The sequence below is a fragment of the Alloyangia pacifica genome (assembly GCF_020524285.1).
Classification (GTDB): domain Bacteria; phylum Pseudomonadota; class Alphaproteobacteria; order Rhodobacterales; family Rhodobacteraceae; genus Salipiger; species Salipiger pacificus_B.
This window is the reverse complement of the sequence record NZ_JAIVKX010000024.1, coordinates 1-57,671: the sequence shown is the minus strand read 5'-3', so window position 1 is coordinate 57,671 and position 57,671 is coordinate 1. Positions and strand designations below refer to the sequence as shown.

Genomic DNA, 57,671 nt, shown 5'->3' with positions numbered 1-57,671 from the left:
GGCGCAAGGCGATTAGTCGGACTTTCGATTGTATCAGGCGAAATTGTACATGCGCTCACGCTTGACACACACACCTTGTGGATTTCCACACCGGCGGCACTTTTGTTCATTGCGGCTCTTGTTCGCACCACGCCACGGCATACAAATGTAAAAATAGGTGACTACGCCTTGTCCAAGACGGCCCCCAACATTGGCCTTCACGAAAATGTCGCACATTAACAGGCTTCACATACGCCGGTGGCGTCAGTCGTGTATCGACCCAGCGGATTCTGCTCAGGTTAGGCCGCTAATCTAAATGCCCCGGCAGGCGTGCGCATGGCAAGCGCCTGATGAGGGCGACGGTTGTTATAAAAGGCAATCCAGTCACCGATGACGCGCATCGCATGTTGGATGCTTTCGAAGCGGTGGCGATGCACGCACTGCTCTTTCAGCGTCCGGATGAAGCGCCCAACCATGCCATACTGCTGTGGGCAGTGCGATGTGATAAACTCCTGCTTCAGCCCGTAGCTGCCGACGATGGCCGTGAAGTGGAGGCTGGTGAAGAATGAGCCATTGAGGCGCCATTGGTGCGAGCCCAATGGCGAATGCCATTGTCTGACCTCAGCAAGAACTCCTCCTCGACCCGGCCTAGAGCGCCGAATCTCGCGATCAGCGCATGCTCGAGAGCGGCCTGGCCGTCCTTTCCGGTCCAGATGCGGGCGAGGTCGGTCGACCATCTCTCGTTCGGCGCAGCTGCGACGGAGGGTACCGCCTGGATGCGGAGCCGCATGCACACGGCGCGCTTGCGAACCTGCCAGCCCTTGATCTGGAAGATCCTCTACACCGCGTTCTTGTTGAAGCCCAGGAGCCAGGCCATGGTCCAATAGCAGAAGGACGGCTCCTCCTCGATCATCTTCTTGATCGGTTCGGCGAAGCGGGGATCGACCTTCGGCGCGGCTTTCACCGGCTTGTAGTACACAGTGCGCCGGAGAATGCCGAACCACATGCAGAGCTTGGCGATCGACACTGCGACGCCCTCCGCCAAAAGGCCCTGCTGGGTGCGACGGATCAATTCCCGTCCTACGTATCCAGCAGGGCCTGAAGCTTTTTCGGGCCCGTAGCTCCAGCAGCCTTGCCATAGGCTTCCTGAAGGTCTCGGAGCTGCTTCTCGTATTGCTCGCGGATGTGGAGCGGGTTGGCGCGCAGCGAGTTCTCCATGCCGCGCTTCGCATCTTCGACCCACCCTTCAACTTCGGAGGGTGTGAGGTCGAATGATCGACTTGCCTCCGACACAGTCGTCTTGCCCTGGATGATCTCGATCACCGGAGCCGTCTTCCGCTTCGCCGTCCAACGCTTGATGCTGTCGTCCATAGTCATACTCATTGCTATGTTCTCCATTGTAGCATGAGCAGGTTTTCACTGGGTCGATACACCTTCGCATTGAGCGCCGGCCTGTGATCTCGGCGCGGTTGTCTTGCTATAGGCCTTCTACTCGCTCGCAGCATCACGCTGCTATTGGGCGGCAGATGCACTTATCTCGGCCGTTCAGAATTCCGGATCAACTCTTACCTCAGCGCACTATTATCAACCGACTATGACCTAAACATGCAAAGGATCGAAGATTCTAGGCCCAAATGTTCTTTAATCCAGCCCCTTATCCAAATGTGAACAATAGAAACGGATAACGCGAAAATGACCGCAACACCGACACCTCCTGCCACCCAAGCGGCAATCGGAAGGCAGGCCATCGAAAACAAATTCACAGAAATGAAAATCCTATTCATAACCGCAGGATTCCCGCTCTGGCTCAAAATTCCGTTAGTAGGGCCGCACAACGCCGATATCGTATATCCAGAAATGATAACTATCAAAATACTGTATCCAGAAATAAAATCTGACCCAAATATACTCAGCACATTCTTGCCAAAAATGGCTATCAAGAAGAGTATCAACGCACTCGAAGATAGCGCGAAGACTGCAATGACTTTTATACTCCTCTGAACAAATTGCATGTCCCCATCTCGCAAGCCGCGTGACAGTTGCGGCGCAGCAACTAGCATCATGGACGCAGGCAAAAACTGCATAGCTTGGGCGGTCTTTAACGCAGCAAAGAAAATTGCTGCGTCCTTAACTGATAAGACATAGGCGATCACGATAGTGGAAACGTTGGGCATACCAGCACTGATTACTGCGTTAACCCAATACTGAAGCGAAAGTTTGTATTCGCGATCGAGAACTTTCTCGCCGCCATTCAAACTCTTCCATATATTAACGTTTCGATCGACAAACGTCTGACCCAGAGTCAGAATAGACAGTCCGATTGCGGACCACCAAAGAACTACCTCGGCAGAAACATGTGTTTTGGAAAATAAGAGATACGCGACACCCCCTATAGTTGAAAGTCGCCAAAAAATATCTCTATTTGAAAATGCCGCAAAAATATAACCACGCCCCCTCAAAATATGAAGCTGTAGGTCAGCCCACGCCATGGCAGCCAACAACGCGACGGTCGCCGCAGGAAACTTTATTCCCCAGGCTCGGCAGCATAGGAAAACTGCCAATCCTGTGATAACCATTCCTCCGAGCCATCGAAGATAAGATCGTTTCACAAGCCCATTAGCAGCGCTAAACTGATGATCATCACACCTTGGAAGCGCCCTGAGCAAGAACTGAGACTGTCCCAAAAGTGAAATCTGGCAGGACAAGCTTGCAATTGCAAAGCTCGAGCTAAAAATTCCGTAGTCCTCGATCAGCATAGAGCGCGATAAATACGCAAACATGAAATACGTTAGCGCCGCCCCCAGAATTTTTATTAAAATTACGAGACCAGCTCCTCGCCAAAGGCGAGATATTGACCGAGCATCACTATGCATACTTTTCTCTATCTTCTAAAATATCTCTGTATATTGACAGCGTTGACCTGGCCATTCCTTCAACTGAAAATTTTTCAGAAATTGATTTGACAGCTCTCGTTCGAATTTCCTGCCGACGACCCTCAGATAAGTTCGCTATCGACAAAGCCGCACAATTCGGGTCATCTACAGGAAATAGTATTCCATCCTCTTCGTGCCGAATTGCGTCTCTATTTCCTACAACATCCGTTGCGACCACGATAGATCCCTCGGACATCGCCTCAAGGACCGCAAGAGGTAGCCCCTCCCAAAGAGACGTTGAAATGAATACGTCCGCGTTTCTATAGTAGTCTCTGGGGTTATTTACTGGACCCACAAGCTCAACGCAGTCATTTAGACCGCGACGATCTACTTCAGATTTGAACTCTTCGACATCACTAGCGTCGCCTTTGCCAATTATTTTTAGATGGAAATCTAGGCCGCGTGACTTGAGCGCAACAACAACATCTAAAAGCAGCTTCGGATTCTTTTGCGCATTGAACCTATTTACGTTTAGAATACGCAACTGACTTGAAGAATGAGGCCTCTCGCTAATTTTGGAAACTTCGACGCCATTGTATACGACCCGAATTTTTGAATCTTGAATTACTCTTGAGCCTAAAATTTCATTTTTCTCACTGTGTGAAACGCATATCGCAAGCGAAGTCGTTAGACCGAACACTCGCTCGAGAAATAGATATGCGCTTCGACCAACATTTCCGTAGTCACCGATATGAAGCCCATGAAAGGTATGTACTGTCGGAACCCTACATACCAAACTAAGAACCCTCGAATAGACACCTGCGCCCTTGCCATGTGAGTGAATGATATCTATTTCTTGTTGCCTAATAAACCGACTTAGCCCTCGAGCACTATTAAGGGTGAATTTTCGTTTGGGAATCTTCACCATCCCAACGACATTCGGAAGCTTGGAAAACTTCTCCCAATATGGTTCTTCATTTGGGCAGGCGATATAAATTTCCGCTTCCTCACCTATTGCGCGGCAGAGCTGAAACAAGTGCTCCGGACCACCACCCAAATCAGCTCTCGCAGATATCATGAGGATCTTCATTACAAGCTCAATTCCTTATCGCGGCAGCCAATGAGTGAGGTCGCGGGAAATGGACTTGGAAAGCAGAAGAATATCGTCTCGGAAATATTCCTGGAGCTCTGCAAGTAGATATTGAGGCATTTCCTGGCGACTTTTCTTTTGATTCAATGACCTTTTTAAATATTCAACGGGAGGATATCTTTTCTCCCAGAGGTGTTTCCTCAGTGCCAGCACGGGTTTCTCTAGGGCGCTGGGAGGGGTCAAAATAAGCTTCGCCAACCATTCAACTCTGTGGCCGTGTGCAGAATTCATTACTGGGAATTCACTTCGACCATCATCCGGAAGCTCCAGGAACTGCAGAGTTTTCCGATAAACGCTTTCCGCGTCCTTTTTAAGATCGTCTATCAAGATAACCATGAGTTGATCTTCGGGAACGATCGACTGCAAGTGCGAAATCTGTTCGCCAAGGGACGCAACTTTTCCATATTGAAGGAACTCGGGCTCGCGGCAGCCTCGCGGTATCGCTTCGCCTCTTGCCCTTTTGCTTTGAAGCTTCCACGCTTCCTCAAAGGACACAACATCTTCGTGGAGAGAGTACCTCTGTTCCATGTGGTATGCTGGCGCAAGCTCAATCGGATTGCGCGCCATTACAATAATCTTAGCTTTCGGATCGAATTCTAGAATATTCTTCACTGCATTTTTCGACCTGAGATAGCGCGTTGACCCTTCAGCGACCACCTTGTGTTTCTCCGGATCAGCTGCCGCGAAAAGTTTTAAGTAGTCCTCGATGTTCTCAATTTTCAACTCATGCTTCAGCTTCGGAAAATCAAAGCACCAGTAAAAAACCTCCTTTGGGTTACTGAAAAACACATTTGGGTGGTCGTTCAAATAAGCAGCGAGCGCCGTTGTTCCGCATTTTGGAGCGCCAATGATGAATGTATTCGGGTTCTTCATTTCGACCACCGTTCCTCTAGGTTAGTATGAAACACATCTGAAAGCCACAATATGTTAGGATTGGCGACATCCATTATCTTCTGCCGCTCCAACTCTGAAATTGGAGGCTTTTCGTTGATTGGCTTAAAGAGTATACGCTGCACCACGGCATTATATTTAACCTTGGCAATTATCTTTTGACCGCCACGTCGCTTGAGAAATTTAGAGGCTCTGTTGACGATATTCGATAGTGCGACATTTCTCGCCTTGGCCGCAGCATTGACCGGCTTCACCTGCTCCAGAGTCAACTCCATCTTTGAGATATCGAGAAATCGACAAAGTGCATCAAAAACCTTTTGCGGCTCGGACTTTATCTGATCGAATGTGTAAAGAAATATTCTGTCAATACCGAACTCATTGATATATGGTTCGATCAATTCTTTATACTCCAGACTTTCCCAGTCGAATCCGTCGCTCACCCAATCTGAAAACGTTCCACTATACCTTCCATTTCGAACGCAAAATAGATAGTCAGACATGCAGTAATCAACCGGTTGCCTAAGTCCGATCACAATCTTCACATCTGGTAAATCTGACTTTATCCTATTAATCGCCGATGGCACTTGTAAATATCTATGAGATATCTCACCGATCACTTGACCGACCTCGGCGTCTTCAAAGAACTTCGCGTACCACGCAGAACCACGCTGATAGTTCAGGTCGAAGTAATTTGTTTCCTTTACTGGAGTCATGAAAATTTCTGGGTGAGCCTTTAGAGACTCGAACAACCACGTTGTAGCAACTTTACCTGTACCTACGTAGATGAAATCAGGGTATTTGCTGCTCGAAGGTTCGAAACCAGGATTTTTCATCATCTTCTCCATGCCTTACACACTCCTAGAAATCATTTCCATGATCTCTTTCTGGAATCTACAATTCGAAAACTGCTCCGCATGCTCGATAATCTTCTTTTGGTCGAATTTTTTATATGTCGCTTCAAGCTTTTCCATTGCTTCCGTTAAGCATTTCGATGACGGCTCATCAAATAGTACACCTGTTTCACCATCCACCACGGTCTCCAGCGCACCACCTCCAGCGTAGGCGATGACGGGCCTTCCTGAAGCCATGACTTCAACGGGGATAATACCAAAATCTTCGACCCCGGGGAAAATTAGAGCTTTGCATTGCGCGTAGTGTCTCTTGAGCTCGTCGAACGGAACTTTTCCGAGAAATGTAATATTTTCTCCCGCCATCTCTTCTAGCTTAGCTCGCTCGGAACCTTCCCCGATAACCACAAGCTTTCTTTTCGACCCTTTGAAAGCCTTTATGGCTAAGTCTGCGCGCTTGTAGCTCGCGAGTTCACCTGCATATAGGTAAAAATCTTGGGGTTCTTGGTATTCTTTTGGCCTAAATTCGCTTGTGTTTACGGGGGGATATATTACGTCCGCATCACGCCCCCAAAACTTCCTCGTCCGCTTCGCGACGAATTTAGAATTAGCGACCAATTTGTCTATCCTACGCGCAGAGGTGACATCCCATATTCGTAGTTTATGTGCCAAGATCGGCATAATCGCTCTCGTGATAAAACCTGATTGTTTCCGATAGACGTGATATTGATCCCATATATATCGCATTGGGGAGTGGACATAGCATATATGAACAGCATCTGGGCGAGTTATCACACCTTTTGCGGGCCCAGATTCAGATGATATGACAAGATCATACTCGCTCAAGTCTAGAGCCTCGAGCGCATGCGGCATGAGTGGTAGATACTTTTGGTAGTGTTTTCTGGCGCCAGGGAGGTTTCCGATGAACGTTTCAGTTATTCTGTGGGCGTTCAATGTATCGGAAAGTTTCTCGGGTATCGCCACATGAGTATATATGTCGGCGTTTGGAAAAAGTTTACAGAGCTCTTCCAGAACTTTTTCGCCACCTCGCATTCCAACGAGCCAATAATGGACTAATGCAATCTTCATAGTATCGATACCTTGCGTCGTGACCTCGCTGCGGCGCGGCGTCCCACCTCTAAGTCATGTATGTTTGGTATGTAAAGTTCCTACCCGCCAAAGTTGTGTGTGTTTTCTCGCTGCGCACAAAATTAGGTAAGTAGAAGCTTCCCGAGCACTCTAACTTCTCGCATCTTGATGTTCTCATTCGTGTAAACATCTGTGTTTATGTTGATTTGTTGAGAGCAGCGCGCAAACGTTCGCGCGCTATTCCGTGGGGCGCGGCCGCGCGCTCGTCTTGTGAGTGTGGCGTCCGGATGTATAGGCATTCTGCGATTCTTGCGCAAACAAGGATAGCCTCCGACGTCATTTGTATGTTGGCGCTTGGCGCACTTCCATCAGAGGTCGCCCAGCCAGACCGCGCTCCCCAGCATGCGTCGCACCACCCCGGGCTGGCCCGAGACGCCCATACGGGCGAAGACCTGCTTGGAGGTGCTGCGCGCGGTCTCCTGCGTCCAGCCCAGATCCGCCGCCGCCTCGGCGAGGCTGAGCCCGTCGCAGAGGCAGGCGGCCAGCCGGGCCTCGCTGCGGCTGAGGCCAAAGGCGGCGCGGATCCGTTCCGGCGGCAGCGCCCGCGCCGCGAGCCCGTGACGCAATCGGCCGAGCAGCAGCACTTCCCCGGCGACAGCCTCGCGGGTGAGCATGAGCTCGACCCGGGGTGCGCGTGACAGAAGCACCGGCACCGGCGCCTCCGCCCCGCTTTCGACCGTCGCCAGTGCCAGGCGCAGGGCCTGGGCGGCGGGTTCGGGCAGGGTCAGCCTTCCGTCGGCGCGCAGGGTGATGCCGGCCAGCGCCTCGAGCCGCTCTGCCAGCCCCTCGGCGAGGGCGGTGACCTGCCCGGAGGGGGAGAAGAGCAGCCAGCCCGCGCCGAGATCGCTGGCCAGCCCGCGGTCGAGCGCGGCGCGCAGCCGCGCCTGCTGCAGCTGTTGCCAGCCGCCCAGGGCGACGCCGAGATAGGGCGTGAGGTTGGCCAGCTGCAGGCCATCAATGGCGCGGAAATCCTCGCCGCGGCGGCGCAGGGCCAGCAACACGCGGGCGCCGGTGGCCTCGCTGCGTCCGCCGCGGCCGAGGCGCCAGCGCAGGGCGCGCAGCGGCAGGTCCTCGCCCTGCCCCGCGGGCTCCCCCGGACCCGGCCCCGGCAGGTCGACCTGCGAATAGACCCGGCCGCTGCGCATGCGCTCGACCACGCTCTCGGAGGGCCCCTCCCAGGCCGGGCCGATGTGCCAGCTCCGCACCGGGCTGCCGGGCCAGAACAGCCGCAGCAGCGCGCTCTCGGCCAGGGTGGCGGCGCTGAGCCGGGCGAGGAAGTGCTGCCAGAGCCCCTCTTCGCTCTCCGCGCCTTCCCCGGAAGTGCCCCCCGAAGTGCCCATGGATGCGGCAAACAGCGCCGCGAGGATCTCGGTTTCGTCGGACATGCCCCGCCTTCTCGCCAGATGCCCCCCATATGGGGGGTTTTTCGCACCCGCAGCAAGGGTAGATCAGGCCTTCAGTACAGTTCTGACCAGAGGCCCCCCGATGGACACCAAGACCCTCACCCACCTGCAGCGCCTGGAAGCGGAAAGCATTCACATCCTGCGCGAGGTTGTCGCCGAGGCCGAGAACCCGGTCATGCTCTACAGCGTCGGCAAGGACAGCGCCGTGATGCTGCACCTGGCGAAGAAGGCCTTCTACCCCAGCCCGCCGCCCTTCCCGCTGCTGCACGTGGACACCACCTGGAAGTTCCAGGACATGTACAAGCTGCGCGACAAGGCCGCCGCCGACGCCGGCATGGAGCTGCTGGTCTACCAGAACCCCGAGGCGAAGGAGCGCGGCATCAACCCCTTCGACCACGGCGGTCTGCACACCGACATGTGGAAGACGGAGGGTCTGAAGCAGGCGCTCGACAAATACGGCTTCGACGTGGCCTTCGGCGGCGCCCGCCGCGACGAGGAGAAATCCCGCGCCAAGGAGCGCGTCTTCTCCTTCCGCTCGGCCAACCACCGCTGGGATCCGAAGAACCAGCGCCCCGAGCTCTGGCGGCTCTACAACGCCCGCAAGACCAAGGGCGAGAGCGTGCGGGTCTTCCCGATCTCCAACTGGACCGAGCTGGACATCTGGCAGTACATCCACCTCGAGAACATCGAGATCGTGCCGCTGTATTTCTCGCAGCCGCGCCCGACGGTGGAGCGCGACGGGCTGCTGCTCATGGTCGACGACGAGCGCTTCCCGCTCGCCGAGGGCGAAGAGCCGGTAATGCGCTCGATCCGCTTCCGCACGCTGGGCTGCTACCCGCTGACCGGCGCCGTGGAGAGCGAGGCGCAGACCCTGCCGGAGGTCATCCAGGAAATGCTGCTGACCACCACCTCGGAACGCCAGGGCCGGGCGATCGACCACGACCAGGCCGCCTCGATGGAGAAGAAGAAGCAGGAAGGCTATTTCTGAGCGCGCCCGAAGCGCTGCGCCAACCTCCCCTTCCAGCCCCAGTTTTCAGGGACATGCCATGACCACCCAGGACCCCATCTACAAGACCGACGCGCTGATCGCCGAGGACATCGACGCCTATCTCGAGGCGCACCAGCACAAGACCATGCTGCGCTTCATCACCTGCGGCTCCGTCGATGACGGCAAGTCGACGCTGATCGGCCGGCTGCTCTACGACAGCAAGATGATCTTCGAAGATCAGCTCGCCGCGCTGGAATCGGACTCCAAGCGCTCGGGCACGCAAGGCGAGGAGATCGACTTCGCGCTGCTCGTCGACGGGCTCGCCGCCGAGCGCGAGCAGGGCATCACCATCGACGTCGCCTACCGTTTCTTCGCCACCGAGAAGCGCAAGTTCATCGTCGCCGACACCCCGGGCCACGAGCAGTACACTCGCAACATGGTGACCGGCGCCTCCACCGCCGATCTGGCGGTGATCCTGATCGACGCGCGCAAGGGCGTGCTGACCCAGACCCGCCGCCACAGCTACCTGGTGCACATGCTCGGCATCCGCCACGTGGTGCTGGCGGTGAACAAGATGGATCTCGTCGGCTACGAGCAGGAGACCTTCGAGCGCATCGTCGCCGACTACCGCGCCTTTGCCGAGAGCATCGGCATCGAGAGCTTCACGCCGATCCCGATCTCGGGCTTCAAGGGCGACAACATCACCGGCCCGAGCGAGAACACCCCCTGGTACGACGGCCCGGCGCTGCTGCCGCTGCTGGAAGAGGTCGAGGTCGAGGACACCCGCGACCAGGCCGGCCCGTTCCGCATGCAGGTGCAATGGGTGAACCGCCCGAACCTCGACTTCCGCGGCTTCTCCGGAATGATCGCCTCCGGCCAGGTCCGCCCGGGCGATCCGGTGCGGGTGCTGCCCTCGGGCAAGACCTCGACCGTGGCGCGCATCGTCAGCCTCGAGGGCGACAAGGATCTCGCCGTCGCCGGCGAGTCGGTGACCATCACCCTGGCCGACGAGATCGACTGCTCGCGCGGCCAGGTCATCGTCGCCTCGCAATCGCCGCTTGAGGTCGCCGACCAGTTCGAGAGCACGCTGGTGTGGATGGACGAGAACGAGCTGGTGCCGGGCCGCGCCTACTGGCTGAAGATCGGCACCCAGACCGTCTCGGCCACCGTCGCCGAGCCCAAGTACGAGGTCAACGTCAACACCCAGGAGCACCTGGCCAGCAAGACGCTCGACCTCAACGCCATCGGCATCGCGAATGTCACCACCGACCGCGAGATCCCCTTTGCCCCCTATGCCGAGAACCGTGACCTCGGCGGCTTCATCCTGATCGACAAGATCACCAATCACACCGTCGCCGCCGGGCTGCTGCATTTCGCGCTGCGCCGGGCGCAGAACGTGCATTGGCAGGCCACCGACATCGGCCGCGATCACCACGCCTCGATGAAGCACCAGAAGCCCGCCGTGCTCTGGCTCACCGGCCTTTCGGGCTCGGGCAAGTCGACCATCGCCAATATCGTCGAGAAGAAGCTGGCGCGGATGAACCGCCACACCTTCCTGCTCGACGGCGACAACGTCCGCCACGGGCTCAACAAGGACCTCGGCTTCACCGAGGCCGACCGGGTGGAGAACATCCGCCGCGTCGGCGAGGTGGCCAAGCTGATGACCGACGCGGGCCTCATCGTGATCACCGCCTTCATCTCGCCGTTCCGCTCGGAGCGCGACATGGTGCGCGGCATGATGCAGCCGGGTGAATTCGTCGAGGTCTTCGTCGACACGCCGCTGGAAGTGGCCGAGAGCCGCGACGTGAAGGGTCTCTACGCCAAGGCCCGCTCGGGCCAGCTGAAGAACTTCACCGGCATCGACAGCCCCTACGAGCACCCCGAGGCCCCCGAGCTGCGCATCGACACCACCGAGATGACGCCGGAAGAGGCCGCGGACCTGATCATCGCGCGGCTGATCCCGTAAGGGAGAGCCACCTGAGACAGACGGAACGGGCCGCGCGGCATGCGCGGCCCGTTTTTCGTGTACTGCCCAATAACAGACACGCCTCCGCTCAGGACCGAGGCAAGTCTCGCAAGAACCTGCCACACACGCATGTGTGAGAGCGGCCCGCGCGCGCGGCCATGATATAGCCGTCGCAAGGCAGCGGCCTGCATGCCGCCCCCGCACGTCCCGGTCCGCAAAGGGAGCCCCCCACGTGAGTTACGACCCGCTTCTGGCAGAGATCCGCTTTGGTTGCGGCCTGTCCCCGGTGCATGCGCCGCCAGGATCCGTGCAGGACATGCTGGAGCGCCTCGCCGGGCCGGACCATGCGGCGGAGCTCTGGCCGATCGACGGCCCCGAGGTGCTGATGGACCGGCAGCAGAGCTTTGCCGCGCTTCAACGCCAGCGCCGGGAAGCGAAGGGCGATGCTGCGCAGCTCCAGCGTATCGCGAAGGACATAAGCGCGCTGCGCAAGGCCGGCCGCGCGGCGCAGCTGCGCTGGTTCGGCCAGAGCCTGCGCCGGCGCATCGGCTCCGAAGATGGCTTTCGCGAACGCCTCGCCTTCTTCTGGGGCGACCATTTCACCGCCATGGGCCGGGGCGCAGCCCTGAAGGACGGCACCTCGCCCTACGTCGAGGGCGCGATCCGGCCGCATCTTGCGGGGCGCTTTGCCGACATGCTCAAGGCGGTGACGACCTCGCCGCTGATGCTGAATTACCTCGACCAGGCCAGTTCCATGGGCCCCGGCAGCGCCGCCGCCGCGCGGCGCAAGAAGCCCGGGGCCGGGCTCAACGAGAACCTCGCGCGCGAGCTCATGGAGCTGCACACGCTCGGCGCGGGCGGCCCCTACGGACAAAAGGATGTCACCGAGCTGGCGCAGCTGCTCACCGGGTTCAGCTTCACGCACAAGCAGGGCTTCGTCTTCCGCACGGGCTATGCCGAGCCCGGGCCGGAGACGGTGCTCGGCAGGAGCTACGGTGGCGAAGACCCCGCCCGGCTGGATGAGGTCCTGGCGCTGCTCGAAGATCTCGCCGCCCATCCCGCGACGGCGCAGCACCTGTCGCGGAAACTGGCGGTGCATTTCGTCTCGGACACGCCCGACCTGGAGCTGGTCGAGGCCATGGCGGCGCGCTACCGCGAGACCGATGGCCAGCTGCTGGCGGTCTACGAGGCCATGCTCTCGCATCCCGCCGCCTGGCAGGGGCAGGGCAACGTGAAGCCGCCGGTGGATTTCATCGGATCCAGCCTGCGGGCGCTCGCGGTGGCCGAGCTGCCCGTGGACAAGCGCAAGCATATGGAGCGCTTCTTTGTCCGCCCGCTGCGGATGATGGGGCAGACCTGGGAAACCCCGGACGGGCCGAACGGCTGGCCCGAGGAAGACGCCTCCTGGGTCACCCCGCTGGCGCTGGCCGCACGGCTGCAATGGGCGCTCGCCATCCCCGGGCAGGTGACCGGTGCCCTGCCCGATCCCCGGCAGTTCCTGACCGCCGCGCTCGGCGACCGCGCCCCAGAAAGCCTGCGCTTTGCCGCCGGCGCCGCCGAGGGCCGCCGCGAGGGCATTGCCCTGATCCTCGCCTCCCCCAGTTTCCAAAGGATGTGATGCGCATGACCCGGATAATCCAGACCCGCCGACCCGGCGCAAGGAGCGCCTCATGAGTGCCGGAGAGATGAACCGGCGCGGCTTCCTGGGGCGCGGCCTGGCGCTTGGCTGCTCGGCGGCGGCGAGCCCGCTGCTCTCCACGGTGACCTTCGCCTCGGCGCCCTGGGACGCGCGGCTGGTGGTGATCATCCTGCGCGGCGGTATGGACGGGCTCGGCGTGCTCCAACCCTGGGGCGACCCCGCCTTCGCCGCGCTGAGGCCCGGCATGGAGGCGCTGCGCCCGGGCAGCCCCGAGGGCGCCCATGATCTCGACGGTTTCTTCGCCCTGCACCCGGCGATGACCCCGCTGCTGCCGCTCTGGCGCTCGGGCGAGCTCGGCTTCGTGCAGGCCGTCTCGACCCCCTACCGCGACAAGCGCAGCCATTTCGACGGGCAGGACATGCTCGAGGCCGGCACCGCCGAGATGCTACCCCGCTTCCGCGACGGCTGGCTCAACCGCATGCTGCAGCAGGTCTCTGGGCTGGAGGGCGAGACCGCCTATACCGTGGGCGTGCCCGAGATGCTGCTCACCCGCGGCCCGGCCCACGTGATGCACTGGTCGCCCGAGGCGAAGCTCGAGCTGACCCCGCAGGCACAGCGCCTGCTGGAGATGGTGATGCATGACGATCCGTTGTTCCGCGACAGCCTCGCCGATGCCGTCAGCCTGGCCCAGGCACGCGAAGCGGCACCGAAGATGCAGAAGGGGGCCAAGCCGCCCGCCGGTCACCAGCGGCTGGCCTCTTTTGCCGCGGGCAAGCTGCGCGGCGACAGCCGCGTGGCGGCCTTCTCGCTCGGCGGCTGGGACACCCACAACCGGCAGGATCAGACCCTCACCCCGGCGCTCACTCGGCTCTCGGAGGCGCTGCTGACCCTGCGGGCGGACCTCGGGCCGGTCTGGGAGCGGACCGCGGTCCTCGCGATGACCGAGTTCGGCCGCACGGCGCGGCTCAACGGCACCAAGGGCACCGACCACGGCACCGCCGGCACGATGCTCTTCGCCGGCGGCGCGCTGCGCGGCGGGCAGGTGCACGGCCGCTGGCCCGGCCTCGCCGAGGCCGACCTCTACCAGCGCCGCGATCTCATGCCGCTCAGCGATGTCCGGCTGCACGCCGCGAGCGTCATGCAGGGGCTCTTCGGCCTGCCGCGGGACGTTCTGGAGGGCGCGGTCTTCCCCGGGCTCGACATGGCGACGCCGAGCCGGCTGGTGCTGTAAGACCACCGCCGGCGCCCCCCTCATCTGAAGCCCCCACGTCTCACACGCCGGGCCCCCGCCCGGCGTGTTCACGTTTCTGTGCAGAGCGTTAGGGAAACTTTCCCCGCGGGCCTCCCGTGACTCCTCCGGTGCGACCACTGATGAGAGAGGAGATCACCAATGGCCCACCTTGCGTCTTCCTACCGGTCTTTCGAGACCTTCCTGTCCCGGGCTGATGCCTTCTGGACCGTCGACTTCACCGCCCTGAACAGCTCCGGCGTCAACGCCACCGCGGTCCTGGCCATGGCCACCGAGGAGGACGGCAGCGCCTATCTCAACGTGGCCATATCGGCCACCGGGATGACGCCGTCGCAGACCCATGCGCAGCATATCCACGGGCTCTTCGACACGGATGGCAACCCCATCGACTCCACCGCCCCCACGCTGGCCGATGACGCCGATGCCGATGGCATGGTCGAGGTGCTCGAGGGCCTCGGCCAATACGGCGACGTGCTGCTGCCGCTGGTCTCATCCGCGGACGGCGCCATGCCCATGGCCGATACGAACGGCATGCTCTCCTTCGTCCAGAGCTACGACCTGGGCGAGGACGGCAATTTCTTCAGCCCCGTCTCGATGACCGATTACACCGCCGAGGATCTCATGCCGCTGACCCTGCGCGAGATCGTGCTGCACGGGGTGCAGGTGCCTGACGGCATCGGCGCAGGCACCGGCGGCGAGGTCGACGGCGGCAGCAACGGCTATACCGGCATCCTGCCCGCCGCCGCCGGCGACATCGAGAGCGCCAGCTTTGAGGAGGCCATGGCCCTCTTCGCCGCGCAGCGCGACATGACCTCGGGGCGGGTCACCCTGACCGAGGGCGACGACAGCTTCAACGGCGGCCCCGGCGATGATTTCATCGACGCCCGCGCGGGCGCTGACAGCGTTGCCGCAGGCGCCGACAATGACACGATCTCCGGCGGCGCGGGCCGCGACGTGCTGCATGGCGGCGCCGGGGAAGACCTCGTCGATGCCTCGGTGGAGGACGACAACCAGGCCGATGCCGCCGATGACGGCGCCGCGGGCAGCCTGATGCTCTCCGACTACGACAACGGCCTCGCCGGCGGGGCGGGCAATGACGTGATCCGCGGCCGCGCCGGGGACGATATCATCACCGGCGACGACGACAGCCGCGTTGCAGAGGCGCTCGGCCTGACCTTCGACGCCGCTGCCGACGGCTCCGACATGATCTACGGCGGCGCCGGCAACGACGAGATCCACACCGGCAGCTGGGCCGACGGCGACCAGGGGCTGGTCAATGCCTCGACCGGCATGATGGCCGACTGGGCCTCGGGCGGCACGGGCGACGACATCCTGCGCGGCGCCGGCGGCGATGACACGCTCTACGGCGACGAGGGCGCCGACAACATCGGCGGCGGTGGCGGCGATGACATGATCTACGGCGATTTCGCCACCAGCGGCAGCGCCGAGGTGGAAAGCGGCCAGGTCATCCGCCTCTACCAGGCCGCCTTCGACCGCGCCCCCGACGCCGGCGGCTTCTACAACTGGACCGAGCGGCTGGAGACCGGCGAACTCAACCTCGGGCAGGTCGCCGCGGGCTTCACCGGCAGCGCCGAGTTCGCCCGCGACTACGGCGGGCTGGACAACGAAGCCTATGTGGACGCGCTCTACATGAACGTGCTCGACCGCGGTGCCGATGCGCAGGGGCTGGCCAATTGGACCGCCCGCCTCGACGCCGGCATGAGCCGGGCCGAGGTGCTGATCGGCTTCTCCGAAAGCCCCGAGTTCCGCATGTCGATGGCCGATGACATCACCGGCTGGGTGATGGAGCAGGGCACCGACGACGTGCTGATGGGCGACGGCGGGGCGAACACGCTCTCGGGCGGGCTGCTCGCGGACCGCTTCGTCTTTGCCGCCGAGGCCGGCAGCAGCCACGAGGTGACCGACCTCGAGAGCTGGGACATGCTCGACTTCAGCGCCTTCGGCTACGGCAGCGCGGAGACCGCCATGGACCGGATGAGCGCGGACGGCGACGACCTGGTCTTCATGGACCAGGACGTGACGGTCACGCTGCACGACACCGCGATGGCCGATCTGAACGCCGGGATGGTCCTCGTCTGAGGCGGCGGGCCTGCCGGCCCTCGCATCCTCTCCAAGGGATCGCGGCCTTCGCTGCGGTCCCTTTTTTGTCCCCTGTGAGGACCCGGGCCTGCCCCCTGCCCTGCCACGCGCCTCCGGCCCGGGTCTAGCGGCTCCCGAAGCGGCGGCGGGCCTCTTCGTAGATCACCCGGTCGAGCCGCGTCAGCCGGTCGAGCTCGGCGTCGATCTCCGGGGTGATCTCCTCGCGCGTGACCTCTTCCATGTTGGGCTGCGCATCATAGCTGCGCGACGAGCGTGCCCAGGGCATTTCCTTCGGCATCGCGATGCCGAGCCGGGCCGTCACCTGGCGGAACAGCCCCGGCATATCCTCGGTGAAGCCGATGGTGTCGAACTCGGGCAGGTGGCTCAGCGCCGCCTGCAGCGCGGCCTCGTCGCTCAGCCGCATCTCGCCGCGCGGGCCGACCCAATGCCGGCCGAGCAGACTGCGGGCATAGTAGTTGTCGGTGTCCGACGGCAGCCCGTCGCTGCGGTGGCGCAGGAACTCCAGCAGCCCCAGTTCCCTTGCCAGTCGCGGGCCGTGCAACCCACGCTCCTCGATCACCTGTCGGGAGTGTGCACGCCAGAAATAGTAGAGCGACAGGATCCGCGCCTTCGGTTCGCGCAGCACGGTGATCGCGTAGCGCGGCTCCGGGAGCAGCCGGAAGCGGTCGTAATCCATATGCGCCGAAACATAGCGGTAGCCCGCCAGCTGCTCGGCGCCGAGCCGGTCGAGGTCGCGCAGCCGCTCGGGGCAGATCGCCTCGCGCGGGAAGTGCGGTGCCAGGAACTCATGCAGCGAGGTGCCGCCGGTCTTCGGGAAGTGAAACAGCACGACCCGCTCGCGGATCGGCTCCGGAGGCCTCGCCCCCCTGCCCCGGCCGATCAGCCGCCCCGCCTTGTTTCGCAGCGAAACAATTCTGCCAACGCCCCGCATGGCGTTCACCCCCGCTCCTGCGCCTTCACCCAGCCGAGGAAGGCGGCGTCGGCATTGCCGAGGCGGGGCCGGCCGGTCTCCTCCCACCAGCCGCGCCAGCGGGCGGCGAGGGCGTGGACGTCGGCGCCCGGGCGCAGCGCGCGGGCGGCGTCAAAGGCTTCTTCCGAGAGCTGCGGGCCGCTGGCAGTGGCGCGGCCCGGGCGCAGCCGCTCGATGACGATCATGTCGCCCGGCACCTCGCGCAGCGCGTAGTCGGGCAGCGCGGCCTCGGCGATCATCTTGCGCAGCGCGGCGCGGAACACCCGCACCGGGGCGGCGGAGCCGGACTTCTTGTGCAGCGTGCCGACCGAGACCTGCCAGCTCGCCTGCCTGCCGCAATGCTTGCGCGCCAGCTCGTAGATGCGCCGCTCCAGCGGCTTGCGCAGACGGAAGTAGTCGCGGCTCAGGGTCAGCACCGATTTCGCCAGCACCGCGCGGAACAGCCATTCCGAGAGCGTCACCGTCACCGAGATCATCCGCCCGCCGCGCGAACGGCGCACGATCTCCCAGCTCTCGATCAGGCCGAAGCCGCGGGTGGTCTCGATGCCCCCCGTCGTCATATTGGTGGTGATGCGCGTGCCGGCGAGCCGCTCGAAGGCGTCCTTGAGCCGGGTGTAGCCGTCGCCCGAGGTGTCGCGGTTGGTGGCGACCAGTAGGTCGTGCGCCTTGAGCTGCAGCGTGCGCGAAACCTCGCGGCCGGCGTTCAGCGCCGCCATGAGCTGGCTGACGCAGTAGATCAGGATGTCCTTGTCATGGATCGTGGCGCGGCCCTTGACCGAGGGGATGACGTCGATCTGCGTGCCGTTGTGATCGTAGCTCAGCAGCCGCCGGTCGGGCCGGGTCGAGAGCGAGAAGATCGGGTGCTCCATCGAGCCAAGATCGTCCTTGGGCGCTGCATCGAAAATGTCGCAGACGAAGAAGTCCGCGGTCGGGTGCCGGTCGGGCAGCAGCCCGCTGTCGGAAGTCCGCCCCGCGCCCTGGCCCGAGACCTGTCCTGCCCCCTGCCCGGGAGGCCGTGTCGCTGCGCTCATCGTCTCGTCCTGCCTGCCCGGCCCCCGGTTTTTCGCGGCGGATCTGCGCCCGCCCGCTTTCGGGGTTTCAGTGACGCCGAGCCTAGTTTTATCCACAGCCGCCGTCCAGCCCGAGTTCGGGGGATCGGAGTCGCTGCGCCGTGGGTTCAGAGTCGGGCAAACGTGGGTTCAGAGTCGGATGGGTGTTCAGCGATGCATTTTTACCATTTGGTTTCAGATGCTTGGGAAAGCTCTTCCCAGACCGTAACGAATAAACTAACAGAAAATAACAGGAAGGCAGAGACAGGCTGCCCGGAATTGCACCGCTCCGCCCTGCCCCAAAGCCTCAGATTTGCTAAGAAATCGCGTAGATGTGCAGCTTTTGCTTCCATGTGCGCAGTTTTTCGGTATCTTACCAAAAACGCCACACATCAAGGCCGAGCAGGGACATGAAACCGGAACCCAAGACCGAGCTGCCCCCCTATTTCAACATCGATCCCGACGCCGCGCTGACCGCGCTTGGCGGGCCCTTCGAGACCGACGGCTTCGCCGCCATCGCGCAGGCCTGCGAGGCGGGTCGGGGCGATCTCGCCGGGCGCGGGCTGGAGGAGGACGGCGGGCGCAGCCTGCGCCTCTTCTCGACCTGGGAGATCACCCGCTATCTGATCCCCGTCGCCACCGGCCATTTCCGCCGGGTGCTGAAGCAGAACCCCGAGCTGCCGCAGGGCCGCTCCGAGACCGAGGGCGGCGCCAAGTGGTTCACCTTCGAGGAGGTGCTGCGGCTGCGGGCGCATTTCGCCGCCGGCGGGTCGAAGACCAAGAACTACCTGCCCTGGCGCCCCGAGGGGCTGCCCGCCAAGATGGTCGCCGTGGCCAACTTCAAGGGCGGCGTCGGCAAGACCTCGACCTGCGCGCATCTGGCCATGTCCGCGGCGCTCGACGGCTACAAGGTGCTGGTGATCGACCTCGACAGCCAGGGCTCGATGACCTCGATCTTCGGCGGCAAGGTCGAGGACGAATGGCAGACGGTCTTCCCGCTGCTGGCGCGCCACTACGGCCGCCACCTGCGCAGCGAGAACCAGCGCCGGCTCGACCGCGGCGAGGCCCCCGTCCCGCTCGACGACACGCTGACCGAGGCGCTGGAGGCGCGCGCGCCGGACCTCGTGCAGAAGACCCACTGGCCGAACATCGATCTCATCGGCGCGCAGCTCAACCTCTACTGGGCCGAGTTCCAGATCCCGGTCTGGCGCATGCAGGGCCGCGGCTGGAAACTCTGGGACGCGCTCACCGAGAGCCTCGAGGAGGACGGGCTGCTCGACGAGTACGACGTGATCTTCCTCGATACGCCCCCCGCCCTCGGCTACCTGACGATCAACGGGCTCGCCGCCGCCGACATCCTGCTGGTGCCGCTTGGCGCCTCCTTCCTCGAGTTCGACTCGACGGGGCGCTTCTTCGACATGCTGCATTCGACCTTCTCCTCGATCGAGGAGGCGGAGAACATGGCGGCCCGGGCCCTGGGCCGCGACGGGCTGTCGTTCCAGTGGGACGCGGTGCGCGCGGTGATCACCCGCTACGACGGCACCCAGCAGGCGGAGCTGGCGGCGCTGATGCAGGCCTACCTCGGCCCGGTGCTTTCGCCGCACCGGCAGGATTTCACCGCGCTCATCGGCCAGGCCGGCGAGCAGGTGCGCGGCATCTACGAGGCGGACTACCGCGACTTCAACCGCGAGACCTATGCCCGTGGCCGCGAGACCTTCGACGCCACCTACGCGGCGCTGAAGCAGCTGCTGCTCGGCAGCTGGCGGCGCGATGAGCAGGCTCTGAAAGCGGCCGAATGAGACTCTGTTTCGCTGCGAAACAATTTTCTGCGCGACGGGGTCACCCCGTCTTAACCAAGTTCGGGCCGGCTTGTCTCCGGACCCTTTCCTGACAGGAGCAGACGGATGGCCAAGCGCAAGAGACTGACCCCGCTCGAGACCGGGCCTCAAACCGGCCTGGACACTGGCGAGCCCGCCGCCGGGCTCGAGACCAAATCCATGTTCTCCGCCCCGCCGCGGCGCGCGGCGCCGATCGCCGACGTGGCGGCGGGAGCCGCGGCCAGCGCCGCGCTCGAGGAGCTCTCGGAGCGCTGGGAGGCAGCCCGGCGCGAGGGCAAGCTGGTGCTGGAGATCCCGCTCGAGCAGATCGAGATGACCCACCTGGTGCGCGACCGCATCGCCGAGGACCCGGAGGAGGCGCAGGCGCTGCGCGACAGCCTGCGGGCACGCGGCCAGCAGACGCCGATCGAGGTGGTCGCCCTGCCCGGCCGCGCCGCCTACGGGCTACTTTCGGGCTGGCGCCGCTGCCGGGCGCTGGCGGCGTTGCGCGAGGAGACCGGCGAGCCGCGCTTCGCCACGGTGCAAGCGCTGCTGCGCCGTCCCGAGGATGGCCATGCGGCTTACCTCGCGATGATCGAGGAAAACGAGATACGCGCCAACCTCAGCCATTACGAGCGCGCGCGCATCGTGGTGAAGGCGGCCGAGCGCGGGGTCTTCGCCTCGGAGAAATCCGCCCTGGCGACGCTCTTCGCCTCGGTGCCGCGGGCGCGGCGCTCGAAGATCAATTCCTTCATCGGCATCGTGAAGAGCCTCGACCGGGCGCTGCGCTTCCCAGAGGCTCTGAGCGAGCGCGCCGGGCTGGAGCTGGCGCAGCAGCTGCGCGATCGCCCCGGCCTGGCGCAGGAGATCACGCAGGCGCTGAAGGCCGCGCCCCCCGCCGATGCGGCGACCGAGCGCGAGATCCTGACCCGCTGCATGAGCGCCGCAGCGGCCCTCGAGCCCGTGTCGGAGATCCCGAGCCAAACCCCGGAGGTAGAGCCGAAGACCGCGTCCGAGACCCTGGCGCAATGGCCGGGGCTCACCCTGCGCCGCCGCGGCTCCCGGCTGGAACTCGACGGGCCGGGCGCGGACGAAGAGCTTGGCGCGGATCTCGCCGCCTGGCTCGCGGCACGTTTCGAAAGATGACGACCATGACAGGCTCTGTTCTGGCATTTGTTTCGCTGCGAAACATTTTCGCGCGGCGCCGGGCAGGGCCTGTGACAAGACGGATCGCGCTGTGAGCGGGCCGGAAGACTGAAGGAGACGACGCGTGCTGCTGGGCCGGATCTACCGCATCTTCGAGCGCTATGCCGAGATGAACATCGCGCGGGATCTCCCGGGCACCCCGCTCACCGATGAAGGTGGCACTGCCTACGGCGAGATCACCCGCATCGCCCTGCGCCGGCACCGCATCCACGTGGAGGGCTGGGCCGAGGCGGAACGGATCGGGCTTTCGGTGAACCGCACCCGCGCCTGGACGGTGCCCGACCTGGTGCAGGGCGGGAGCGCGCGGCGCGGCTTTGCGCTCGACATTCCCTGCGAGACCGGGCCGATCGACCTGATCGCCGAGCGCGGCGAGGGGGGGAAGGCGGGACAGAGCCTGCCCGGGTTTTCCCGCGCCGCGCTCCTGCGGGCGCGGCTGCCCATGGCGCTGCGCTTCGGCGCGACGCTGGCGGCGTTGGCGCCGGTGATCTACCGCTGGAAATGGCAGGGGGATCTCGGCGCGCGCGAGGTGGTCAAGGAGCGGCTCGGACTGGTGCCGCGCTCGGAGGCGGTGGAAATGATCTCGGCGCTGCTGCCCGAGACCACGCCGCCGGAGCTGCCCGAGCGCGCCGCCACGCTGATCCTGCCGGTCTACAATGCCTTCCACCTGCTGCCCGAGGCGCTGGAGCGGATCGCAACGCATTCCGGCACGCGCTGGCGTCTGCTGCTGCTCGACGACGCCTCGCCCGACCCCGAGGTTCTGCCCTTCCTGCGCGCCTGGGCCGAGGGGCACCCGCAGGTCACCCTGCTGGAGAACCCCGAGAACCTCGGCTTCATCGGCACGGTCAACCGCGGCTTTGCCGAGGCGCTGGCGCGCTGGCCCGAGGATCCGGTGGTGCTGGTCAATTCCGACGCCATGGTGCCCGCGGGCTGGCTGCCGCGGCTGCTGGCGCCGCTCGCCGAGCCCGATGTCGCCTCGGTCACGCCGATGTCGAACGATGCCGAGATCTTCACCGTGCCGGTGATCTGCCAGCGCAACGATCTCGCGCCCGGCGACGTCGATGCGCTCGACCGGATCGCGGCAGGATTCGACCCACGGGCCGGGCTCGCCGAGGCGCCCACTGGGGTCGGCTTCTGCATGGCGCTGGCGCCGCAGTTCCTCTCCCGGGTGCCGCAGTTCGACACGATCTTCGGGCGCGGCTACGGCGAGGAGAACGACTGGTGCCGCAAGGTGGCCGAGCTTGGCGGGCGGCATCTCTGTGCCCCCAACCTCTTTGTCGAGCACCGCGGCGGGCAGTCCTTCGGCAGCGCCGACAAGCAGCGGCTGCTCGAGCGCAACCTGCGGGTGCTCGCCGGGCGCTACCCGGGTTATGACGCCGAGGTGCAGGAGTTCATCCGCAGCGACCCGCTCAACACGCCGCGGCTGGCGCTGGGGCTGGCGCTGGCGGCGCGGCGGCAGTCCGAAGGGCAGGGCGGCGCGGTGCCGGTCTACCTTGCCCATGCGCTCGGCGGCGGCGCCGAGAGCTACCTGCAGGCGCGCATCGCGCGCGAGCTGGAGGCGGGCGCCTCGGCCGTGGTGCTGCGGGTCGGGCAGGGGCATCGCTGGAAGCTCGAGCTCTATGGGCCGACGGGGCTCACCCAGGGTCTAACCAACGACTGGGACCTTGTGGAGAGACTGGTGGCGCTGCTGTCCGAGCGGCGCATCGTCTATTCCTGCGGCGTGCACGAGCGCGATGCCTCGGAGCTCCCGGACCGGCTGCTGCGGCTGGCGGCCCGGGAGGACGGGCAGGGCCCGCACCCCGTCGAGATCCTGCTGCACGACTTCTTCCCGGTGAGCCCCTCCTACACGCTCCTGGGCGCCGATGGGGTCTACCGCGGCGTGCCGGTGGCGGGCGGCCCGCTCGAGGCCGACCCGGCGCACGTCTACGAGCGGCCCGGCGGCAAGCTCGCCTCGCTGCGCGACTGGCAGGACGCCTGGGGCCGGCTGATGGACGCCGCCGAGCGGGTGGTGGTCTTTTCGGGCTCGAGCCGCGACATCCTCTGCGAAGCCTATCCGCAGGTGGCGGAGCGCATCGCCGTGGTGCCGCATGTGCTGCCCGCGACGCCGCCGCGGATCGCCGCCGGTTCAGGCGCCGACGGCGCGCCGGTGATCGGCGTGCTGGGCAATATCGGCGTGCAGAAGGGCGCGGCGCTGCTGCAGGAGCTGAGCCGCGACCTGGCCCGCTCGGGCGCGGCGCGGCTGGTGGTGCTGGGCCATCTCGATCCGGCCTACAAGCTGGCGCCGCCGAGCCTTGTGCACGGCAGCTACGAGCTGCGCGACCTGCCTGGGCTGGTGGCGCGCTACGGCATCTCCGGCTGGCTGATGCCCTCGATCTGGCCCGAGACCTTTTCGTTCACCACCCACGAGATGCTGGCCACCGGCCTGCCGGTGGTGAGCTTCGATCTCGGCGCCCAGGGCGAGGCGGTGTCCCGGGCGCTGGCGCAGGGCGCACCCGGGGCGCTCTTGCCGGTGCCGCAGGGGAGGCGTATGGATCCCGCCGATCTGCTGACCGCGCTCGCCGAGGCGCGGCCGCTGCAAACTGCGCAATGACGGGGACCACGATGGGGGCAACGACGGGCGAGAGCCACCTCATCCTGCATGTCGGGATGCCCAAGGCCGGAAGCTCGGCCCTGCAGACGGCGCTGAGCCGGACCCCCGACCTGACCACCGCCTCGGGCCAGCGGCTGCGCTACAGCGCACTCTACCAGGGCGGCGGGCGACAGAGCCTCCTCTTCGGGCAGCAGGTGGTCACGGCCGGGCGACGTTCTGCCTACGGCTACGCCACCTGGCCGAACCTGTGGCCCGGCGCGGTGACCGAGACGGTCTTCGACAACCTGCGCAAGGTCATGGAGGTGGGGCAGCAGCAGGGCTTCGCGCCGATCGCCTCCTGCGAGGGCTGGATCTCCTACCCCGACCTCTTTGCCGAGCATCTGGCGCGCTGGGGCAACCCGCCCGTCGAGGTGGTGGCTTTCCTGCGCCCGCCGGTGGACTGGATGAACGCGGCCTACTGGCAATGGGGGGTCTGGAACACGTCGACCCTCGAGGCCTGGATGAAACGCAGCAACCTGCCCTATGCGTTCGGTCTCGACTTGGAACGCTGGGCGCAGATCCCCAACCTGCGGCTGCGGCTCGGCAATGCCCGCCCGGACGTGGTGCGCAAGTTCGCGGAGTTCTACGAGTGCGACCTGCCGAGCACGGCGAGCAGCAACAGCTCCTCGCCGCCGGCGCTGATCGGCTTCCTGCTGCGCAACCGCGAGTTCCGCGCGACGGGGCACGCGGCGGCCACCGAGTTCGTCATCCAGCGCTGGTGCCCACCGGTGACGGCGCGCAAGCTCTGGGCGGTGCGGCCACGTCATATCCGCGACCTGCGCGAGACGGTCGAGGCGAACCGCGAGGCGCTGCGGCGCATCGCCAGCGCCGCGCAGATGCAGGACATCCTGGCCGATGCGCGCTGGACCTCCGAGGAGCCCTATCTCGAGGATCTCCGTGCTGGCCCGTCGGCGCTGAGTGACCGTGCCGAGCTGGCGGCGTTGCATGCCGCGCTGCTCGAGGGCACCCGACGGGCCTGCCGCACGGCCGAGATGGCGGTCCCGGCGCTTCCGGGCTGCCCGTCCGCGGCGGCGCCGGTCACCGAGTGGGACGCGGCGCTGCGGCCGTTGCTCGAGGCGCTGCTGAAGGCCGACCTCGCGGTGCGCCAGGCGGCAGGGCGCTCGCGGAGCGTCTGGGGGCGGCTGCGGCGCGGCCTGCCGCAGGTCTTTGCCCGCGCCTAGCGGTTGAGGATCTCGGCGTGGTAGCGCCGGAGGAGCAGCAGCCCGAGGGTCAGGCTGACCAGCGCGATGGAGAGCACGTAGACCGGCGAGGCGTAGCTGGCGTCATAGGTCGGGTAGAAGCCCTTGCGCATGATGCCGACCACATGCACCAGCGGGTTGTACCACAGGTAGCTCTGGTAGGGATTGGGGATGGTCTCGAAGAGGTAGAAGATCCCCGAGACTAGGAAGATCGGCTTCATCAGGATCCCCCAGGCTTGCTGCGCCATCGGAAAGCGGGTGAAGACGAAACAGGTGAGCGTACCGAGCCCGAGCCCGAGCAGGGCCGCCAGGGCAAAGGCCTCGAAGATATGCGGGAAATCCAGCGTCACCCGGGTTTCGTAGACCATCATGATGCCGCCGAAGATGATGTAGCTGACCAGCAGCTTGGTCATCACCCCGAGGATGAAGCGCCCGAGGATGGCGTCGAGGAAGGTGACCGTGGGGTAGGCCAGAAGCGGCTTGGAGAAGTTCAGCGCGCTGGCGATCTTGCCCTGCAGCTCGATGTACATGAGGAAGGGCAGCATGCCGGTGGCGTAGAACATCGGGAAGCTGACCCCGAGGCTGGGGTTACGCAGGAAGGCCGAGAAGGCCAGAGACAGCATCAGGATGCCGCCGATCGGCTCGAGAATGGCCCAGATGTAGCCGCCCGGCGAGCGGCCGTAGCTGGTGGCCATCTCGCGCAGGACCAGCGCCGCAACCGAGCGCGCGCCGGGAAACGAGCGGCGACCGGAGACGGTCTCCGTAGCGGGGGTTTGGGGCTGCATCTGGGGCGGCGGCGCAAAACCTTCGGTGCTCATGCAGGGGCCTTCCGGAAACTGGTATCTTGTGCGTCTGAGGTGTATTAGCATCGCCTTGAGGTAAATGACATTCCCATGGGGCTCGTTTGACACAACCCGCCAAGGACAAGGCCGCCGCTCAGGCGCAGCCGCAGCAGGAAGGCCAGGCTTCCGCCCAGCCGACTTCAGCCAAGCCCAGCCCCGCCGAGCAGAAAGCCGTGCCGCGCCCCTCCGTGGTGCCCGCGCCCGGGAAAGCCCCCGGCCAGTCGCCGGGGCCGAAGCCCGCCGCGGCGCAACCGACCTTACCCTCGCGCCCCCCGGCGGGCGCGGCGAAGCCGCGGCGCCGGCACCGTCTGATGCTGCTGAGCTTCCTCGGCTGCGTCGTGCTGCCGGGGATTCTCACCGCGCTCTACCTGTGGCTGGTGGCGGCGGATCAATACGCCTCGAAGGTTGGCTTCACCGTGCGCCAAGAGGATGCCGCCTCGGCGGTCGAACTGCTGGGCGGGCTGTCGAACCTGTCGAGCTCGAGCTCCTCGGACACCGACATCCTCTACGAGTTCATCCAGAGCCAGAAGCTGGTCTCGGACATCGACGACAAGATCGACTTGCACGCGATCTGGTCGCCGGAAGGCTGGGATCCGGTGTTCAAGCTCGAGAAGGACGCCTCGATCGAGCAGCTGCTCGCCTATTGGGGCGACATGGTGCGCATCTCCTACAGCGCCGGTCTGATCGAGGTCGAGGTGCGCGCCTTCCGCCCCGAGGATGCGACGCTGATCGCCCAGACCCTGCTTGACGAGAGCTCCGACGTGATCAACGAGCTCAGCGCCGTCGCCCGCGCCGATGCGATCAGCTATTCGCGCGACGAGCTCGACGAGGCGGTCGAGCGGCTCAAGGAGGCGCGCGAGACCGTCACCCGCTTCCGCAACGAGACCCAGATCATCGACCCGCAGATCGACCTGCAGAGTCAGGCCGGGCTGCTCAGCAACCTGCAGGCGCAGGAGGCCGAGCAGATCATCGAGCTCGATCTGCTGCGCGAGACCTCGCAGCAGAACGACCCGCGTGTCGGTCAGGCCGAGCGGCGGCTCGACGTGATCCGGTCGCGCATCTCGGCCGAGCGCCAGAAGCTCGGCTTCGAGGGCTCGGGCACGGGCGGCCAGGTGTTCGCCGATCTCGTCGGCGATTACGAGCGGCTCTCGGTCGACCGCGAGTTCGCCGAGCGCGCCTACCTGTCGGCGCTGGCGGCCTATGACACCGCCTTGGCCGAGGCCAAGCGCAAGAGCCGCTACCTCGCCGCCTACATGCAGCCGACCAGCGCGCAGACCGCAGAATACCCCAGCCGCGCCACGCTGCTGATGGTGGTCTCGCTCTTCCTCTTCCTGCTCTGGTCGACCGCGGTGCTGGTCGCCTATTCGGTCAAGGACCGCCGCTGAGGGCGCGCCGGGCATGATCCGCTTCGAGAACGTCAGCAAGACCTTCGTCATGGAAGGCAAGCGCAAGACCATCATGGAGAATGTCTCCATGACCTTCCCCAGCGGCCGCTCGGTGGGGCTCTTGGGACGCAATGGCGCGGGCAAGTCGACGCTGCTGAAGATGATCGCCGGCACCGAGCCGCCGAGTTCCGGCAAGATCAGCTCCTCGGGTTCGATCTCCTGGCCGGTGGGCTTTGCCGGCTCCTTCCACGGCGAGCTGAGCGGCGCGCAGAACTGCCGCTTCATCGGCCGCATCTACGGCGTCGACACCGACGAGCTGATTGCCTTCGTCGAGGAGTTCGCCGGGCTCGGGGTGCATTTCCACCTGCCGCTGAAGACCTATTCCTCAGGGATGAAGTCGCGCCTCGCCTTCGGCGCCTCCATGGGCATCGCCTTCGACACCTACCTCGTCGACGAGATCACTGCGGTGGGGGATGCGTCCTTCAAGGCGCGCAGCGACGCGCTGTTCAAGCAGCGCATGCGCAATGCCGGATCGGTGGTGGTGAGCCACTCGATGGGGCAGATCCGTCAGCTCTGCGACGCGGTGGTGGTGCTGGAGGACGGTCACCTGACCTTCCACGATGATGTCGACCGGGGCATCCGCGAACACGAGGAGAACATGAAGCGCCGCGGCTGAGCCCGCGCCGTCTCGTGCTGAAATCCCCTTGTTAGAGACTGTTTCGCCTCAGACTCGCCCCAGCGCGGCGGCGAGGTAGAGGCTGGCCGTGGTCAGCCGGGTCTGCCGGTGCACCCCGAGCCGGCGGAAGGTCAGCACCCGCCCGAGCCCGGGCCGCGGCGTGCCCGCGCGCAGGGTCTCGATCAGCGCGCGGTTCTCCGGCGTGAGCAGCCCCGAGACCCGGTCCAGCGCCGCGAGGTTGGCGGCGATCCAGCTCGCGTAGGTGCGCCCCAGCACCTGCCGCACCCGCAGCAGCCGTGCCGACAGCCCCTGGTGCGCGCCCATCGCGTTGCTCAGGTGCTGGCGGTAATAGAGCACCTTGGCCGGATCGATGACGATCTCGCCGCCGGCGCCGCTCACCAGCTGGTAGAGCCACCAGTCGTGGTAGGGGATGCCCTCGGGCACGCCCGCCCTGCGCACCAGCGCGACCGCCCCGGCGCTGAGCGTGGCGCTGTGCCCACTCACCACGTTCTGGGTCAGCGCATTGCCGAAACAGGGTCTTCCGCGCGGCGGGCGCGAGCCGCCGATGCGGCGCAGCGCCTGGTCGGTGTGGATGCTCTGCGCGCCGTAGAGCGCCACCGGCGCGGCGTTCTTCAGCGCCCCGAGCGCCAGCGCCAGCTTCCCGGGCAGCCAGACGTCGTCCTGGTCCGAGAGCGCCACCGGCCCGGCGGGCAGCTCGGGGTGGCAGAGCAGCGACAGGAAGTTGGCGGCATGGCCGCGGCGCGGGCCCTGGACGATGCGCACCTCGCGCCGCGGGCTCTCGGCGGCGCGGAAGGCCTCGAGGATCTCCAGCGTGGCATCGCTGGAGCCGTCGTCGCTGACCCAGAGATCCCAGGCTTCATGGGTCTGCGCCCGGTAGGAGTCGAGCTGCTCCTGAAGATGCGCGGCGCCGTTCCAGGTGGCCAGCAGGATGGTGATCCGGGTCTGCCTCGAAAGGGGCCGGGGGGCGTTCATGGAAAGTCTCTCTGCCGGGGCTCTTGCCCTTGGTGATGCCGGAGCGGCGCGGGGCGCGCAACAGCGCGCGGCGTTTAGCGACAATCTGAGATGTATTGCGCGGATTTCAGGGCACGGCGTTAACCGGCTGGCGAGGGCGGGGGCGGCATAGCTGGAGCACGCAGGACCGGAACGCAGGATGCGAGATGGGGCAGCTCAGCCATGTGAGAACGCAGTTTGGGGCGGAGCTTTCCGGGGCCTCCTCGGGAGGTGGTCTCACCCCCGCGCTTACCCCTGCCGAAGCGGCGCAGATGGTCGGGCTCTCGGCGCTGCTGGCGCGGCCGGCGGGCGGGAGCGTGCAGGAGGGCGGGCAGGAGCAAGAACAGGACGGTGTGCAGCTTTACAGCGCCGGCGCCGGGGTGCTGGGCTGGACGGCGGATCTCGAGGCGGCGGAGATCAGAGCCTATGCGGGCTCCGGCTCGGGGCTCTCCGCGCCGCGTGGGTTGCGGAGCGCCGAGATCGGCGGGGCCGAGCTGCTGCTGGCGCCGGGCGGTGCAGGCGCGAGCGTAGAGGGATGGTGGCTCGGCGCGGGCGGTGCGTTCGCGGAGCGGGTCTCGCTGCGCTACGGCGATGGTGCGGCGCGGGTGCTGACGGATCTGGCGGTGCTGAGCGGGCAGAAAAGCGGGCTGGGCGCGGCGCCCGACCTGCTAGTCACCGCCGCCCGGCAGCGCAGCGGGATCGAGGTCTGGCAGGCCGGGGCGGACGGGATATTGCGCGCCCGGGCGCAGGGGCTCTGGCTCGAGACAGACGAGAACGACGGGGCGGGGACCGAGGCGCCGGAAGCGGTCGGTCGCATCAGCGCCCTGGCGGTCGCGGCGGTGGGATCGGGCACCCGCGTCCTCGCGCTCTCGCCCGAGAAAAACAGTCTCTATTCCTGGGCACTATCGCCCGAAGGCCGGCTCGGCGATGTTCGCCAGCTCGAGGTGTACGACGGGCTCTTCCTGGAGACGCCAACGCAGCTCGCCGTCACCAGGGTGGCCGGGCAGAGCTACGCGCTGATCGGCGCGGGCTCGGGGCACCTAGCGGTGGTGGCGCTGGGGCCGGGCGGCGCCATGCGGGTCACCGACCTCGTTGGCGACGACCTCGCCACCCGTTTCGCCGGGGTCACCGCGCTCGCCTGCCTGACGCTGGACGGGCAGGTCTACGTGGTGGCGGTCGGCCGCGACGATGGCCTCAGCCTGATGACCCTGCTGCCCGGCGGGCGGCTGCTGCACCTGGCGGTGCTGGCGGATGACGCGGCCATGGCGCTGAGCGATCCCGCCGCGCTGGCGCTGGTCCGGCATGGCACGGGGGCGGCCACCGCGCTCGACATCTACGTTGCCGGCGGTTGGCCCGAGGGACCGCCCGGCGCGGGCGGCGGCCTCAGCCGGATCCGGGCCGAGCTCGGCCCCCTCGGCCAGAGCCTGCAGCTGGGCGCCGGGGCGGACCGCTGGCAGGGCGGCGCGGGCAACGACCAGGTCGCCGGCGGCGCCGGGGATGACACGCTGCGCGGCGGCGCCGGGGACGACGTGCTGATCGACGGGCCGGGGCGGGACCGGCTGCGCGGCGAGGCCGGGGCGGATGTCTTCGTGCTCTCCGGCGACGGCGAACCCGACCGGATCCTCGATTACGAGCCGGGGGTGGACCGCATCGACCTCTCGGCCATGGGGCGCTTCTACACGGTGGCGGCGCTGAGTATCACCCCCTCGGCACAGGGCGCGCGGATCAAGATCGGCGGCGAGGTACTGCAGGTGACCAGCGCCGCCGGCGCCCCGCTCTCGGCGGCGGATTTCCACATCTCCGAGCTGCGCGACCTGTGGCACATGGACACCAGCCCGATCCCCGAGCCGCAGCCGCTGGAGGAGACCCCGGAGGAGGAGGAAACCCCCGGCACAGAGCCTGAAACGCCGGGAGAGACACCCGGAGGCACGGGGGGAGACCCACCGGAAGACACATCTGGAGGTTCAGGAGAGCCACCGGGCGGCACGCCGCAGACCCCCCTGCTGCGCGGCGGGCCGGGGGACGATGTGCTGAGCGGCGCGGTGACCGATCCCGCGTTCGACCCTGTCTCGGGATCGGTCTACCGGCTCTACCGTGCCACGCTCGATCGCGCCCCCGACGCCGCCGGGCTCTGGAACTGGAGCGCGCGGCTGCTCTCGGGCGAGCGCGACCTAGTCTCGGTGGCGGCGGGCTTCACCGGCGCGCCGGAGTTCCGCCAGACTTATGGCGCGCTGACGGACGCGGGCTTCGTGACGCTGCTCTACCGCAACGTGCTGGCCCGCGATCCCGATGCGCAGGGGCTGGCCAACTGGACCGCCCGGCTCGAGACCGGCCTGAGCCGCGAGCGCGTGGTCCTGGGGTTCTCCGAAAGCCCAGAGTTCATCGCCGCCAGCGCCGCCGGCGCCGCGGGCCATACGCGCGAGGCGCTGCAGCAGGGCTGGTCGGACGATGTCTTCCGGCTCTACCAGGCGGTGCTGGACCGCACCCCGGACCTGACGGGGCTGCTGAACTGGAGCGCGCGGCTGGCCGAGGGCCGGCCGTTCCTTGAGGTCGTCGAGGGCTTCACCGCCAGCGCCGAGTTCCGCCAGAGCTACGGCGCGCTCGGGGATGCGGGCTTCGTCGCGCAGCTCTACCGCAACGTGCTGGGCCGCGAGGGCGAGGCGGCGGGGCAGGCGGCCTGGACCGCGCGGCTCGAGGCGGGGATGAGCCGGGCCGAGGTGGTGCGCGGCTTTTCCCAGAGCGCCGAGTTCACCGCCCGCGCCGCGCCGGTTCTGCTGGCCTGGATGCGCGGGGCCGGGGCGGATGACACGCTCGACGGCGGCGGCGGGGAGAACCTGCTGATCGGCGGCATGCTGTCGGACCGCTTCGTGTTCCGCGCCGAGGATGGCGGGCATCACGTGATCGCCGATCTCGAACGCTGGGACCTGCTGGTCTTCGAGGGTTTCGGCTACGGCGCACCTGCCGAGATCCTCGGGCAGATGCAGCCCCGGGCCGGCCCCGGGGAGGAGGGGCTGGAATTCACCGATCCCGGGAGCTCGGGCTTACGCTTGGTCATCTCGGGGGCGACGCATTCTGATCTTCATTCGGACATGTTTCTTCTCTAGCCCAAGCCGGCAGGCGCTGACCCGGCAGACCCGAGACGACAGAATCGGGGCCTTTTGCGGGCCGGGACACAGCCTGAGCGAGTATTGATCGAGTACCATCACGCCCTGACCGATCCCTGATCGCCTCCGGGCCCAAGTCCCCGAGTACAGGCCCCCAGATACGGGCCCTGCAAGTACTGGCCTCCGACACTGGCCTTCAATGACTGGCTCCGACACAGGCTGCCCGGCACGGGCGCCGCAGCGGGCCGCGGAACAGACACAGACCCCGAAGACCCGGGCCCCGCGCCCGGACCGACGCAGAGGACCTTCATGTCGACGCAGACCCCCACCGCCTTCGAACAGCAGATGCTGGAGTATATCAACCGCGCCCGACTCGACCCCACGGGCGAGTTCGACGCGCTGATCGCCGATGCCGCCAGCGACACCGGCGTGCAGGCCAACATCACCCAGGCGCTGCGCTACTTCGGCGTCGATCTGGACCTCTTCGCGGAGCAGCTCGCCGACTTCGTGCAGAACCGCATGGACAATGACCTTGGCTCGCTGGCACCGCTGGCCTGGAACGGCGCGCTCGCCGAGGCGGCCGGGGACCACACGCAGGTGATGATCGACACCGGCATCCAGGGCCACCAGATCGGCGACGAGCCGGTGCTGCGCGACCGCGTCGTCGCGGCGGGCTACGACAACTGGACCCGGCTCAAGGAGAACGTCTTTGCCTATGTCGAGGATTCGCTGCACGGCCACGCGGCCTTCTACGTCGACTGGGGCGTCGGGACGGGCGGCATGCAGTCCCCGGCCGGGCACCGCGATTCCATCCTGTCGGCGGGGGTGACCGAGGTCGGGATCGGTGTCAGCGCCGCCTCGGGCGGCATCGGCCCCTACGCGGTGACGCAGGATTTCGGCACCCGCTCGGACTACCAGTCGCAGCTGCTGGGCGTGGTGATCGACGATGCCGACGGCGATGACTTCTACGACATGGGCGAGGGGCTGGGCGGGATCACCGTCACCGCCAGCGGCGCCGCGGGCACCTATACCACCACCAGCTGGGGCGCGGGCGGCTACCAGATGGTGCTGCCGAGCGGAGTCTACGAGGTCAGCTTCTCCGGCGCCGGGATCAACGGCAGCCTGAGCTACAGTGTCACCATGGGCAGCCAGAACCTCAAGCTCGACGCCATCGCCGACGAGGCGGTGACCGCCGGCGACCTGGTCTCTTCTGAGGCGCTGATCCGGGGCACCGCCGCGGACGAGCTGCTGCAGGGCACCGGCACGGTGGACCAGACCCTGATCGGCAATGGCGGGTCGGACACGCTGCTCGGCGGCGCGGGCGACGATGTGCTCTTCGGCGACAAGGCCTTCGAGGCCCCGGCCGAGGGCGACACGGTCTACCGGCTCTACCTGGCGACGCTGGACCGCGCCCCGAACCTCGAGGGCTACGGCAACTGGGCGGCGCGGCTCGAGAGCGGCGCGATGACGCTCGAGCAGGTCGCCGGCGGCTTCACCGGCAGCGCCGAGTTCCAGGCCACCTACGGCGCGCTCGACAACGCGGGCTTCGTCACCCTGCTCTACAACAACGTGCTGGACCGCGACCCCGATGCCACGGGTCTGGCCAACTGGACCGCGCGGCTCGACGACGGCTCCTGGAGCCGCCCCGAGGTGGTGCTCGGCTTCTCGCAGAGCGCCGAGTTCATCGGCAAGACCGCGGCGGATGCGGCGGCCTACGGCATCCAACACGCCCTCTCCGGGGAGAGCCTGGCCTCCTGGGGCGACGATGTCTTCCGGCTCTACCAGGCGACGCTGGACCGTGCCCCGGATCTCACCGGCTTCGACAACTGGAGCGCCCGGCTGGCCGACGGGCAGGCCTACCTCGGGGTGGTCGACGGCTTCGTGCGGAGTGCCGAGTTCCAGAACACCTACGGCGCGCTCGGCAACGGCGGCTTCGTCGACCTGCTCTACAACAACGTGCTGGGCCGCGAGGCCGATGCCACCGGGCTCGCCAACTGGACCGCGCGGCTCGACGGCGGCATGAGCCGGGCCGAGGTGGTGCAGGGCTTTGCCCAGAGCGATGAGTTCATCGCCGCCACCGCGGCCGATCACGAGAGCTGGATGCGGGATCAGGGCACCGATGACGTGCTCGACGGCGGCATCGGCAACGATGTGATGGTCGGCGGCACCCATGCGGATCTGTTCATCTTCACCAGCGGCGGCAGCGCCACGATCGCCGATTTCGAGGCCTGGGACACGCTGCGCCTCGAGGGTTTCGGCTTTGCCGATGCCGCGGCGGCGCAGGACGCCTTCGTGCAGGAGGGCGACGACCTGCTGCTGAGCGCGGGCGGCTCGGACCTGGTGCTGCTGGGCACCGATCTCGACATGCTGACCGGGGCGCGGCTCGAGCTGGCCTGAGGGCCGGTCTGAAGGCTGGTTTGGGGCTCCGGCTCGGCAGCCTGATCCGAAAACAGTCTCTGATCCGGGCGATGTCGCCCGGATCGACCCTATTCCGGGATGTTTCGGGGTGCTCCTCAAGGCGCCCCCGAGATCCCAAGCCGTTGCGCCCGCCCCGTTGCGCGGGCGGCGCGCGGCGGCGCAGGATCCGCTTAAGGGCGCTGCGCCTACCCTGCCTGCCATGAGCCTCCGCAGCCTCCCGCGCGGGGGCACCGCGCAGGGAGCCGCCTCATGTCCGATCTGTCCGCCAACCTCTCGCTGCCCTATCTCGCGCCGGCGCAGGCGCAGAAACACGTCACCCACAACGAGGCGCTGCTGCGGCTCGACGCGCTGGTGCAACTGGCGGTGCAGAGCCGCAGCCTCGAAGAGCCCCCCGCCGATCCCGCGCCCGGCGCGCGCTACCTGCTTCCGGCGGGGGCGGGCGGCGCCTGGTCGGGGCAGGGCGGGGCGCTGGCTTTCTGGGATGGCACGGCCTGGCAATTTCTTGTGCCGGGCCCCGGCTGGTGTGCCTTCGTGCTCGACGAGGGCGCCGAGCTGGTCTGGCAGGACGGCGACTGGCAGCAGATGCCGCTGCCCGCGCAGGGCCAGATGCTCGAGCTCGGGGTGAATGCCGCGCCCGACGCGGTGAACCGGCTGGCGGTGGCGGCGGAGGCGACGCTGCTCAGCCACGCCGGCGCCGGGCACCAGCTGAAGCTCAACAAGGCGGCGGCGGGCGACACCGCCAGCCTGCTGTTCCAGACCGGCTGGTCGGGCCGCGCCGAGATGGGCTGCGCCGGGGAGGATGATTTCGCGGTGAAGGTCTCGGGCGATGGCGCGAGCTGGCGGACCGGGCTGAGCGTCTCGGCGGCCACCGGGGTGGCGCATCTGCCGCAGGGCGCGCGGGTCGAGGGGGCGCTGGCCGGATCGGGGGTGCTCGGCACGGTGGCGCAGGCGGCCGGCGAGAGCACCGGCGCGCTGCTCGAGCAGGGCGCGGGCGCAACGGGCGCCTACCTGCGGCTGGCCGATGGCACGCAGCTCTGCTGGCATACGCTGACCAGCAGCGCGACGGGGGCGGTCAGCTGGAGCTATCCGGCGGGGTTTGCCGCCGCGCCGGTGGTGAGCGGCAGCTGCACCTCGGGGGCGGCGCAGCTGCTGTCGGTGGGGGCCTTGGCCGCGGGCAGCGCCGAGATCTCGGCCTGGGATCTGTCGGGCGCGCGGGTCGCCACCGCCTGCGCGGTGCTGGCGGTGGGCCGCTGGGTCTAGGGGCGGGTCCGGTGCGGCGGCGCGCCGGACTTGCGCGCCCGGCCCTGCCTCAGCTCGCCCGCGCGGCCTGCAGCTCGGCGAGGATTTCCCGCAGCCGCCCGCCGTAGCGCCCGGCGATGGCATCCACCGAGAAATTCTCCCGAATGTGGGAATAGGCGGCGTCGGCCTTGGCGCGGCTGGCCTCCGGGTTGTCGCGCGCGGCGCGCAGCTGGCGGGCGGCCTCGGCGACCGAGGGTTCGGCCCAGAGCGAGCCCTCGCGCACGAAGATGTAGTCGCCCTGCTCGAGCGGCACCTCCTCGTAGCCCACCAGCCAGGCGGTCTTGTCCGAGCAGAAGTCCATGTTGCCGGAATAGGCGGTGCAGATCACCGGCACCTTCAGCGCCATGGCCTCGATCATGCCGAAGCCCCAGCCCTCGGACTTGTGCAGCGAGATGTAGCAATCAGAGCCGGCCTTGAGCTGCAGCAGGTCGCGGTAGCTCAGCGTCTCGTTCATCACCACGATGCGCGGATCGCTCTCGATGATCGCGTCGACGCGGCTCCACAGCGCCACCTGTACCGGGTCGAAGACCTTGGTGCGGTTCTGCGTCTTCACCACCAGCCGCGCCTCGGGCACGCCCTCGAAGGCCTGCTGAAAGGCCTCCAGCACCGCCACCGGATTCTTGCGCTGCACGAAGGAGAAGCTGTCGAAGGCCACGAGGCAGACGTGGTGGCGCGAGTCGAAGCCGAAGCGCTCCTCGACGAAGGCGCGGGCCGTCTCGCGGGTGATGTCGGGGTGCTCCTCGTAGCACATGCCGACGTTGACCACCGGCTTGCCCTCGGCCCCCGGCTTGTAGATCCGCAGCCCGTAGTCGGTGGAGACCCAGATCTCGTCGAGCAGCGACATGCCGAGGTAGTGGCAATAGGCCGGCATGTCGAGTTCCCAGAAGAAGTAGCCGATGTTGTAGGCGCCCGAGAAGACATCCGGCTGGTAGGAATAGGCCAGCGGCACGGATTCCGCGTTGAGGTGGAGCAGGTTGATCTTCGCCGGGCCGTAGTCCTCGATCAGCGTCTCCGACGAGAAGCCCTCGGGCGCCGGGTTGTCGAGGTCGAAGTCGACGCCGCGCACGTCGAGCCCGGTGGCGCGCAGGATCTCGGCCGAGAGCCGCGTGGCCTGGCCGAGGCCGGAGGCCTTGGCGAGCGGGCCGATGAGCTGCACGTCGACCTCGCGGCGGGCGGGATCGGGCAGCGGCATGGCGGCGGCCTCGAAGCGGTTGCCGGCCTGGTCGAAGGTCAGGAAGGCGCGGCGGCCGAGATCGAAGTACTTGCGGCGCAACGCCGCGGCGTAGCGGGCGCGGGGCAGGGCGATGGGGTCCGCCTGTTCTTCCCCGGTACCGTCCTCGAGGAGGGCGTTGACGAAGCGCTCGAGCTCCGAGGCGCCCCCGGTTTCCGAGCCGCCGGCGCCCGGGGCGAGCAGCGCGTCGATCTGGTCCTGCGGGATGTATCGTAAGAGATCGGGGCGCTGCGCCGCCTGGAGCAGCAGGATCAGCAGTAGGGTCTTGCGGCCCTCGGCGGTCTCGATGTCGAGGAACTTCAGCTTCGGGTTCTCGGCGTGGAAGCGCGCGGCGAACTGGCTCAGCGGGAAATCCGCAGAGCGCCGCGCGGGCGGCACCTCGCGCAGCGCCTCGGCGACCTGCTCGGGCACCAGGCAGTCCTCGAAATAGAGGTTGGCGACATCCTGATGCGCCCACCAGAACAGCACGTCGAGATAGGCGTCGCGGTCGTTGAGGTTGAGCCGCCCCAGCATGTCGGGCCGGCCCATGAGGCGCCACCACATGACGCGGGTGAGCGTGTTGGTCTGCCCGCCCATGGTCTGCGGCGCGTTGAGATAGGCGATCTGCTGCGCCGAGATCGGGATGCGGTGGTTCTCGCCGCTGCGATAGGCGCTCATGTACCAGTAGAGGTAGTGGTCCTGGCATTCGAGCCCCGGCTCCACCGGGAAGCGCTCGTTCAGCCGGTAGCGGTAGCGCACGTAATCGAGATAGGCGGGCTGGCCGCTTTCGGGGATGTCCGGCACCAGCCGCTCGGTGGTCAGGAGGGTGCCGTGGCGCTGAAGCGCGGGCCGCGGCTCCGGCGCGGAGGGCAAGGCCTCGACCGGCGGCGTCTCGTCCAGCAGCGTGCGCAGGGCCGCCAGCTCGCGCTTCAGCGCGAAGCGGCAGCGGGTCGCCAGGTCGGCCCCGGCGCCGGGCGCCGCGTCCTCGACCTCGAGCTGCAGCCGTCCCAGCTCGATCCCCTCCGGCCCCTCGATGCGCAGGCGCAGGTCGCCGTCGGCCTCGGCGATCTTCTGGTGGTGGATTTCCGACAGGCGGAACTGGAAGCCGCAGGTCGTCTCGCCGCCGGTCACGTCGCGCACGTCCTCGCGCAGCTCGTCGGCGACGCGGGCGTCGATCAGGGTGGTCCCGGCATAGAGCCCCACCGGCACCCGGCCCTTCTTGCTGTCGTGGCGGATCACCCAGCCGCGCAGAACACCGTCATCGGAGAGCCCGTCGAGACTGCCGCGGAAAGCGCCGTGGTACTGGTGGCCATCGGGCGGCGGCGGTGGACCCTTCAGCACCCGGCGGGCGGTGGAGCGGAGCTTGGAGAGCAGCGGGCTCATCGGGATTTCCTTCCGCGGAGAGGCAGTCGGGCTCAGGCGAGCGCGTCGTAGTCGGACTTGGCCATCATCCGCGCCAGCGCGCGAATGTCGGTGCGCGGCGTCCAGCCGAGCTTCTCGCGGGCCTTGGTCGCATCGCCGATCAGCAGGTCGACCTCGGCGGGGCGGTAGAACTTCGGGTTTACTTTCATCACCAGCTTGCCGCTCTTGCGGTCGGTGGCGGTCTCGCCCTCGGCCTCGCCCTCCCAGGCGAGATCCATGCCCAGCTCCTCGGCGGCATAGGTGAAGAAGTCGCGGATCGTCGTGGTCACCCCGGTGGCCAGCACGTAGTCGTCGGCCGCGTCCTGCTGCAGCATGCGCCACATGCCCTCGACGTAATCGCCGGCAAAGCCCCAGTCGCGCTGCGCGTCCATGTTGCCGAGCTCCACCGGTGCCTCGCCGCCGCGGGCCAGCGCCGCCAGGCCAAGAGTGATCTTGCGGGTGACGAACTCGGCGCCGCGCAGCGGGCTTTCGTGGTTGAACAGGATCCCCGAGCTGGCGTGCAGCCCGAAGCTCTCGCGGTAGTTCTTGGTGATGTAATGGCCGTAGACCTTGGCCACGCCGTAGGGCGAGCGCGGGTAGAAGGGCGTGGTCTCGCTCTGCGGCACCGCCTGCACGAGGCCGAACATCTCGGAAGTCGAGGCCTGGTAGAAGCGGACGTCGGGGCGCAGGCTGCGCAGCGTGTCGAGCACCCGCACCACGCCCATGGCGTCGACGTCGGAGGTGTAGATCGGCAGGTCCCACGACGCGCCGACGAAGCTCTGCGCCGCGAGGTTGTAGAACTCGTCCATCTCGATCTTTTGCAGGGTGCGGAAGATGTTGTTCTGCTCGGTCAGGTCGAACTCGTGCAGCGTGACCTGATCGGCGATCCCCAGCAGCTCCAGCCGGACGGTCTCGGAATGGGAGATGCGCCGCACTCCGCCGTGGACCTCGTAGCCCTTCTCGAGCAGCAGCTTCGCGAGATAGGCGCCGTCCTGCCCGGTGATGCCGGTGATGAATGCTGTCTTCATGGGGTCCTGCCTCTGAAAGTTCCCTGTCCGGGCGGTATGCGCCGCCTTCTCGTTCCCGGTCCTGCGCCTCGTGCGAGCTGCAAGAACGGGCCTGCGATTTGATAGAGGCCCGGTGGGGGGGGATCAAGCGCACAGGGCCGGCGCCGTCCCCCGGGGGCGAGGTGCTACATGCAAGACACGGCTTGGGGGGCCTTTCGGCTTGGGGGGCGGGATCAGCCGGGCCGCAGGCGGGCCAGCACCGCGCGCAGGCGCCGGCGCAGCGGCCAGCGCGGCGCGAGGTCGAGAAGCGCGAGGCCGAGCTGGCGCTCGTCGGAGCCGGTCCCCTCCAGCAGCGGGCTGGCGAAGAGGTCGATCTCGAGGGTGAGCGCGGTGCTGTCCGCCCCCGGCGCGTGGCGCGGCGTCGGCAGCAGCAGGGTGATCGGGGCGGTGCTGCGGAGCTGGCGCTGCACAGGCGGCTGGCCGGGGCTGAGCAGCTGCAGCGTGGCGGGCCGCTCCGGGCTGGCGCAAGAGGCCCGCAGGGTCAGGCGCAGCGGCACCGGCTCGGGGAAATGCCCGGCGGAGATCTGCAGCGTGGCGCGCGGGCTGCGGGTCCAGGCCGTGCCCGCGTCCCCGGGATCTGTGGGGTCTGGGGGGTGCCAGCCGCGGCCAAGCCGGATCCCGGTGCTCAACTCGCGCCCTTCCATGGGCTGCTCGAAACGGCTGTTTGACGGCAGGTGCATGGCGCTCACCCCTTCGGTGTCAGGCTGAGGTCGAAGAGCCCGAGCCCTGCGAGCCCGCGCTCCTGCCCGAGGCCCAGATCCGCCGGGGTGGCGGTGCCGAGTGGCTCGATCAGCAGCACCGCGGGGGCGGCTTGCAGGTCGCTCTCCTGCAGCTCGAAGCTGAACTCGACCGGGGCGCTGTTCTGCCAGCGCGGCTCGGCCAGCAGCCGGCCGTTCCAGGAGATCCGCGCGCCGCAGGGGGCCTCGGCGCTGGCCACCGGGCGCAGGCTCAGTGTGAGCTGCTGCGCCGGGGCGCCGGGCAGGATCGGTACGAAGAGCGCCAGTTGCGGCGCGTGCGACCCGGCGCCCCAGGCGGCGGTGGCCCGCAGGTCCGGAGCGAGGAGGGCGCGCGGCGCCGGGAGGCCGAGGTCGATCTCCTGCGGCAGCAGGCCAAAGCTCCAGTTCTGCGGGTCGGGCAGGACATAGAGCGGGTTGCCGAGCTCGGTGTCGAGCAGCCGGGCGAAGGCGAGGCCGAGGGCGGGGACGGCTCCGGTGGGCTCGGCGCCTTGCCCGGGGATCAGCTCGATCCCCAGCGCCAGCTCGCCCGCGGCATCGAGCGCGCTGGCGGGCAGGCGCAGAAACAGGTCGCCGGGCAGGCTGGAGGCGGTGACCGGGGCGGCATAGAGGCAGGTGCCGCCGCAATGGACGCGCAGCTCGGCGGGCGCTTCGTGGGAAATTCCGGGGGCGTCTTCGGGGGTCTCCCCTTCGGCGGGCGCGCCGCAGAGGCCGAGGTGCAGCAGGAGCGCCTCCTGCCCGGGGCGCAGCGCGCGGTCTCCGCGCAGCCAGAACGTGGCGCGCGGTGCCGAGATCCGGCGCAGCCCCGCCTCCGGCGCCTGCCAGCCCGCGCCGAAGCGGATCTTCTGCTCGGTCGCCTCGCTGCCGGCTTGGGCGATCTCGCCGGCGAGCAGCGGCGGCAGGGTCTGGCCAGGGATCTGGCCGGGAGGCGCTGCCGGGGGCGTCTTCGGCGGGCTCTGCAGGGCGCGCTGATAAGCCTCGGCGGTGGCGCGGGCGTAGCCCTCCCAGGACATGTGCCGGGCGACATGGGCGCGCAGCGCCTCGGCGCGGGCGGCGGCCTCGGGGTCGGCCAGCGTGGCCTCCAGCGCGGCGCGCAGGCTTTCCGGCGCGCCCGGATCGCAATAGCGCGCGAGATCGCCGAAATACTCGCGCTCCGAGGAGCTTTCCGAGAGCACCAGCGGCACGCCCGCCGCCGCCGCCTCGAGCGCCGCAAGCGAGGCGCCTTCGGCCCAGCTCGGCAGCACGAAGGCGCGCGCCCCGGCCAGCGCCGAGCGCAGCATCTCGCCGCCGGGCGCGAGCCGCCCCGGGCGGATCAGCCGATCCCCCAGCTCGGCGCGGATCTGCGTGGCATAGTCCGGATCGCCGTCATGACCGATCAGCACCAGCTTGAGCGGCAGGCCCTGCAGTGCCTGGGCGAGGCTGAGCTGGTTCTTGCGCGGCTCGACGCGGCCGATGCAGATCACGTAGTCGCCGGCCTCCGCAGGCAGATGCGCCTGCCGGAAGAGCGCCGCATCGCCGCCCTGCCAGAGCGCCGCATCGACCGGGTTATGGACCAGGCTGGCGCGCTCGGGCGGCAGCTCGGCGCCGATCGCCGCCAGCGCGGCGCGTTCGGCCTCGCTGAGGAGGATCACGTGGTCGCAGAGCGCCAGCATCTCGCGCACCATGGCGTGGTAGCCCGGGGCGATCTCGTGATGGTGCCCGCGCGTCTGCAGCTGGCGGCGCAGCGCCGCGCGCGCCTGTGGCGGCAGATCCGGCTGCTGCAACGCGCTCCAGAGCGGCATCTCGCTGAAATCGAGGTAGATCGGCGAGAACACGACCCGCTTGCCCGCCGCCCTGAGGCCGCGCAGCGCCGCCAGCGCGCTCTCGGGTGGCCAGACGTTGAAGAGGTGCACGGTGTCTTCGGGGATTTCGGCGGCGCTTTCGTAGAGCGAAGCCTCCGCCAGCCAGCCGATCCGGCGCAGCGCTTCGGCGCTGCGCGGCACCCGCACGCTAGGGCCGCCGAGCGTGCGGTCCTCGCCGCCATGCAGCAGCAGGCGCACGGGGGCGGAGGTGGGGTCGGTATCGGCCATACGTGTCTTCGGGTGTCTCTGGGGGCGGGGAATTTGCCAAGGTTCTCGCAGAGCCCGCGCGCAGCGGCAAGCGCGGGGCGCCGGGTGGCGGCTGTGGCGTGGCTGCCGCGGCACGGACGGCGGGCTGCGCGGATCTGGCAAAGCTGCAGCGGGCCGGATAGCTAGGAGAAAAAGCATCCGGCGCCGGTCCCTTCGGGGGCGGGCGGAGCCGGGCGGGACGGGAGCATCTCTTGAGGCGATTTCTGGCAGCGGCGCGCATCGGACGGAGCCCCTATTTCGACCGCGCCTGGTACGTCCGGCGCTACCTTTCCGGCACGCGCCCCGTCTCCGCGGCGTTGCACTACCTGCGCGAGGGGGCTGCCGCCGGCTTTGACCCGGGGCCGGGCTTCAGCACCCGCGGCTACCTGGCGGCGCATCCCGATGTTGCCGCCGCCGGGGTGAACCCCTTGCTGCACTACGAGCGCTACGGCCGGGCCGAGGGGCGCGAGATGCTGCCGCCGCTCGGGCCGGTCGAGCGCCCGGAGCGGGGGGCGGAGACGGGCGGGGAACGGGCCGCCGAGATGGCGGTGATCGTGCATGCCTATCACCTCGAGGTCTTCGACGATCTGCGCCGGGCGCTGGCGGCCTTCCCCGAACACGCCGATATCTACGTCAGCTACCCGCGCGCCTCGAAGTCCCATGACGAGGCGCTGATCCGCGCCGCCTTCCCGGGCGCGGTGCCGGTGGCGGTGGACAACCTCGGGCAGGACGTCGGCGCCTTCCTGCAGGTGCTGGAGCGGATCGACCGGCGCGGTTACGGGGTCTATTGCAGGCTGGCCTTGCAGGGCGGCGACAGGCTGCCGGGGCCCCTGCGCGAGAGACTGCTGCGCGGCACCGTGGGCCCGGCGGCGCGGGTGGCCGAGGTCGCGCAGATCTTCCGCGACCGCCCTGAGGTGCTGCTCGGCGGCGGCCGCGCGCTTTTCCAGCACGGGCCGGGCGCGCAGCCGGACACGGCTGCTGTGCTGACCGCGCTGCTCGGCAGGGCTGGGGTGCCGTCCGATGTGCTGGAGGCCGACTGGGGCTTCTTCGCGGGGGGCTCGTGCTGGCTGCGCGCCGAGCTGGTCGAGCGGCTGATGGGGGGCATCCGTGCCGGGGAGTTCCGGCCGGGGCAGAGCGACGGCCAGCTGGCGCATGCCGGAGAGCGGCTGCCGGGGCTGCTGGCGCAGGCGATGGGCGGGCAGGTGGCGCTTGCCTCCTGCCTCGATCCGGAGGCGCCGGTCGAGGTGCTGCCGGGGCTGCCGCCGGAGGCGCCGCGCCGCAATATCCCGATGACCGAGCTGCTGGGCGGGCTGGGCACGCGCTGGATCACACCGGCGGTCGAAGCGATGGCCGCGGGGCAGGCGCCGGGGCTCGGGGCGGACCGGCGCTACAGCCCGGCGGCGCGGGCCGCGGCTCCGGTGGGCGACTATGCCATTCTCACCCCGACCGGCGACCGGCCCGAGGCCTTCGCGCAATGCCTGCGCATGGTGGCGACCCAGAGCCTGCAGCCGCGGGAATGGATCGTGGTGGACGACGGCGCGCGCCCGCTGCCCGAGGATATCGCGCTGCCGGAGTGGGCAACCTACGTGCGCCGCGCCCCGAACCCTCAGGATCCGCCACACACGCTGCCGTGCAACGTGCTGGCCGGGCTGGAGCATCTCGGCGCCGAGCGGGTGCTGATCTTCGAGGATGACGACTGGTACTCGCCGCTCTATGCCGAATTCCTGCTGCCCTGGCTGGACAGCTTCGATCTCGTTGGCCTCAATCTAATCCGCTACTACCACCTGCAGGGGCGCGCTTGGAAACATGGGTTCCAGCCCGCCCATACCGCCTTTGCCCAGAGCGGCTTCCGCCGCGGCCCGGCCTCCGAGTGCCTGGCGCGGATCTGCCGTTCGGAGACCCCCGAGATCCGCGCGCAGGGGCTGATCGACCGCCATTGGTGGCACGGTTTCGAGGGGTCCAAGTACCTCATCCAGGACCACCCGGCCCTGCACCTGGGGCTGAAGGGCGGCGCCGGCCGGCCCGGGCTCGCCTCCGGCCACGACCGCGCCGAGGTGGACTACATCCCCGACCCGGACGGCACCTACCTGGCGCAGGTGCTGGGGCCGGATCGGATGTATTACGAGGGCGGCCCCTCCCGCTGACCTGACCGTTTGCCCGCATGTCGGATCGGTCCGGGGCGCTGGGGCGCGGAAGACACGCTCTGCGCGATCATGGCCGCAGGCGGGCCGCGGAATGTTTACTTTTGTGGCAATGAATGGAGTGTTGGGGCCATGTCAGGAGGCCCTGAAGGGTGCCAGTGCGGGGCTTCGGGAGGAGGGGCCCTTTTCTTGTCTGAGGGAGGAGCCCGGGCGCGTTCCGGGGTGCGCCGCCACGGCCGTCCTCGCGCAGGCGGGACGCGGGCAAGCCGGGTCCGGGTTTTCTGCTTCGATTGAGAGCTCAGCACAGACGCAGGCAGGCTGCGTGACGTCAAGGATGAAGGCCGCGCAATGAGTGAGAAAGACCGCAAAGTCGCAGGGGGGGATGCCCCGGTCCGGCATCTTGCCGTGGTGCTGGGCATGCACCGGTCGGGAACCTCGGCGCTTGGCGGGATCCTGTCCCATCTTGGCTGCGACCAGCCGAAATCCCCGATGCCGGCCAACGAGAACAACCCCAAGGGCTATTTCGAGAGCCTGAAGGTCTACCAGCTCAACGACGAGATCCTGCGGGCCGTGCAGTCCAGCTGGCGGGACTGGCGGGAGATCAGCCCGGCCTGGCTCGCCTCCGCCCAGGGGCAGGCCTACCTGCCGCGGGCGCGGGATGTGCTGCTCTCGGAGTTCGAGGGCGCGACGCTGGGGGTGCTCAAGGATCCGCGTATCTGCCGCCTGGTGCCGTTCTGGGCCGAGGCGGCGCGCCTCGCCGGCTTCGGGTTCCTGCCGATCCTGACCCACCGCAACCCGCTGGAGGTCGCGAAGTCGATGCAGACCCGGGACGGGATCGACGCGTCGGAAGGGATGCTCGTCTGGCTGCGCCACGTGCTCGACGCCGAGGCCGGAACCCGCGGCATGCGCCGCTGCACGACCAGCTACACGGCGGTGCTGCAGAACTGGGTCAAGCAGGTCCTGGCCATCCAGGACGCCCTGGAGGTGACATGGCCGCGGTTCGACGACCGCAGTTCGATGGAAATCGAAGCCTTCCTCTCCGGCAAGCTGCGGCATTTCGAGGAGGTGCCGGAAAAGCTCATCGAGAACCCCACGCTGTCGGTCTGGGTGCGGGACACCTACGCGATCCTCGAGCGCTGGGTACAGCAGCCGGAGCGGAAGGCCGACCACAAGCGGCTCGACCGGATCCGCGCCGAGTTCAATGCCGCCGCCCCGGCCTTCGGGCAGCTGGTCGGCCCGCCGGCGCAGGACCGCTTCAGCCTGCAGGCGAAGCTGCAGGAGGTGCAGCAGCAGGGCCGTGCCGAGCTTGCGCAGGCGCAGCAGCAGATCGCGCCGCTGCAGGCCGAGCGGGACGGGGCCCTGGAGAAGCTCAAGGCGGCCGAAACCGGGTGGGCCGAGACGCGGGCCGAGTTTGAGGGCACGGTCTCCGGGCTTCGGGCGGATCTTTCGCAGGCCCAGAGTGCCCTGGCGCAGCGCCGGCTCGAGTCCGAGCAGGACGCCGAGCGGGCCCGGGCCGCGGAAGAGGATCGCGATGCCACCCTCGCGCAGGTCCGGGAGCTCGAGGAGGAAATGGCGGCGCTCAGGAAGCGCCATGACGCCCGGCTCGCCGAGGTGACCGGGCAGTGGCGCCGGGAGACCGCGGAACTGACCTCCGCTCTGGACGAGCTGCGCGCCCTCTCCTCGGAGAACCAGGCGCATTTCGGGGAGCTCAAGCAGAAGCTTGCCGCCCTTTCCTCGGAGAAGGCGCAGCTTGAAGCCTCGAACCGGGCAAAGGAGGCGCGGCTGAGGAGCCTCACGACCGACTACGAGACATATGCGCAGAAGGCCAAGAGCGCCGCGGAGGAGGTCAGGGCGCTACGCAGCAGCACCTCCTGGCGCATCACGGCGCCGGTGCGGCGGGTGCTCAACGCCTTGCGCGGGCAGCGCTGAAGCGGCGCGGCCCCTCTTCGGGGTCCGCGCGCTTACCCCCTGAGCAGCCCCATCAGGTAGCGCCCGTAGTCGTTCTTGCGGAACTTCTCGGCCCGCGCCGCGAGCTGCTCGCGATCGATCCAGCCCTGGTCGAAGGCGATCTCCTCGGGGCAGCCGGCCTGTTGGCCCTGGCGTTTCTCCAGCGTGCGGACGAAGTTGCCCGCGTCGAGCAGCGAGCCATGGGTGCCGGTGTCGAGCCAGGCGTAGCCGCGGCCCATGCGCTTTACGTCGAGCTGGCCCTCGTGCAGGTACATCTCCAGCAGCGTGGTGATCTCCAGCTCGCCGCGCGCCGAGGGCTGCACCTGCTTGGCGCGCTCGGGGGCCGTGCCGTCGAGGAAGTAGAGCCCGGTCACCGCGTAGTTCGAGGGCGGCACCTCGGGCTTCTCGATGATCGAGGTGGCGCGGCCGTCGGTGTCGAAATCCACCACGCCGTAGCGCTCGGGATCGGCGACGCGATAGCCGAAGACCGTGCCGCCGCTCTCGCGCGCATCGGCCTGCGCCATCATCTCGGGCAGCCCGTGGCCGTAGAAGATATTGTCGCCCAACACCAGGGCCGAGGGCGCGCCGGCGAGGAACTCCTCGGCTAGCAGGTAGGCCTGCGCCAGACCGTCGGGGCTGGGCTGGACCACGTAGGTGAGCGAGATGCCCCACTGGCTGCCGTCGCCCAAGGTGCGCTGGAACTGCTCCTGGTCCTGCGGCGTGGTGATCAGGCAGATCTCGCGGATGCCGGCGAGCATCAGCACCGAGAGCGGGTAGTAGATCATCGGCTTGTCGTAGACCGGCAGCAGCTGTTTCGATACGCCGATGGTGATCGGGTAGAGCCGGGTCCCGGAGCCCCCTGCGAGGATGATACCTTTACGCTTTGTCATGTTTGCACGTTGCCTCAAGTCGGGAGTGGGTCTGGGAGGGGCCGCCGCCCCCGGACCTGCGGCCCGAGGGCGTGCTTGGCCGGATCAGGCCGGGGTCTTTTGCGCCGCGCCGCCGGTATTGGTGCCGAGCCGCTGGCCGACACCCGCGCGGGCCTGCAGCGGGCGCCACCAGGCCTCGTTGTCGAGATACCATTGCACGGTCTTCTCGAGGCCTTCCTCGACGGTCACCGAGGGGCGCCAGCCGAGTTCGCCCCTGATCCGCGAAGGGTCGATCGCGTAGCGCGCGTCATGGCCCGGGCGGTCGGTGACGAAGGTGATCTGGTCGGCGTAGCTGCCGCTGTCCTTCGGGCGCTTGGCATCGAGGACCGAACACAGGGTTTTCACCAGCTCGAGGTTGGTGCGCTCGTTCTCGCCGCCGATGTTGTAGCTGCGGCCCAGCTCTCCCTTTTCCACCACCAGCAGCAGCGCGTCGGCGTGGTCCTCGACGTAGAGCCAGTCGCGGATGTTCTCGCCGGTGCCGTAGATCGGCAGCGGCTTTCCGGCGAGCGCGTTGAGGATCACCACCGGGATGAGCTTTTCCGGGAAGTGGTAGGGCCCGTAGTTGTTCGAGCAGTTGGTCAGAACGACGGGCAGCCCGTAGGTCTCGTGCCAGGCGCGCACCAGGTGGTCCGAGCTGGCCTTGGAGGCCGAGTAGGGCGAGCGCGGATCGTAGGGCGTCTCTTCGGTGAACTGCACGGACGGATCGGCGGGCAGCGAGCCGAAGACCTCGTCGGTGGAGATATGGTGGAAGCGGAACGCCTCGGGCTTGCCCTGCTGCGTCCAGTAGGCGCGGGCGGCTTCGAGCATGTTGTAGGTGCCGGTGATATTGGTCTCGATGAAATCGCCCGGCCCGTCGATCGAGCGGTCGACATGGCTCTCGGCGGCGAGATGCATCACCGCGTCGGGCTTGTGGGCCGCGAAGATCCGGTCGAGCGCGGCGCGGTCGCGGATGTCGGCCTGCTCGAAGGCGTAGAGCGGGCTCTGCGCCGCCTCGGCGACGTTTTCGAGGCAGGCGGCATAGGTGAGCGCGTCGAGGTTCACCACCTCGTGGCCGCGCGCGATGGCGAGCCGCACCACGGCCGATCCGATGAAGCCGGCACCGCCGGTGACCAGGAGTTTCATCGCGGGAGATCCTATCCTTGTAGAAGTTTCTTGCGGTCGAAGATGCGCGACCAGAGCGCGTGGAAGTTTTCCTGCGGCTGCATGGGCTTTCCGTTCGCCCAGGCGTAGGACAGGAAATTCTCCCGGTCGTCATCCGGGCGGCAGCCGGACAGGTAGCGCTCGGCCTGGCCGTAGAAGATGACATCGGGGGCGACCGCGGGCACCAGCTCGGCCTGGAAGAAGCGGGTTCTGCAGAACACGATCTTCCGGAAGACGAGGGTCAGTATCGGCAGCATCTGACGGAAGAAGCTGTCGCCGAAGATCAGCAAGACCTTGTCCGTCAGCGAATCCGGGGTTTCGGACAGGATCATCAGCCCGTCATTGCCGCGCATGACGCCGTTCGACGCCATGTTGAAGCGCGGGGGGCGGAACGGTGCGCAGGTCACCGCGCTTTCGGACACCGGAGGGGTGAACTTGTTGCCGAGATCACCGACGAATTCCGCCTGACGCTGCGCCACCTTGCCCTGACCGGCGCGCAGCGTGTCCGTTGCGTCAAGGCCGAGCGATGTGCACAGAAGCTCCGCGAGGGCCAGGATGCCCCCGGCGGAATAATGCGTGTCCGTCTTGAGGAAGAAGTCCTTGCGGCCTTCCATCAGGCGCAGCGGGTAGATGTCGTTGGGCAGGCCCTGGATGCCTGCGACATGCGCCGCGTAGTTCCTCTCGTATATGGAGCGGATGTCGGCACCCATGCCGGACAGGTCGGACAGGGCGACAAGCTTTTCCGGAAAGACGACCTGCCGGAACGCGATGCCGTGTCGCGCGCAATAGTCCCTGCGCGTCCGGAGGTTGTCCCCGAACGTCCGGACGGAGGCCTCGGTCGCCCGATGGGTGCCCTGGCAGAGGTCCAGCACATTATGTGCGCCTTTCGCGAGGAAGAGATACCCATCCTCTCCGGCCAGGACCGGGTTCACGCCCTCTATTTCACCGGGCCCGGTCATCAGGATTGCCAGGTGAAGGGGCTGTCGAAATCGGCCAGCAGGGGCGCCGCGGCGTCCTTTTCCGACAGCACCGCGTTGCTGGTGTCCGTGCCCCAGTCGATGCCGATTTCCGGGTCATCGAAGCGCACCGCGCCGTCGCACTCGGGGGCGTAGTAATCGGTGCATTTGTAGATGATCTCGGTGTCGTCCTGCAGGGTGGCGAACCCGTGCAGGAAGCCCTCGGGGATCAGCAACTGGCGACCATTTTCGAAGCTGAGCTCATAGCCCACCCACTTGCCGTAGGTCGGCGAGCCGCGGCGGATGTCCACCGCCACGTCGAAGAGCCGGCCGCGCCCGCAGCGCACCAGCTTGGCCTGGGCATGCGGCGGCGCCTGGAAGTGCAGGCCCCGCACCGTGCCGGTCTTGGCCGAAAGCGAGTGGTTGTCCTGCACGAAGTCATAGTCGAGGCCCTGCTCGGCCATCCGCGCCTTGTTCCAGCTCTCCGAGAAGAACCCGCGGTTGTCGCCGAACCGGCGGGGGGTGAGCATCAGCACCCCGGGCAGGGCGGTTTCTTCGATGTCCAGCATAAGGCGAGTTTTTACCGTGCAATCCAATTCGAAGACCTGTCTATACAGGAAGCTACCCCTAAGAAAGGGGGGGTGGGCAGAAGCGCGCAAACTGCGGCAGACCCGTCGCGCGCGGCCCTTGCAGCGTGGACGTGGGGCAACACCGCCTGGAGATGTTGCGGATTGTGAAGGCGCTGCAGGCGGGCATCGGCGCGCTTCTCGTCCCGTGGGTCAACTCTGCCTTGTAGCTCCGGCCATAAGCCGCCAGAAAAGCAAGTTGTGACACCCGGCGACGCCGGGATGCTTGCGAGTTCATCGCCCGAAACGTGGCGCAATCCATGGTAAGACTACTTCGAAGATAGGGCATCAGTGATCATGATGAAGCGGCCACAGGAAGCGATCATGCGGCGTCTGACGGGGCGCCTGAACGGCGCGCAGAGGCACGGTGGAACAGGGCTCCGGGGGCATATCGATTTCGTCGATGGCCGGACGATCACGGGATGGCTCCAGGGCAGGGACGACACGCGGCTGCCGGTCCGGGTCGTTGCCGCGGACGACGGGCGACTGCTGGCCGAAGGCGTGGCGGATGTGGCGCGCCAGGACCTGCTGGAAGCCGGGATCGGCGACGGGCAGCACGGGTTCCGGCTGAACGTCGGGGCCGAGCCGCAGCGAGACATCACGGCCAGGGTCCTTTCCGCCGAAGGCGGGCTCTGCCTCGGCGAGATTTTCCTGCCGCGCACGAACGCCGTTGTCGATCTGGGGGCGAAGGCGGCGAAGACGCGCGACGAGATGCTGCGCCCGTTCCTGTCATACGTGCGCGTCAACGGGGCGATCGGGGATTCCACGTCCCGGGCGCTCATCCTCTACGATCATATTCTGAGCCACTACGGTCTCTTCGACGAAGCGTTCTACAAGGCCACCTACGGGCGGGAAATCGCCCCGGGGGAAGAGGCCCTGGTCCATTACCTGAAGTCCGGATCGGCGCGCGGGCTCTGGCCCAACCCGGTGTTCGACCCGGCGGAATACGTGCGGATCAATCCGGATGTCCTGGACAGCGGCATCGACCCGGTTGTGCACTACTTCCTGTTCGGCTGGAACGAGCGGCGCAAGGTGGGCACGCTCTTCGACGCCGATTTCTACCTCGAGAAACACCCGGACGTCCTGAAGGCGGGGATCAACCCGCTCCACCACTACCTGGCCTTCGGCCAGAAGGAAGGCCGGATGCCGGTGCGCGCCGGCGAAGCCGCCCTCCGCGCCGCGGAGGCTCCGGCTCCGGCGGCGACCGGCTTCGGCGCCCGCAGCAGCGGGCTGCTGCTGCTGGTCTCGCATGACTTCGAGGTCGGTGGTGCGCAGCAGTTGCTGCGCAGCCTTGCCGAATGGCTGCTGGCCTCGACGAAATACGACGTGAAATTCGTCGCGATGAAGGACGGCGCCCACCGGCATCTGTTCGAGGCGATCGCCCCGGTGCACGTGGTCTCGCGGGACATGGACCCGGCGCACGCGGAGCAGGAGATCCGCGCCTTCGCCGGCGAGACCGTGCGGGGGCTCTTCGTGAACTCGGTGGCGAGCACCGGCTTCTTCGAGGTCTGGAGCGAGGACACGCCCGCGGTCAGCTACGTTCACGAGCTGGAAAAGATCATCGGCAAGTACCCGGGCTGCATCGAGCGCCTGGCCGAGCGCTGCAGCACCATTCTCGGCGGCAGCAATGCGGTGACCGAGAACCTGCGGCAGACCCATGGGGTCGATCCCGAGAAGGTGCGCCTGGTCTATGATTTCATCGGGCCGCTGTCGGAAGAGGCCCCGTCCGAAGACGCGCGGGCCGCGCGCCGCGCCAGCCTCGGGCTGGACCCGGAGGCCTTCGTGGTCATGGGCTGCGGCGTCATGCATTGGCGCAAGTCGCCGGACAAGTTCATCGAGATCGCCGAGGAGGTTTCCCGGCAGACCGGCAAGCCCTGCAAGTTCGTCTGGATCGGCGGTGGCCCCGACGAGGAGGCCTGCCGCCAGATGGTGCGGGACAAGGGGCTCGGGCAGGTCGTCGACCTGATTGGCTACCAGGAGGACGTCGCCGGGGTGCTGGAGGCCGCGGATCTCTTCCTTCTGCCCTCCGAGGAGGATCCGTTTCCGCTGGTCTGTCTCTATGCCGCGGCGAAACAGGTGCCGGTGATCTGCTTCGAGGAGGCCGGCGGCATGCCGGAATTCGTCGCCCGCGGCTGCGGCCTCGCGGTGCCCTTCGGCGATGTCGGGGCCATGGCGCAGGCGGTGCTGGGTTACATGGACGATCCCGCGCGCCTCGCCGATCACGGCGCCACCGGCCGTGCGGCGGTGCAGGCGGAATTCTCGGTGACCGCGACCGGCCCGCAGATCCTCGACCTGCTGCGCAGCGCCATGGGCGTTGGCCCGCATGTCAGCATCGTGGTGCCGAACTATAATTACGGCGCCTATCTCGAGCAGCGGCTGACCTCGATCTACGACCAGAGCTTCCAGGATTTCGAGGTGATCTTGCTGGACGATGCCTCGCCCGACGGCTCCGGGGCGATCCTGGAGGACTGGGCGCGGCGCCGGCCGGCGACGCGCGCCATCCTCAATGCGCAGAACTCCGGATCACCCTTCGCACAGTGGATGAAGGGCATGCGCGAGGCGCGCTCCGAGCTGGTCTGGATCGCCGAGGCGGACGATTACTGCGAGCCGGAACTGCTCGCGGCGCTGGTGCCCGCGATGGACGACCGCAACGTCTTTCTCGCCCACGCCAAGTCCATGCCGGTGAACGCCGAGGGGACATCGCTGGGTGATTACGACACGCTCTACCTCAACCGCATCGCCGAAGGCCGGTGGATGCAGTCCTACGTCGCCACCGACCACCTCGAGGTGAACGCCGGCCTGGCCGTGGGCAACGTCATCCCCAATGCCAGCGCGGTGATGATCCGCAAGTTCGAGCCGGAGCCCGAGTTCGTCGAGCAGGTCACCGCCATGCGGATGTGCGGAGACTGGTATTTCTACCTGCGCGCCCTGCGCGGCGGCAATCTCGCCTTCGATGCGCGGACGCTGAACTATCACCGCCGGCACGGCAACACCGTGACGCATCAGACCGAGGGCAGCCTGCGCTACTTCGGGGAACTGGCGGAAATCCGGCAGTACGTGGATCGCACCTACCGGATCACCGAGGCCACCCAGGCCCAGGCGGATGCCTTCACGCTGCAGGATCTCGACCGCTTCGGCGTCGAGGATGCCGCGCAGCGCGACGCGGTCCGGGCGGCGTCGCGGTTGACCGCGGGCAAGGAGATCCCCAGCCTGCTGATGGTCGCCAGCGACCTGTCGCCGGGCGGCGGGCAGATGTTCGCCATCCGCCTCGCCAACGCCTGGGCGGCGCATGGCGGCCGGGTCGTGCTGCTCAACGTCGGCTATTCGGTGACGCATGAGAAGGTGCTGTCGCGGATCGACCCCGGTGTCGTGCTGATCAGGGAGAACGATCCGAGGCTCCGGAACCTCGCGGGCCTCTGCGCCGAGTACGACATCGACATCATCCACTCGTCGATCTGGTGGGCCGACAAATATGTCCGCCAGCAGATCGAGGCCCTGCCGCAGATGCCCTGGGTGACCACGATGCATGGCTGCCACGAAACACTTCTGGAAAACCCCAGGCTGGATGTGGACTTTGCGGGCGACTACGCCTTCATGCGCGATAGGATGGATTGCTGGATCCACATCGCGGACAAGAACATGAAGGTTTTCCGGGAGCTTGGCGCCCCACGTCACCACGAGAGGATTGCCAATGGCGTGCCCTCTCCGCAGGTCAGGGAGGTCAGCCGTGCCGAGCTGGGCCTGCGCGAAGACAGCGTCCTGCTGTGCCTGGTCAGCCGCGGCATCAAGGAGAAGGGCTGGTTCCAGGCCGTGGAGATTGCCCGCAAGCTCAACGAAGACGGGCTGAACGTCGAGCTGATGCTTGTCGGGGAAGGGCCTGCCGCCACGGAAATCCGGCAGCAGGACCTGGACTTCGTGCATCTCTACGGGCACGTCGATAACGTGGATGAGCTGATTTCCGTGTGCGATGTCGGCATCCTGCCGAGCACCTTCATCGGGGAATCCATGCCGCTGGTTCTACTGGAAATGATGGCCCTGGCGAAACCGATCGTCGCGACGGATGTCGGGGAGATCCCGGAGATGATCGGCAAGGGCGACAGTGCCGCGGGGATCGTGGTGCCGAATGTCGATGGCGACGTGGACATCCCCGCCTATTGCGAGGCGATAAAACGCATGATCGGCAACGAGACGGCATTCTCGAACTACTCGAAGGCCGCGAAGCAGCGGTTCGATGAGAAATACGATATCAGGAAGATGATGCAGGTCTACGCGGCCCTGTATGACAAATGCCTCGAAGACCGCGCCTCTGCGCTGCGCTGTGAAGAAGCTCTCTGAGAAGTTGATCTCCGGACGTCAAGAAACAGCACCGGAGGTGCAAGGAAGATATGGAACGTAATCTTAGAAAACCTGTTGTTGCCGGTGTCGGCTGGGAGCCGGTGGATGAAACGCAAGACCTCAAGCTGGTCTTGCAGAAACTCGGGAACAACACCGGCAACCTGATTTTTTCCGAATCCGCCTTCCGGCTCTTTCCGGACGCGCAGCGGTCACCTTTCAACCACATCCACAAGCGGATGGGCAGCGACCGGGACTGCATTGTCATCGCCGCGGCGAACTGGCTGAACGAGAAGGCGGACTTCTCGGGTCTCGTCGAGACGCTGGAGCAGACCGACGTGCCGGTCATCGTGCTGGGCCTGGGGGCGCAGTCGGGCATGGACGGAAAGATCCCCACCTTGCGACCGGGCACCGAAAGGCTTGTCAGGCTGCTGGCGGAAAGGAGCCCGCGGATCTCGGCGCGGGGGCAGTTCAGCTGTGAGGTGCTGGAGAAATACGGCGCCAAGAACGCCGTCCCCACGGGCTGCCCCTCGATGCTCATGGCGGGACGCCAGGCGCCCCGGTTCCGTGCCACGCCGGCCTGGGACGCGCTGCGCCCTGAGGAGGTTCTCGTCTACGGCACGCGCCACCATTTCCACGCGGCAAGCGGGATTTCGACCGAACTCTACAGAGTGGCGCTGCAGAGGCAGTTCGACATCCTGCTGCAGTCCGAGCTGGCAGATTTCTACTTCGCGCTGGATCGCTGCGAGGAGCTCGAAAAGCCGGAAGAGGTGAAAAGCCATCTCGCCAAGGTGTACCAGGACAGCCCCGAGGCCGTGGCCAAATATCTCGCGGACCACGGGCGGGTGTTTTTCGATCTGGACAGCTGGTTTGACTGCTGCCGGGAAAAATCCTTCCTGATCGGCACCCGGATTCACGGAACGATCTCCGGCATCCTCTCCGGCACCCCGTCGCTGCTGATCGCGCATGATTCCCGGACCGTGGAGCTCGCGGAGACGATGAACGTGCCCTACGTCCTGGAGAAGGGGCTGGATGTTCGGGACGAGGGCACTCTGCGGGGGCTGTATGAACGGCTCGAAGGCCACAGCTTCCAGGGCTCCTATGAGACGTACCTGAAGAATTTCAGCGATTTCTTCGACAAATGCGGTCTGGATGTTGCGATTTCCTCGAGGGCCGAGGAGGCCGCGCTGCCATGAAGAAGCTGTTCTTGCACATCGGCATGCAGAAGACGGGGACCAGCAGCATCCAGCTGATGCTGCAGTCCTCCGAAGACGCCCTGAGGAAGCAGGGCTTCTTCTACCCGCGGCTTCCCATGGCGGGGCAGAATGGCATCTGGAAGTCGGCGTTTCGGCACAACCTGCTTGCGGCGAGCTTTGCCGACTACCCCTCGGTCTTCGCCACGTATGAGCCCGAGCAGATCGAGGATATTCGCGCCGAGATGCTCGCGAGTCCGCTGGTGCCGATCATTTCTGCGGAAGACTTTTCCAGGCAGAAGGATTTCGGCCGCCTGAAGGAACTGCTCGCAGGCTTCGCGGTGTCCGTTGTCGTCTACCTGAGACGGCAGGACAAGTTCGCGGAGTCCCTGTACAACCAGAGGAACAAGATCCTGCTCTCGCGGATGAGCGAATTTCTCCTCGACGAGACCTTGGTCACCGCGGATGGTCTCAACAGGTTCCTGACGCAGGAGAACTACACGCGGCTGCTCGACTACAGGTCGCTCGTGGAGCGGCTCCGGACCTCGCTCGACCTCGAGGGCATTCATGTCCGGGAGTACGAGCGTGACATTCTTGTCGGCGGCGATGTCTGTCTCGATTTCTGTTCCGTTCTCGGCATCGATGCGGCGGAGATGACCTTGCCGAAACGTGACGCGAACGGGAATGTCGATAACAAGTATTTCGCGAAGCTGCGGGACATCTACGGGACGTCCGGGTCGGAGGCAGCGATGTCCTTCATGCAGTCCCTCAACGACCGCATGGCCTCCGGAGAAGATCTGAGCGGGAAATACGCACTGATGACCTCCGAGGTCCGGAGCGCGTTCCTCAGGCAGTACGCCCCCAACAATGCGTGGATCTCCGAACAGTTCGGTGCCTTCTCCGTGGGTGTGAGATGATCGCCATATACGGAGCGAACGGGTTCATCGGCAGGAACCTGGTGCGCCAGCTTTCCGGGAAGTTCTCCGTACGCGCGGTGTCCAGGGGGTTCGACGAGACCTTCTTGTCCGAGTTCCGATCGCGGGTGGACATACGGGAGGGCGACTTCGGCAGCGCGATCTCGATGTTGTCGAGCCTGAGCGATGTGGACACCGTGATCCAGCTGATCAGCTCGTCGAGCCCCGGCATGGGCAATCGGGTGCTGGTGGATGACATCCAGGAGAACGTGATCCCGCATGTGTCGTTCATTCAGAACGCCATCGCCGCCGGGGTGCGCCGCTACATCTTCGTCTCCTCGGGCGGCACGGTCTACGGCCCCAACGCCCCGGTGCCCACGGCGGAGACGGCGCATACCAACCCGATCAATTCGCACGGCATGACCAAGCTGATGATCGAGAAGTACCTGCAGATGTTCAGCCGCGTCGATGGGCTCGAGCACGTCATCCTGCGCGTGTCGAACCCCTACGGACCGGGGCAGACCTTCCGCAAGGGGCAGGGGCTGATCCCGGCGATCCTGCAGCGCCACCGCGAAGGCCGCCCGATACAGGTCTTCGGCGACGGCAGCAGCGAGCGCGATTACATCTATATCGACGATCTGACTGCCGCTGTGGAGAAGGTGGTCACCTGCCCGGAGGCCGGCAATCAGGTGCTCAATATAGGCAAGGGCGAGGGGCGCTCGATCCTCGAGGTGATCGAAACCCTCGAGGCGGCGCTCGGCGTGCGCTTCGAGAGGGAGTTCCTGCCGGGCCGGAATACCGATGTGAGCCGGAGCATCCTCGACGTCTCGAAGGCGCGGCAGCTGCTGTCCTGGTCGCCCGACATCTCTCTGGAAGAGGGCGTCGCGCGCATGTTCGCCGCGCAGGGCTGACTTTCGCTCCCCTTCGGCAGACGGGTTCCTGTCGCGGCAAAGAGCGACTATGTAGCACGATACAAAAGTAACGAAGCGGCGGTGAGGCCCCATGAAAATCGCAGTTATCGGCACCGGTTACGTCGGTCTTGTCTCCGGGGTGTGTTTCTCCGACTTCGGCCACGAGGTGGTCTGCGTCGACAAGGACCCGCGCAAGATCGAGATGCTCGAGCGCGGCGAGGTGCC

The 57,671-nt window shown here is 66.7% G+C and carries 43 protein-coding genes (1 of these 43 running past the window's edge); 22 read left to right on the top strand and 21 right to left on the bottom strand.

What is annotated here, in order from left to right; all coding sequences use genetic code 11:
• A protein-coding gene (locus LC039_RS25295; RefSeq protein WP_226629391.1) for an O-antigen ligase family protein crosses the window boundary here: on the top strand, positions 1-219 show its 3' end. 1,035 nt of this gene lie to the left of the window's left edge; only the last 219 of its 1,254 coding nucleotides appear in the window; its start codon lies beyond the left edge, outside the window; the stop codon is at positions 217-219.
• A 59-nt stretch (positions 220-278) separates the two neighbouring features.
• Here the strand turns inward: LC039_RS25295 and LC039_RS25290 are convergent, their stop codons facing one another.
• From LC039_RS25290 to LC039_RS25250, 9 genes are all read right to left on the bottom strand, one after another.
• Positions 279-578 carry an integrase core domain-containing protein gene (locus LC039_RS25290; protein ID WP_226629389.1) on the bottom strand — a complete coding sequence of 100 codons (300 nt, stop codon included), beginning with the start codon at positions 576-578 and terminating at the stop codon, positions 279-281.
• Positions 579-817: 239 nt separating this feature from the next.
• Positions 818-1,051 carry a hypothetical protein gene (locus LC039_RS25285; RefSeq protein ID WP_226629387.1) on the bottom strand — a complete coding sequence of 78 codons (234 nt, stop codon included), beginning with the start codon at positions 1,049-1,051 and terminating at the stop codon, positions 818-820.
• 8 nt (positions 1,052-1,059) lie between these two features.
• Positions 1,060-1,350 carry a DUF1153 domain-containing protein gene (locus LC039_RS25280; protein ID WP_226629381.1) on the bottom strand — a complete coding sequence of 97 codons (291 nt, stop codon included), beginning with the start codon at positions 1,348-1,350 and terminating at the stop codon, positions 1,060-1,062.
• Positions 1,351-1,571: 221 nt separating this feature from the next.
• Positions 1,572-2,735 carry a lipopolysaccharide biosynthesis protein gene (locus tag LC039_RS25275; protein ID WP_226629379.1) on the bottom strand — a complete coding sequence of 388 codons (1,164 nt, stop codon included), beginning with the start codon at positions 2,733-2,735 and terminating at the stop codon, positions 1,572-1,574.
• A gap of 109 nt (positions 2,736-2,844) precedes the next feature.
• The gene (locus tag LC039_RS25270; protein WP_226629378.1) at positions 2,845-3,942 is read right to left on the bottom strand and encodes a glycosyltransferase family 4 protein; all 1,098 of its coding nucleotides are present in this window, start codon (positions 3,940-3,942) and stop codon (positions 2,845-2,847) included.
• A 15-nt stretch (positions 3,943-3,957) separates the two neighbouring features.
• Entirely contained in the window at positions 3,958-4,875 is a 918-nt protein-coding gene (locus tag LC039_RS25265; protein ID WP_226629376.1) for a sulfotransferase domain-containing protein, read from the bottom strand.
• The gene (locus LC039_RS25260; protein ID WP_226629375.1) at positions 4,872-5,738 is read right to left on the bottom strand and encodes a sulfotransferase domain-containing protein; all 867 of its coding nucleotides are present in this window, start codon (positions 5,736-5,738) and stop codon (positions 4,872-4,874) included. The genes LC039_RS25265 and LC039_RS25260 overlap by 4 nt, the downstream gene beginning before the upstream one ends.
• Positions 5,739-5,741: 3 nt before the next feature.
• Positions 5,742-6,830, bottom strand: coding sequence for a glycosyltransferase (locus LC039_RS25255; RefSeq protein WP_226629369.1), 1,089 nt, complete (start codon positions 6,828-6,830; stop codon positions 5,742-5,744).
• Between the two features lie 368 nt (positions 6,831-7,198).
• On the bottom strand, positions 7,199-8,275 hold the full coding sequence (locus LC039_RS25250; RefSeq protein ID WP_226629368.1) for a helix-turn-helix transcriptional regulator: 1,077 nt from the start codon (positions 8,273-8,275) through the stop codon (positions 7,199-7,201).
• 100 nt (positions 8,276-8,375) lie between these two features.
• Between LC039_RS25250 and cysD the strand changes: the two genes are divergently transcribed.
• The 5 genes from cysD (at position 8,376) to LC039_RS25225 (ending at position 16,235) form a co-directional block, all read left to right on the top strand.
• Positions 8,376-9,281 (top strand): sulfate adenylyltransferase subunit CysD, encoded by a 906-nt coding sequence (gene cysD, locus LC039_RS25245; protein WP_226629366.1) that lies wholly within the window; start codon positions 8,376-8,378, stop codon positions 9,279-9,281.
• 58 nt (positions 9,282-9,339) lie between these two features.
• On the top strand, positions 9,340-11,247 hold the full coding sequence (gene cysN / locus LC039_RS25240; protein ID WP_226629365.1) for a sulfate adenylyltransferase subunit CysN: 1,908 nt from the start codon (positions 9,340-9,342) through the stop codon (positions 11,245-11,247).
• Positions 11,248-11,479: 232 nt separating this feature from the next.
• Complete coding sequence (locus LC039_RS25235; protein WP_226629357.1) at positions 11,480-12,865, top strand: DUF1800 domain-containing protein; 1,386 nt, start codon at positions 11,480-11,482, stop codon at positions 12,863-12,865.
• A gap of 52 nt (positions 12,866-12,917) precedes the next feature.
• Positions 12,918-14,117 (top strand): DUF1501 domain-containing protein, encoded by a 1,200-nt coding sequence (locus LC039_RS25230; protein WP_226629355.1) that lies wholly within the window; start codon positions 12,918-12,920, stop codon positions 14,115-14,117.
• A 159-nt stretch (positions 14,118-14,276) separates the two neighbouring features.
• The gene (locus LC039_RS25225) at positions 14,277-16,235 is read left to right on the top strand and encodes a DUF4214 domain-containing protein (protein ID WP_226629354.1); all 1,959 of its coding nucleotides are present in this window, start codon (positions 14,277-14,279) and stop codon (positions 16,233-16,235) included.
• 124 nt (positions 16,236-16,359) lie between these two features.
• Here LC039_RS25225 and LC039_RS25220 read toward each other — a convergent pair whose 3' ends face one another.
• Together LC039_RS25220 and LC039_RS25215 are read right to left on the bottom strand one after the other, a co-directional pair.
• Positions 16,360-17,085: a sulfotransferase domain-containing protein gene (locus tag LC039_RS25220; protein WP_226629352.1), complete on the bottom strand. Its 726-nt coding sequence runs from the start codon at positions 17,083-17,085 to the stop codon at positions 16,360-16,362.
• Positions 17,086-17,192: 107 nt separating this feature from the next.
• Positions 17,193-18,257, bottom strand: coding sequence for a replication initiator protein A (locus tag LC039_RS25215; protein WP_226629350.1), 1,065 nt, complete (start codon positions 18,255-18,257; stop codon positions 17,193-17,195).
• Between the two features lie 428 nt (positions 18,258-18,685).
• Here LC039_RS25215 and LC039_RS25210 point away from each other — a divergent pair, with 428 nt between their 5' ends.
• From LC039_RS25210 to LC039_RS25195, 4 genes are all read left to right on the top strand, one after another.
• A complete protein-coding gene (locus LC039_RS25210) occupies positions 18,686-20,074 on the top strand; it encodes an AAA family ATPase (protein ID WP_226629348.1) in 1,389 nt (462 codons plus the stop codon).
• A gap of 105 nt (positions 20,075-20,179) precedes the next feature.
• A complete protein-coding gene (locus tag LC039_RS25205) occupies positions 20,180-21,238 on the top strand; it encodes a ParB/RepB/Spo0J family partition protein (RefSeq protein WP_226629347.1) in 1,059 nt (352 codons plus the stop codon).
• 124 nt (positions 21,239-21,362) lie between these two features.
• A complete protein-coding gene (locus tag LC039_RS25200; protein WP_226629345.1) occupies positions 21,363-23,885 on the top strand; it encodes a glycosyltransferase in 2,523 nt (840 codons plus the stop codon).
• Entirely contained in the window at positions 23,882-25,105 is a 1,224-nt protein-coding gene (locus LC039_RS25195) for a hypothetical protein (protein WP_226629344.1), read from the top strand. Before LC039_RS25200 ends, LC039_RS25195 begins: the two co-directional genes overlap by 4 nt.
• Here LC039_RS25195 and LC039_RS25190 read toward each other — a convergent pair.
• Positions 25,102-25,941: an ABC transporter permease gene (locus tag LC039_RS25190; protein WP_226629338.1), complete on the bottom strand. Its 840-nt coding sequence runs from the start codon at positions 25,939-25,941 to the stop codon at positions 25,102-25,104. The genes LC039_RS25195 and LC039_RS25190 overlap by 4 nt on opposite strands.
• 86 nt (positions 25,942-26,027) lie before the next feature.
• Between LC039_RS25190 and LC039_RS25185 the strand changes: the two genes are divergently transcribed.
• Together LC039_RS25185 and LC039_RS25180 are read left to right on the top strand one after the other, a co-directional pair.
• Complete coding sequence (locus tag LC039_RS25185; RefSeq protein WP_226629337.1) at positions 26,028-27,350, top strand: hypothetical protein; 1,323 nt, start codon at positions 26,028-26,030, stop codon at positions 27,348-27,350.
• Positions 27,351-27,363: 13 nt separating this feature from the next.
• Positions 27,364-28,026, top strand: a complete 663-nt coding sequence (locus LC039_RS25180) for an ABC transporter ATP-binding protein (RefSeq protein WP_226629335.1) — start codon at positions 27,364-27,366, stop codon at positions 28,024-28,026.
• Between the two features lie 48 nt (positions 28,027-28,074).
• Here LC039_RS25180 and LC039_RS25175 read toward each other — a convergent pair whose 3' ends face one another.
• A complete protein-coding gene (locus LC039_RS25175) occupies positions 28,075-29,019 on the bottom strand; it encodes a glycosyltransferase (protein ID WP_226629333.1) in 945 nt (314 codons plus the stop codon).
• Between the two features lie 185 nt (positions 29,020-29,204).
• Here LC039_RS25175 and LC039_RS25170 point away from each other — a divergent pair, with 185 nt between their 5' ends.
• From LC039_RS25170 to LC039_RS25160, 3 genes are all read left to right on the top strand, one after another.
• Positions 29,205-32,141 (top strand): DUF4214 domain-containing protein, encoded by a 2,937-nt coding sequence (locus tag LC039_RS25170; protein WP_226629332.1) that lies wholly within the window; start codon positions 29,205-29,207, stop codon positions 32,139-32,141.
• A 309-nt stretch (positions 32,142-32,450) separates the two neighbouring features.
• The gene (locus tag LC039_RS25165; protein ID WP_226629330.1) at positions 32,451-34,538 is read left to right on the top strand and encodes a DUF4214 domain-containing protein; all 2,088 of its coding nucleotides are present in this window, start codon (positions 32,451-32,453) and stop codon (positions 34,536-34,538) included.
• A 270-nt stretch (positions 34,539-34,808) separates the two neighbouring features.
• Positions 34,809-35,819, top strand: a complete 1,011-nt coding sequence (locus LC039_RS25160; protein WP_226629329.1) for a DUF2793 domain-containing protein — start codon at positions 34,809-34,811, stop codon at positions 35,817-35,819.
• A gap of 49 nt (positions 35,820-35,868) precedes the next feature.
• Here LC039_RS25160 and LC039_RS25155 read toward each other — a convergent pair whose 3' ends face one another.
• The 4 genes from LC039_RS25155 to LC039_RS25140 all read right to left on the bottom strand — a co-directional run bounded on the left by LC039_RS25155 (position 35,869) and on the right by LC039_RS25140 (position 42,339).
• Positions 35,869-38,451: a glycosyltransferase gene (locus LC039_RS25155; RefSeq protein WP_226629327.1), complete on the bottom strand. Its 2,583-nt coding sequence runs from the start codon at positions 38,449-38,451 to the stop codon at positions 35,869-35,871.
• A 32-nt stretch (positions 38,452-38,483) separates the two neighbouring features.
• Positions 38,484-39,497, bottom strand: coding sequence for a GDP-mannose 4,6-dehydratase (gmd, locus tag LC039_RS25150; RefSeq protein ID WP_226629325.1), 1,014 nt, complete (start codon positions 39,495-39,497; stop codon positions 38,484-38,486).
• Positions 39,498-39,709: 212 nt separating this feature from the next.
• Complete coding sequence (locus LC039_RS25145; protein ID WP_226629324.1) at positions 39,710-40,216, bottom strand: hypothetical protein; 507 nt, start codon at positions 40,214-40,216, stop codon at positions 39,710-39,712.
• Between the two features lie 5 nt (positions 40,217-40,221).
• Complete coding sequence (locus LC039_RS25140) at positions 40,222-42,339, bottom strand: glycosyltransferase (protein WP_226629322.1); 2,118 nt, start codon at positions 42,337-42,339, stop codon at positions 40,222-40,224.
• Positions 42,340-42,569: 230 nt separating this feature from the next.
• On the opposite strand from LC039_RS25140, the gene LC039_RS25135 reads away from it, so the two are divergent.
• On the top strand, positions 42,570-44,501 hold the full coding sequence (locus LC039_RS25135) for a rhamnan synthesis F family protein (RefSeq protein WP_226629320.1): 1,932 nt from the start codon (positions 42,570-42,572) through the stop codon (positions 44,499-44,501).
• A 345-nt stretch (positions 44,502-44,846) separates the two neighbouring features.
• Complete coding sequence (locus LC039_RS25130; RefSeq protein WP_226629319.1) at positions 44,847-46,427, top strand: hypothetical protein; 1,581 nt, start codon at positions 44,847-44,849, stop codon at positions 46,425-46,427.
• 32 nt (positions 46,428-46,459) lie between these two features.
• Here the strand turns inward: LC039_RS25130 and rfbA are convergent, their stop codons facing one another.
• From rfbA to rfbC, 4 genes are all read right to left on the bottom strand, one after another.
• Positions 46,460-47,335 carry a glucose-1-phosphate thymidylyltransferase RfbA gene (rfbA, locus tag LC039_RS25125; protein ID WP_226629317.1) on the bottom strand — a complete coding sequence of 292 codons (876 nt, stop codon included), beginning with the start codon at positions 47,333-47,335 and terminating at the stop codon, positions 46,460-46,462.
• An 84-nt stretch (positions 47,336-47,419) separates the two neighbouring features.
• Positions 47,420-48,496, bottom strand: a complete 1,077-nt coding sequence (gene rfbB / locus LC039_RS25120; protein ID WP_226629312.1) for a dTDP-glucose 4,6-dehydratase — start codon at positions 48,494-48,496, stop codon at positions 47,420-47,422.
• A gap of 11 nt (positions 48,497-48,507) precedes the next feature.
• Entirely contained in the window at positions 48,508-49,473 is a 966-nt protein-coding gene (locus tag LC039_RS25115; RefSeq protein WP_226629311.1) for a hypothetical protein, read from the bottom strand.
• Entirely contained in the window at positions 49,473-50,039 is a 567-nt protein-coding gene (gene rfbC, locus LC039_RS25110) for a dTDP-4-dehydrorhamnose 3,5-epimerase (RefSeq protein WP_226629309.1), read from the bottom strand. The genes LC039_RS25115 and rfbC overlap by 1 nt, the downstream gene beginning before the upstream one ends.
• 381 nt (positions 50,040-50,420) lie before the next feature.
• Here rfbC and LC039_RS25105 point away from each other — a divergent pair, with 381 nt between their 5' ends.
• From LC039_RS25105 to LC039_RS25085, 5 genes are all read left to right on the top strand, one after another.
• Positions 50,421-54,431 (top strand): glycosyltransferase, encoded by a 4,011-nt coding sequence (locus LC039_RS25105; RefSeq protein ID WP_226629307.1) that lies wholly within the window; start codon positions 50,421-50,423, stop codon positions 54,429-54,431.
• 50 nt (positions 54,432-54,481) lie between these two features.
• Complete coding sequence (locus LC039_RS25100) at positions 54,482-55,624, top strand: polysaccharide pyruvyl transferase family protein (RefSeq protein ID WP_226629305.1); 1,143 nt, start codon at positions 54,482-54,484, stop codon at positions 55,622-55,624.
• The gene (locus tag LC039_RS25095) at positions 55,621-56,538 is read left to right on the top strand and encodes a hypothetical protein (RefSeq protein WP_226629303.1); all 918 of its coding nucleotides are present in this window, start codon (positions 55,621-55,623) and stop codon (positions 56,536-56,538) included. Before LC039_RS25100 ends, LC039_RS25095 begins: the two co-directional genes overlap by 4 nt.
• Positions 56,535-57,446 (top strand): NAD-dependent epimerase/dehydratase family protein, encoded by a 912-nt coding sequence (locus LC039_RS25090; RefSeq protein WP_226629301.1) that lies wholly within the window; start codon positions 56,535-56,537, stop codon positions 57,444-57,446. The genes LC039_RS25095 and LC039_RS25090 overlap by 4 nt, the downstream gene beginning before the upstream one ends.
• A gap of 91 nt (positions 57,447-57,537) precedes the next feature.
• Positions 57,538-57,671: NAD-binding protein (locus LC039_RS25085; protein ID WP_413463861.1), on the top strand; the 134-nt coding region annotated here is incomplete at its 3' end.

Bases quoted from the DNA above. Each gene is read 5' to 3' on its own strand.
- LC039_RS25280 (WP_226629381.1), bottom strand. From the start codon at position 1,350: ATGGACGACAGCATCAAGCGTTGGACGGCGAAGCGGAAGACGGCTCCG.
- LC039_RS25275 (WP_226629379.1), bottom strand. From the start codon at position 2,735: ATGCTGATCGAGGACTACGGAATTTTTAGCTCGAGCTTTGCAATTGCA.
- LC039_RS25270 (WP_226629378.1), bottom strand. From the start codon at position 3,942: ATGAAGATCCTCATGATATCTGCGAGAGCTGATTTGGGTGGTGGTCCG.
- LC039_RS25265 (WP_226629376.1), bottom strand. From the start codon at position 4,875: ATGAAGAACCCGAATACATTCATCATTGGCGCTCCAAAATGCGGAACA.
- LC039_RS25260 (WP_226629375.1), bottom strand. From the start codon at position 5,738: ATGGAGAAGATGATGAAAAATCCTGGTTTCGAACCTTCGAGCAGCAAA.
- LC039_RS25255 (WP_226629369.1), bottom strand. From the start codon at position 6,830: ATGAAGATTGCATTAGTCCATTATTGGCTCGTTGGAATGCGAGGTGGC.
- LC039_RS25250 (WP_226629368.1), bottom strand. From the start codon at position 8,275: ATGTCCGACGAAACCGAGATCCTCGCGGCGCTGTTTGCCGCATCCATG.
- cysD (WP_226629366.1), top strand. From the start codon at position 8,376: ATGGACACCAAGACCCTCACCCACCTGCAGCGCCTGGAAGCGGAAAGC.
- cysN (WP_226629365.1), top strand. From the start codon at position 9,340: ATGACCACCCAGGACCCCATCTACAAGACCGACGCGCTGATCGCCGAG.
- LC039_RS25230 (WP_226629355.1), top strand. From the start codon at position 12,918: ATGAGTGCCGGAGAGATGAACCGGCGCGGCTTCCTGGGGCGCGGCCTG.
- LC039_RS25225 (WP_226629354.1), top strand. From the start codon at position 14,277: ATGGCCCACCTTGCGTCTTCCTACCGGTCTTTCGAGACCTTCCTGTCC.
- LC039_RS25215 (WP_226629350.1), bottom strand. From the start codon at position 18,257: ATGAGCGCAGCGACACGGCCTCCCGGGCAGGGGGCAGGACAGGTCTCG.
- LC039_RS25210 (WP_226629348.1), top strand. From the start codon at position 18,686: ATGAAACCGGAACCCAAGACCGAGCTGCCCCCCTATTTCAACATCGAT.
- LC039_RS25205 (WP_226629347.1), top strand. From the start codon at position 20,180: ATGGCCAAGCGCAAGAGACTGACCCCGCTCGAGACCGGGCCTCAAACC.
- LC039_RS25195 (WP_226629344.1), top strand. From the start codon at position 23,882: ATGACGGGGACCACGATGGGGGCAACGACGGGCGAGAGCCACCTCATC.
- LC039_RS25190 (WP_226629338.1), bottom strand. From the start codon at position 25,941: ATGAGCACCGAAGGTTTTGCGCCGCCGCCCCAGATGCAGCCCCAAACC.
- LC039_RS25180 (WP_226629335.1), top strand. From the start codon at position 27,364: ATGATCCGCTTCGAGAACGTCAGCAAGACCTTCGTCATGGAAGGCAAG.
- LC039_RS25175 (WP_226629333.1), bottom strand. From the start codon at position 29,019: ATGAACGCCCCCCGGCCCCTTTCGAGGCAGACCCGGATCACCATCCTG.
- LC039_RS25170 (WP_226629332.1), top strand. From the start codon at position 29,205: ATGGGGCAGCTCAGCCATGTGAGAACGCAGTTTGGGGCGGAGCTTTCC.
- LC039_RS25165 (WP_226629330.1), top strand. From the start codon at position 32,451: ATGTCGACGCAGACCCCCACCGCCTTCGAACAGCAGATGCTGGAGTAT.
- LC039_RS25160 (WP_226629329.1), top strand. From the start codon at position 34,809: ATGTCCGATCTGTCCGCCAACCTCTCGCTGCCCTATCTCGCGCCGGCG.
- LC039_RS25155 (WP_226629327.1), bottom strand. From the start codon at position 38,451: ATGAGCCCGCTGCTCTCCAAGCTCCGCTCCACCGCCCGCCGGGTGCTG.
- gmd (WP_226629325.1), bottom strand. From the start codon at position 39,497: ATGAAGACAGCATTCATCACCGGCATCACCGGGCAGGACGGCGCCTAT.
- LC039_RS25145 (WP_226629324.1), bottom strand. From the start codon at position 40,216: ATGCACCTGCCGTCAAACAGCCGTTTCGAGCAGCCCATGGAAGGGCGC.
- LC039_RS25140 (WP_226629322.1), bottom strand. From the start codon at position 42,339: ATGGCCGATACCGACCCCACCTCCGCCCCCGTGCGCCTGCTGCTGCAT.
- LC039_RS25130 (WP_226629319.1), top strand. From the start codon at position 44,847: ATGAGTGAGAAAGACCGCAAAGTCGCAGGGGGGGATGCCCCGGTCCGG.
- rfbA (WP_226629317.1), bottom strand. From the start codon at position 47,335: ATGACAAAGCGTAAAGGTATCATCCTCGCAGGGGGCTCCGGGACCCGG.
- rfbB (WP_226629312.1), bottom strand. From the start codon at position 48,496: ATGAAACTCCTGGTCACCGGCGGTGCCGGCTTCATCGGATCGGCCGTG.
- LC039_RS25115 (WP_226629311.1), bottom strand. From the start codon at position 49,473: ATGACCGGGCCCGGTGAAATAGAGGGCGTGAACCCGGTCCTGGCCGGA.
- rfbC (WP_226629309.1), bottom strand. From the start codon at position 50,039: ATGCTGGACATCGAAGAAACCGCCCTGCCCGGGGTGCTGATGCTCACC.
- LC039_RS25105 (WP_226629307.1), top strand. From the start codon at position 50,421: ATGCGGCGTCTGACGGGGCGCCTGAACGGCGCGCAGAGGCACGGTGGA.
- LC039_RS25100 (WP_226629305.1), top strand. From the start codon at position 54,482: ATGGAACGTAATCTTAGAAAACCTGTTGTTGCCGGTGTCGGCTGGGAG.
- LC039_RS25095 (WP_226629303.1), top strand. From the start codon at position 55,621: ATGAAGAAGCTGTTCTTGCACATCGGCATGCAGAAGACGGGGACCAGC.
- LC039_RS25090 (WP_226629301.1), top strand. From the start codon at position 56,535: ATGATCGCCATATACGGAGCGAACGGGTTCATCGGCAGGAACCTGGTG.